The organism is Hymenobacter translucens (genome assembly GCF_020685205.1).
Taxonomy (GTDB): domain Bacteria; phylum Bacteroidota; class Bacteroidia; order Cytophagales; family Hymenobacteraceae; genus Hymenobacter; species Hymenobacter translucens.
The window spans coordinates 801559-858886 of sequence record NZ_JAJERB010000001.1 but is presented as its reverse complement, the minus strand read 5'-3'; the positions used below and the strand labels follow the sequence as shown (position 1 = coordinate 858886).

The window sequence follows — 57328 nt, the reverse complement described above, 5'->3', positions numbered from 1 at the left end:
GGCCGGTCAGCGTCGCGTCGATGGTCGCTCCCACCTGCGTATAGGTGGCGGTGAGCGGATCATCGAAGCTCGTGGTGTTGGGACTCACCAGCAGGCGCCAGGTGTCGTCATCGGCGGCGTAAGCCACCCGGATGGTCATCGGCTTATTGGCGTAGTCCGTGCCGCTGGTCGAGAGCAGCGTGGTCAGGTTGGCCTCGGCGGTGAGGCCGCCGGTAAAGCGCACTAGCCGGATGTTGTCCGGGGTGCTCGTGTTGCCCAGCAGCACGGCGTAGCCCGAGGCCGTGAGCAGGTTCGCGGAGCTGGCGGCCAGCACAAAGGCCTGGCCGTAGTTGTTGCTGCCGAAGCCGGAGGGATTGATGCGGGACTGCTGCATGTTCCAGGCCCAATTCAGCTCGCCCACGTTCGCGTTTAGCACCGCGCTGTAGCGGCCGGAGATGTCTCGGGTGGCGAAGTCCTTACCCAGCACCCCACTGCTGATCTTCAGCTGCCCACTGGTGATGCTGACACCCGTGCCGGCGGTGGTTTCGGTTTCCACCCAGCCCAGGCCAAGTGTGGGGTCATCGGGCCGGTTGAAGTCGTCGAGCAGGGCCAGCGACTGGGCCGAAGCCGCACTGGTCAGGGCCAGGCCGCCCACCAGGGACAGCAGGCAAAAAAAGGATCGCAGTTTCACAAGCGGGTGGGAGAGAGGTGGAAAGTAAAGATACCTCTAAATGGCTCGACCAGCACTTTGGCCACATACTGGGTTAATGCCACGAAGAGTCGATTTAGATCGCGTTTTCGCCCCCAATCAGCGGTGTTTTAGGTGACTTATCCCGCCATAAACGCTGGTATAGCGGCACAAACGGCATAGAATGACAATAAGTGTACGCAATAGGTAGTTTCAAGATTTTACGACAGACACATCGTGGAGAAACAAAGTTAGTTGCTTTCCCTAGCGGGCTTAATCAGCACTTCTTTCCGAAACAGGCATGCACAAGGGAGGCTTCCCCAATGGGGTTTTATCCTTAAGATAATCGAACTTATCGGACCGCCGCTAGGCTGCCTTATGCGCTCGAACAGCCTAGCGCAGGGTAGGAGAGGAGGATGCTCCGAAAGCAGATAGCGGTCGAGAGGGTAGGGTAGTGTTCGATACTGGAACGCCGGTAGCCGCTGGATTCCCTCCTGATCAAGCCTTCCTGCCGCCTCACACGGCTCCTCGTAAAGTCTTTTCGATACAGGCTTGCACACGGCTTACCTAGCTTCTAGGCAACAGGATAACAGCCTGGAATGCACGGTTCGTCGCTCTTTAAAAGTCTGATTCCAGTTAAAACAGGTTTGGCATTGGGCGCCCATACTGCCTGCTTTGGGAAAATAACTTTTTGCGATGGCATCCAGCCTATGGTCACGGCACAGCCGCTTATTCACTCGCCGCATGGCCTTCTTTTTCGGGTGCCTGCTGCTGGCCACCGCGTATGATGCCCCTGCCCAACGCTGGGAATTGCTCGCCCGTACCCGAGGCGTGCTGCACACGCGCATCCACGCCTCGACTGTTACCGCCAACCAGGATGTGGTGGTGGTCGGGGGCTACCTCACTTCCGCGGAGTTACAGCCGGCCACCTCGTGGCGAGCCTTGACCACCGGCAACAGCGGCTTTGTGGCCCGGTTGGCGGCCGACGGCCGCAGCTGGCGCTGGGTAGCCGACATTGGCAACAACAACCTCAGCGGCCATATGGCTGGCGCCTCTCAGGTCATCATGCTGCCCGATGGCGATGTCCTGATCGCAGGCACCGTGGGGGGAGGGGTGACCCGGTTCGGACCGTTTGATGCGGGCGTCGTCAATTCGGCGTATGAAGGCTTTGTGGCCCGCCTCAATGGCACCACGGGCCAGTGGCGCTGGCTGGCCCGCATGAGAACCCCGCTGGGGGGCTATAACCTGGTGCGGCCCGGTGGCTTGGCCGTGCGCAGCAGCGGCGAGGCCGTCGTGGTCGGCTCTTTTAGCGGAACGGCGCAACTGGGCAGTCTGCCGCCTCTAGTGTCACTGCCCACCAGTTCACTGGCGCTGAACTGGAATATCTTCGTGGCCCGGCTGGACCTGAATACCGGGCAATGGATCCAGGCGTTCGGGGTCGGGGAGACCGGGATCGATGAGGCCGCGAGTGTGGTGACCCTGCCCGGCGGCGATATTGCCGTTGCGGGCACCCTGCAAGGGCCCTACTCGCTCAACGGCCTACCGGCCCAGCGTACGCCCACCGTGCAGCAGGCCTTCGTGGGACGCCTCGACCCGGTCAGCACTCAGTGGCGCTGGGTCCAGTTGGTCGAGCCGACCGTGTGGGGCGAAGCCCAGCAGCTCATGGCGCTTCCCAATGGGAACCTGGTAGCCAGTGGGCGCTATGAAGGTGCCGGCCAAGTCGCGGGGATCGCCTTACCGAACGGTTCGGGGCCAGTCAGCACGTTTGTCGCGTGCCTCACGCCCGGGCCGGGACAAGTCCAGTGGGCGAGCGCCGGGCCCGGTACTGGCCGCCCGATGGGTCCCGGCGGGCTGTGCGCGACGCCGGCCGGCAATGTTATTGTGACGTCCAGCTACTCGGGGACGGGCCAGTTCGGCTCGTTGCCGCCCGTGCCCCGCGCGCCCCATGACGGCCCGGATGTTTTTGTGGCGGAGTTGGCCGGCACGACGGGCCGCTGGAAGTGGGTCGAGCTGGCCGGTGGGGATGGCGGCGCAGTGCTCTCGATGTACCGCTTCGCCGGGAGCGACTTTGCCGGCTCAGTGCACGCGCTGTCCGATCAGCAGCTCCTGGTCAGTGGCTCCATTAGCAACGAAGCCCGCCTGGGCAACGACGTCGGCCCCCTGGCATCGGCCCTCAGCGACGGGTTCGTGGCCCGGCTAAGCGTACCGGCCCCCTGCACCGCGGGCACGCTGCCGGCGGGGCTGCGTCTGGTGACGGGTTCCACCACCTGCTGGGACGGCCGACTGCTACGGGCCATCGGGGTACCCCGCGGCAGCACGCTGACGTGGAATACGGGCTCGACCGCCGACAGCCTGGTGGTAACGGCCCCCGGGACCTACTCGCTGACGGTGCGTGCCCTGGATGGCTGCGACTATGAGCTGACCAGCACCATCACGGCTGACGAGCTACGTCCCAGCCTCCCGCCCAATATCATTACGCCCAACGGGGACCACCTCAATGAGCGATGGGTTATTCCGAATTTGGCCGACAACACCCACGCCTGGGTGTATAACCGCTGGGGCCGGCTGGTGTATGAGCAGTCTGACTATAACAACCAGTGGGCCGCTGAGGGCTTGCCGGACGGCCTCTACTACTACGTCTTGCGCCGGCCCAGTCGGTGCCCGGCGGCCACGCTCAAAGGCTGGCTCGAAGTCGTACGCTAACCCGGGACCATTGAGGCGGCGAAGCATGCCGACCGCCCCAGAAACAGTGCCGTCCTAAACTGATCCAAGTTCGCGAAAACCACCTTTTCGCTGAACGATGGCTTTGGTTAAAAGCTTGGTCCATCATTTAAAAGGGTCAAGTAAAGGGTTCTAACCAAAGCCAACAAAGCGTCTCCCTCTTGCGACGGAGACGCTTTGTTCTTGCTCGCTCTAGCAAGGAGGTGTCGAGGTTTGATTCCCTAACTGGGAAATTGGCCTAGAAGGAATAGGCTTCTCCGTCCGCGGGTACCAACACCTGACTTGCCATGCCCTTTTCGGCAGCGAAGGCGCGCAGTTGCTGGCGCGCGAGCGTGGCGTGGTTGGTTGCTTCCATGTGGGTGGCGATAAGTGTGGCCTGCGGCACGGCTTGGTGCACCGCGTAGACATCCTCCTGATTCATGACGATGGAGCCGAGACCGGTGATTTGGTTGTCGCCCGCGTTGAGCACCACCACCTGCGGTTGGTGCTGCCGCAGGGTATTTTCTACATCCTGGTTCCAGACCGTGTCACCGGCGACGTAGAGCGTCTTCTCCTCGGGGTGCCGGAACACCACCCCAGATACTTGCCCGAGCATCTCCCCCGCAGCCGCCATGACGGTGTCGCTGCCGTGCTGGCCTGGCGTCTGGGTCAGCGACACGCCGTTGAAGGTAGCGCCCTGAATCAGACGCACGTCGGTAAAGCCCTGCGACTGAATCAGCGCCTGATCCTGCGCGTGCTGGGTAAAGATGGGCAGGCGCTTGGGCAGTTGGGCGATGGCCGCCTCATCCCAGTGGTCGAAGTGGGTGTGGGTAACCACTACAGCGTCGACCTGCGTGAATTCCTGCACCGGGCCGGGCAAGCCAACGGTCGGGTTGCTCAAGTGGCTGTTCGGGGTGCCGGGCAGACCGGGGAAGACGCCCTGTTCGGCGAACATGGGGTCGATGAGGAACTTCACGCCGGCGTAGTCCAGGCGGAGGGTGGAATGACGAACCAGTTGCAGTTGCATGAGAAATGGTAGTAAAGTGAAAAATTAAGGACTGTTCGGTCCAATACAAGGCAAAAAAAGAGTTACCCGTCTAGGCAGGTAAAGAGGAGTTGTTGGGCGTCATCCAGCTGCTGGCGGGTATACCCGGCCCGGGCCATGACCTGCAAGCCCGGGAAGGCCAGCACCAAGAGCCGGGCCAGTTCCCGGGCCGGGCGCAAGCTGGCAACCGAGCCATCCTGCTGGCCCCGCCCGATGGCCTGGGTCAGCACCAGTTCCATCTGCTGCAAGTCCTCGACCACCCGCTGCCGAACCGCCGGGTCATGTGGGGCCAGTTCCACCGCCTGGTTGATGCTCATGCAGCCCAGCATGGGTTCATCTGAATTGACGTCGGCAAACAGCGAGTGGAAAAAGGTCTCGATAGCCCGGCGGGCGGGCTGCTGCCGCAGCACCCGGTGCGCGTCGCGGGCACGGGCTTGCCGGTAGGCGTCAAAAGCCGCGAGGAACAAGTCACGCTTGCCCCCAAAGGTGGCGTACAGGCTACTTTTGCTCAGACCCGTCGCAGCCAGCAAATCCGTTAAGGAAGTCGCCTCGTAGCCCTTGAGCCAGAACGCTCGCATGGCGTGGTGCAGGGCTTCCGTGGTATCAAATTCCTGGGGACGGGACATAAGCTAACGAGGTGAGCGAAGCAGGCTGGACCGGCTTTACGGCGGCAAGTTACAATTAAGAACCGTTCGGTCCAAAACTTAATTCCGAGAGACTATTAAGGGAGCAGCACGTTGCCGGTTGCGTCCAGCCCGCGTGGCAGCACCCGCCCGGCGTCTTGGCGCCGGGCGGGGATAGCTCTCCCCACGAGGCGGGCGAAAGGGGCGCGTTACGCCACAGCCGGCCCTACGTTCACCGTAAAATCCGAAGTCTGCACCACACCGGCGTGCTGGAACTGCAGGAAGACGCGGTAGCGACCCGGCTTATCAAACGTGGTGTGAAAGCCGATGCGCGGGCCTTTGTCGGCTTGGTCCTCGGGGTGCACGTGCAGGTAATCCGCGCCGTCTTCGCTCAGAATCACCATGTGCCCTAGGGCGCCTAGGTACTGGTCGAGGTCGGTGACGGGCTTGCCACCGCGGCTCACGGTCACACTCACCGCCAGCGGCTGCCCAGCGCGGACGGTCTTGTCAAACGCGAGGTCGGCCGCGTAACCGTTGGCTTCCCAGCGCAGCTGGTCTTTCGTGTATGTGACGGCCGGCCGGGTCGGGCCGCTCACCTGCAGCGTTTGCCGGCCCAGCTGGTGCCCACCACCTTCGGGCTGATAGTCCTGGTAGAGCAGGTACGTGCCTCCCGTTTTGAAAGTGAACGGTAGCTCGTAACGGCCGGAAGGCTGGAAGGTGGGGTGGATGTGGTAATACTCCGAAAGGTCCTGCGAGAGAATCATCAGGTGCACCTTCTGCTCGTGCACCGTCGCTAGGGGCACGGCCGCGTGGTCGCCTCCAGCTGCCTGCGGCTGAAACGAGAGGGTCACGGGCTGGCCGGCCACGGGCTGCGCGGGCGTGGCCATGAAGTGCATCTGGTAGGTGGCGCCGCCCGTGGCCGGCTGGCCGGACGGCTGCAGCGTCATGCCGCACTTGGGGCACGCGCCGGGTTGGTCGCTGGTTACCTCGGGGTGCATGGGGCAGACATACCGCTGCCCGCTGGGTTGGTCGGTACCGTGGTGGTCGCCGTGCTGGTGGCCGTGGCCGCCGTGCTGGTGACCGTGGGTGTTTTCGTTCATGGTGGTGGATGGAGGAGTGGACGAAGAAGATTCCGGAGATGAGCAGGATGAGGTCATCCAGGTGAGCGAAGCCAGTAAAACAACCGACAGCATGCGGCGGGGCCTCGGAAGGGGGTGTGTTGTCATAGTTGGGAGCGGATAATTCCGCCTTGTTTACTAGGACAAAGTTCGGCCCGGGGCCTGCCGGGGGGTGTACGCAATACCGGGGGAGAATTGCATAATTAGGAACCGCTCACCTAGTCGGCGTACGTCACGACAGCTACCCAGCCCGCTTCATCACCCGGTATTGTGAGGGCGTCAGGCCGGTTTCCCGTTTGAACTGGTTCGAGAAATGGTGGCTGCTGCTGAAGCCCAGCCGCTCCCCAATCACGGCCAGTGACTCGTCGCTGGTTTCGAGCTGCTGCTGGGCCAGTTCGATGCGGCGACTGATGAGGTAGCGCTCCAGGGTAGTACCCTGCGTGGCAGAAAACAGCGTGCTCAGCGTGTAGTAGTTTTGGTGCAGCGCCTCGCTCACGTAGGCGGCCAGCGTGTGCTCGTGTTCCACGCCTTGCTCAATCCAGGCATCCACCAGCTCCTTGAGGCGGGCGATCAGGCGGGCTTGCTTGTCGTCGAGCACCTCGAAGCCTTCCGCAGCCAGGCGCTGCCGGACGCGGGCCAGGTCGCGGGGCTGCTCGTTCCCGGTGTGGTAGGTGACAGCGCCCAGCTGCACGTCCGTGACCGGAAAATCTTCGTCCCGGAACACGGCGCTTACGGTCTGGATGCAGCGGGGGCAGACCATGCCTTTGATGCGCACAAGATGGTTCATCGGGTCAGCGGCTAGAAATCGACTAACAAAAACGCCCGGACGGGGTCCAGGCGTTTACGGAAATATTGGAAGGGGTGGCGTTACGCCGGCTGCGGCTCGGCCTGGAAGCCGGCTTGTTCGACCAGTGCCACCACCTGGTCTTCGTCGAGGGTGCCGGTCACGGTTAAGGTCTTGTCCGGACTGGCTGTGTCCACCTGCCAGCTCTCGATAGCGGTGGTGCCGTTCAGGGTTGGGCTAACGGCTTTCACGCAGCCGCCGCAGTTGATGTTGGTTTTAAAACGAAGCGTTTTCATGGGTTCAGGAAAGGTAGGACGGGCGGGTGTCGCCCGTCGGGTGATATAGAAAAACCTTCAGAAAAACAGTGGCTTACACCGCCGGCGCGGGCTGGGCTGCCGCGTTGGATTCAACTGTGGCCTGGACACGCGGCAGGGTAACAGTGAGGGCTACAATCAGGGCCGCGACCATTAGCAGGCCCGCCCCCACTAGAAAGCCGGTGGTATAGCCCTGGGTCAGAGCGGCGTTAGCGGCGGCCACCAAGCGCTGGTCGTGTCCGGCCAGGCCGCGCTGGAGCGCGCCGGCGGCCTGGGGCAGTTGGCTATTGGCGACCAGCGTCGAGACGGTGGAAAGCACGGCAATGCCCAGAGCCGCACCGATTTGCTGGGCGGTGTTGAGCAGGGCTGAGGCTACGCCTGCCTGCTCCTGGGCCACGCCGTGGACTGTGGTAAGGGTCATGGGCAGGAAACCCATGCCAAGGCCGAAGTAGGTCAGTAGCAGAGCCGGCAGCACGTGGCCCAGGTACGAGGCGCCCACGGAGAGCGTCGAGAGCCAGTACAGGCCCCCGGCCGCGATGAGCAGGCCAGGCACCGCTACGGCGCGCGGCGGGAAGCGCTCCAGCAGCTTGGTGCTCACGCCTGCCGCCAGCACGATGCCAACACTAACCGGCAAGGAGGCTACCCCGGCCATCACGGGCTGGAAGCCCAGTACTTGCTGCATGAACAGGGTCAGCAGGTAGTAGGTAGCCATGAGCGCGGCCCCGATGAAGACCACCACCACGTACGAGCCCGAGCGGGTGCGGTCCTGGAACAGAGTTAGGGGCAGCATCGGGTGCTGGCGGCGGCGCTGCAGCCCGAAGAACACTGCACCCAGCGCCAGCGCCAGGGCAAACGCGCCCAAGGTGAGCGAGTCGATCCAGCCGTGCTCCCCGCCGCGGGTGATACCATAGGCCAGGGCCACCATGGCACCAGCACCGGTGAGGGCATCTAGCAGGTGCAGCTTGCCGGAGTTACGCTGCCCCTCCACCAGGATGCGGGTGCCCAGCAGGACCACCAGGCCAATGGGTATGTTAATAAAGAACACCCAGCGCCAGCTCAGCAGGCCAGTGAGCAGGCCGCCCAGTAACACCCCGATGGTCATACCTACTGCGGACATGGCCCCGTACACGGCCAGCGCCGATGTGCGCGGCTTGCCGATGGGGAAGGTCGTGGTAATCAGGGCCAGCACGTTGGGCGCTACCAGGGCCGCGCCAATGCCTTGCAGGCCGCGGGCGCCGATGAGCATGGGCGCGTTCACCCCCAGGCCACCGAGCAGCGAGGCGCCGGTGAACACGGCCAAGCCGACGCGCAGCACCCGGCGGCGCCCGTACAGGTCGCCGAGGCGGCCGCCGAAGAGCAGCAGGGCTCCGAAGGCGAGTAGGTAAGCATTAATAATCCACGGCAACACGGCCGTGTTCACGCCCAGATCGCGCTGGATGCTAGGCAGGGCAATATTGGCAATGGTGTCGTCGAGCACCAGCATGAGCTGGGCCGTGGCAATCACCAGCAGGGCGAGACGATGCGGAGTGCTATGCTGACTCGCCCCGATTTGGGTTGTGCTTAGGGTCGTTGACATGACGAAGTAGAATTACCTGCGGCAGGAGGTTGCCAGCAACGGTAGAAGGGAAAATCCGGCGTTAACACCGGGCTTTGTCCCGTCTTGAACCAGTGCAAAATTACGGGCCACCCGAGGGGAGGGCTGTACACCATCCTGGGTCCGCGTTGCAAGATTTGGAACCGGCCAGCGGGGCGCGGGTAGGCACGGACGGCCCGGGAAAGGGGCCATCCGTGCCTACCCGCCGCCGCTCTTTTCGTAGGACACGGGTATGAGCCCTGCTGATTCTGCTGTTGTCACGACCTTACCCCTTGTCCCCCCAGTCGGGGCAACACGCCTGCCCCTGCGCGGTGTGGTGTGCCCCCGGTGCGCCCGGGTGGTGCGCGAGGAATTGGAACAGCAGGGACTGACTGTGCTGCAGGTGGGGCTCGGGGGCGCCGACGTCGTGCCCCCCGTCCAGGGGATGCCGGATGCCCAGCTGCTGCAAGCGGTACTGGGGCCGATAGGCTTCGACCTGCTCGAAGACCCGCGCGACCAGGTGGTGGAGCAAATCAAGGCACTGGTACTGGAGCTGGTGCACTACACCCCGGCCGAGCAATGGCCGCTGCTCAACACCTCGGTGTACCTGAGCGAGCGGCTCGGCCGCGACTATTCCTACCTCTCGCACCTATTCTCAACCCGCCAAGGGCTTACCATTGAAAAGTACCTCATCCGCCAGAAGGTGGAGCGGGCCAAAGAGCTGCTCAGCTACCAGGACGACTCTGTCGCCGAGGTGGCGCGCCAGTTGGGGTACCGCAGCCCGGCCCACCTCACCAACCAGTTCAAGCAGGTCACCGGCATGACCCCGACCGAGTTTCAGCGCCTGGACCCAGGGCACCGCCACCGATCGGGCTTGCAGCAAGTATCCTAAGCTAAGTCTTAAATCGAAACGAGGTTTCACAGCAGACACCTCGGCCTAGCTGTGCTCATTCTATGGAACTACTGATTATTCTCGTACTCGTGCTGCTCAACGGCGTTTTCTCCATGTCGGAAATTGCCCTTATATCATCCCGAAAGTCAAAACTCGAGGCTCAGGCCAAGCAAGGTAGCCGCACGGCCCAGGCCGCTCTGGAGCTGGCTCAGGCGCCCACCCGGTTTCTCTCTACGGTTCAGATCGGCATCACCCTGATAAGTATCCTGACCGGTGTGTTCAGCGGCGCTGGTCTCACCCTGCAGCTGCAGGGCTTCATTGCCCGGGTGCCCATGCTGGCTCCATTTGCCGACAACTTCGCCGTGGTGCTGATGGTAACTTTCATTACCTACCTCTCCGTGGTCGCCGGCGAGCTGCTACCCAAACGCATCGGCCTAACTAACCCCGAAGGCATTATCAAGTTCATGGCCGCACCCATGGCACTGCTTTCGCGTTTCACTTCACCTTTTATTTGGCTGCTGACTATCTCCAGTGACTTACTCATTAAGCTCATGGGCATCAAGGCGCAGGAAAGCCCCGTAACGGAAGAAGAGATCAAGGCCATGATAAAAGAAGGAGCCTCGGAGGGGACCATCCAGGAAATTGAGCACGACATCGTCAAAAACGTCTTTAGTCTGGGAGACCGGCGCATTGGCTCGCTCATGACCAGCCGCCAGGATATCGTATGGCTAGACTTGGATGAGGACGTGGCCACGACAAAGCATACGGTGCTCACCCGCAAGCAGTCGGCTTACCCACTCTGCCAGGGCAGCTTGGATGAAGTGCGCGGTATGGTCTACCTCAAGGACTTGGTAGACGACAACTTGGACGCTCAGCTGCAGCGGCTGGAAGCTCTGCAAAAGGAACCATTATTTATGCCAGCCTCGAGCAAGGCTTACCATGCTCTGGAGCTGTTTCGACAGCGGCGCGTACACCAAGGAATCGTGGTGGACGAGTTCGGTGGGGTCGTCGGAATGGTGACCATTGATGACATTCTGGACGCGCTGGTAGGCGATGTCTCACCCGACATCGAGGAAAACCCAACTATTATAGAGCGCGGCGACGGCTCTTTTCTGATTGATGCCCAGCTTCCTTTTGCCGAGTTTGCGGAACGCTTTCACATCTCGGCCGCCCAGCGCCGTGGCCTGAGCGGGTTTCACAGTCTGGGGGGCTTTGCCCTGCACGTTCTGAGCGTGCTTCCCCGCGCCGGCGAGCATTTCATGTGGGAGGGACACTACTTTGAAATTGTGGATGTTGACCGAAGTCACATCGACAAAATCTTATTCAGACCTAAGACGATCGGAGGATAACTGCAAAGCGAAACCTGAAGCTTAGCAACAGCCGCTGTCCATGGCCCAGAGCGTAGCCCCCTACTGCAACCTCCTTATCCTGTATCTTTGCTGGCCCTCCTGTGCCGCCTATGTCCCCTTCCACTCGTTTTGTGTTCTCGTTGCGCTTTGCGCTGCTCACCCTCGCGGCGCTGCTGTCGCTGGGCCTGAACCAACGGGAAGTAAACACTTTTCACCAGCCGGGGGGGAATGAGTACGGGACCACTGTGCAGTCAATAGTCGAGGTGGTCAAGAAGAAGGTGGCTCTAGAGGCCACACCAGTTCTAAGCCATTATGTGGCCCCGCCTGCGCTGGCTTGGTTACCGGTGCCAGCACTTGCGATGTGCTGGTTACCCAGAGTGCGCCGGATCCTAGCCACGCCGCTGTTGCAGGCCGGTGTACAGGCCGCTGAGGTATTTCGCGTCCGGCTGCTGGCCGTGATGCTCTCTCCCCAGGCTCCCTAAGGATGAAGATTCAGGTGTGGAACTGTTACTAGTAGGCTACTTCAGCAGCCTGCCGGGCACTGCTCTATACCTACTGGTTGCTGCAGCGTCTTGCCTACGCATATGCCTGCAGTGCTACCCCGTGTTTCTTCATCGTTGCTAGTAACCCCATGCGTAACAAAACCTTAATCATTGTCCTCACGCTCATCGTGACGGGCCTCTGTGCCTATTATCTTTTTTTCACCTACGTCTCGCGCCGGGTTCAGGACCAGGCCGTTGCCTACGCCACTCATAACGGCCGGCTCGACGAGCGCCAGCGCCAGCACTACCTGGATTCGGTATGGCGGGCGCCCGTGTTCGGCTCGTACACCTACCGCGACGTGCGCGCTTCTGAACTGGGCCTGGGCCTGGACCTGAAAGGTGGTATGCACGTCACACTGGAAGTATCGCCGGTGGAAATCGTGCGTGCCCTGAGCGGCAACTCCAAAGACCCAGCCCTCAACCAGGCCCTTACCCGGGCGCAGGAGCTGCAGAAAACTAACTCGGGCACGGCCTTCACCACCCTGTTTGCGCAGCAGTACCAACAGCTGGCTCCCTCCAAGCCGCTGGCTCATCTGTTTGCCAACACCAGCAACAAGAGCCGCGGGCTCGACATCAATTCCAGTAACGAGCAAGTCGTCGCCGCCATCGACAAGGAAGTGGAAGAAGCCATTGACCGCTCGTTTGATATCCTGCGCACCCGGGTCGACAAGTTTGGCGTGAACCAGCCCAGCATTCAGCGGGTAAAGGGCACCGGCCGCCTGCAGATTGAGCTGCCCGGGGTCGACAACCCCGAGCGCATCCGCAAGCTGCTGCAGAGCCAAGCCAAGCTGGAGTTCTGGGAAGTGTGGGACCAACAGGAAATTGGCCCCTACCTGATGCAGCTTGACCAGGCCCTGGCGGCCAAGGAAGCCCTGGCCAACGCCAGCGGCACCACTCCGGCCAAGACCGCCTCGCAGGCAACCGGCGACACGACCTCCCTGGCGGCCCAGCTGGCGAAACGCAACTCGGCCACAGCGGAAAAAGCCGACTCGGCCGCGGGCGCCAAAGGCGGGCTCCTCTCCCGCCTCTTCTCCATGCCCGGCGGTATGGGCGTGAACCTGCGGGACACCGCCCGCATGAACCAGGTGCTGCGCTCGCCCGAAGCCCGCGCCACGCTGCCTCCTAACCTGACTATGCTGTGGGCGGCCAAGCCCGTTACCCTTGACAAGCAGGAGTATCTGCGCCTGACGCCGGTCCGCAAAGACCGCAACGGGGGCGCAGCGCCCTTAACAGGGGAAGTAGTGTCGGATGCCCGGCAGGACTTTGACGAAAGTGGCCGGGCCGAGGTAAGCGTGAGCATGAACCCCACCGGTTCCCGTAAATGGCAGGCCCTGACGGCCGCCAACATCGATAAGCAGGTGGCTATCGTGCTCGACGACTACGTGTACACCGACCCGGTGGTGCAAACCGAGATTGCGGGCGGCAACACCAGCATCTCCGGTAACTTCTCCGTCGAGGAAGCGCAGGATTTGGCCCAGGTACTCAAAGCCGGCAAGCTGCCTGCGCCCACGCGCATCGTTGAAGAAGCTATTGTTGGGCCTTCGCTGGGGCAGGAAGCCATCCAGCAGGGACTTTACTCGTCCCTGGCCGGTCTGATCATCATCATGGTGTTCATGGCGGCCTACTACGGCAAGGGCGGCGTAGTCGCCGACGTGGCCCTGGGCTTCAACATCTTCCTGGTGCTGGGTATCTTGGCCCAGTTTGGCACGGCCCTCACCCTGCCGGGCATCGCCGGCCTGGTGCTCACCTTCGGCATGGCGGTGGATGCGAACGTGCTCATCTTTGAGCGCATCCGCGAAGAGTTGGCGCAGGGCCTGAGCCTCAAGGATGCCATCAACAAGGGCTATGGCCGCGCCTTCTCGGCTATTTTCGACTCCAACGTCACGACCCTGCTGATTGCTGTAATCCTGGGCTTTTTCGGAACGGGCCCCGTGCAGGGCTTTGCCATCACCCTGGGTATTGGTGTGCTTACCTCGTTTCTCACCTCAGTGTACCTCTCTCACCTGATTGTGGAGTGGCTGACCTCGGGCAAGAACGCAGCCAGCTGGACCTTTGCCACGCCGCTGTCCCTGAACCTGTTCAAGAACTTCAACTTTGACATCGTAGGCAAGCGCAAGCCAGCTTATCTGTTCTCCGCGTCGGTGATTGTGCTGGGCTTTGTGCTGATGGCCGTGCAGGGCGGACCGAACCTGGGGGTGGACTTTAAAGGTGGTCGCAGCTATACGGTGAATTTCAACCAGCCTATCGTGGCCTCCGATGTGCGCACGGCCCTGGGCGACGACCTGCAGGGTGCCGGCATTGAGGTCAAAACCTTCGGAGCCCCAAATCGGCTGCGTATTACCACCAGCTACCTGGCCGGTGACGAGAGTGCTGCGGCAGACCAACAGGTGGAGCAGGCCGTGCGCAAAGGTCTGGCGGCATACGCGGCCAATGACCCCACCATCGTGAGCACATCCAAAGTCGGCGCTACCGTGGCGGACGATATCAAGGCCTCCTCGGTGATGAGCCTGCTGCTGTCCCTGGTCGGCATCTTTGTGTACGTGCTGCTGCGCTTCGAGAAGTGGCAGTACTCGCTAGCGTCGGTGGTGGCTTTGCTGCACGATGTGCTGATGGTCATTGTTGCCTTTCCCATTGCCCGGCTTTTCGGCATCAACTACGAGATGGACCAAATTTTCGTGGCGGCAGTGCTCACCATCCTGGGCTTCTCCATCAACGACACAGTGGTGATTTACGACCGGATTCGGGAGTACCTGAAGGAGAACCCAACACTCACCTTTGCACAGGTGGTCAACCCCGCTCTGAATACCACCTTCTCGCGGACCATTATCACTTCGACCACGGTGCTGCTGGTGGTGGTCGTTCTCTACATTTTCGGCGGGGAAACGCTGCGCTCGTTTTCGTTCGCCATGATTGTAGGTGTGGTATTTGGCACCTACTCTTCCCTGTTCATTGCCGCCCCCATTATTCTTGACACCTCCGGCAAGCAGACGGTGGGAACGGGGGAAGGCGAAAATGCTATGCCGAGTGATACGCCTAGGCTAAGCGGCGCTTCGGTATAAGAACGCAAGCACTCAGCTGTAAGCAAAAGGCCTGGTCGATGACCAGGCCTTTTTTGTAACGGCAGAAAGGTCAAACTCCAACGTTAGTGAAGGGGCCGCTGCTTAAGCATGCCGCCTACCGCGTCATCTACGCTGTGCTGAACGATAAAAGCCTTGGGGTCCAGGCGCTTCACTTCAGCGCGCAGGCGGGGCAGCTCTAGGCGGGTGACCACGGTAAAGATAATGTTGCGCTCCTGGAGCTGCTCGCCCCGCTTGCCAAAACCACTCTGGCCTTTGTAGACCGTTACCCCCCGCCCCAGACTGGCGGTAATGGCCTCGCGGATGGCTTCGTTGTGCTCGGATACGATGGTGACGCCGGTGTACTGCTCGATGCCCGTGAGAATGAAATCCAAGCTTTTGGAAGCCGCAAAGTACGTGAGGACGGAGTAAAGTGCTTCGGTCACGCCCAGCACAAAGGCCGCCACCGCGAAAATGAAAATGTTGAGAATCAGTATTATATCACTCACCTTCAGCAGCGAGGTGTTGCGGTTAATAAGCAGGGCCAGGATTTCGGTGCCGTCGAGCACGGCCCCGCCGCGCATGGCCAGCCCAATGCCCGCCCCAATGAATACCCCGCCAAATACAGCCGTTACCACCAAGTCCGGGGTCACGTCCGGGTAGGGAACAAGCACCAGGCAGGCCGCCAGCCCGGCAATGGCTGCCGCACTTTTCAAGGCAAAGCGCAGGCCCATCTGCCGATAACCGAGCGCCAAAAACGGCAGGTTTATCAGCAACAGGCCCCAGGGGAGGGGCAGGTCCAGGCCAGCCGCCAGCAGCATGGAAATGCCGGTCGCCCCGCCGTCAATAAAGTGGCTGGAAAGCAAAAACCCCTTGAGGCCCATGCCTGCCGACAAGATGCCGGCTACGATAAAGGCGACGTCCTTCATCACGGTTCGAACAGTTGCCGGGGATGAACCGGGGGGAGGGGTTGTCGGGAGTTCTCCCGCTAGTGAATGCATCGGATAAGGATGGGTGAAACAGCCACGGATGACCCCAAAAGCAAACTTGCTTTGCCAAACGGGAGGCGGTGGAATGTCAAAAGTACCTCCTTTTGTCTCTTCTCCTTGTGCTGTTTACACATTCCTGTGACCTGGACGGGCCCCGCCCGCGGGAACGGTAGCGGAAAATTTATCCCGTTATTACAGCCGGGGCAGACGCCGCACAAAAGGTGTTCAAACTGGTATTCAACCATTTACTAGCGTAGTCCGTTTAGCTGATCAGCGTCCTGGTAGCGCGAATCGATAATTTCCTCCCGTGGTGGTGCTTTTAACTCCTGCCTTGCGCCTGTACCTGGTTTGCGTGGTGGCCCTTCTCTCCGGGCTTGTACTGCCGCGTGCGGTGGTGGCGGCTCCGGCCATTGCCGTGGTTACGCCCGCGCAACTGGTTGACCCTGACAGCCGGCATGAATCGCAGGAGTTGTTGCAGCCCGAAGCACTGGGCACAGAAGCTGTTTCCCCCCGAGGGCCGGGGCTATTTCTTGGTGCCCCCTTGCCGCCGGCCTTGGTGCCAGGCACTCCCTGTTGGCGCAGGGCGGCCGTGTTGGCCGCCTCCAGCGTGCCGGTCGTCCGCGTTGGTGAGATAGCCGGCTTCTTCCGTACACGGCTGCTCCTGGCCGCGCTCTCGCCCCACGCCCCCTAACTGTACCGGACACCCCGCCTGTGCCGCCGCCCGCGCCTTGACACTCCTAATAGGGACGTGTTGACTGCAGGGCGGCGGCTTGTCCGTGTTTCACCACGTTGGGGGCACTTATCAGCAGCCACTTTCTTTGTGGCTCGCTGGCACATCTGAGGGTCCCTGACGCATCCGCATTCGGTATGCTATTGCCCCAACTTATCATTCATCACCACGCCGAAAGACGCCGAAAATCGGCGCGTGCCACGCCGCACGGCGGCCCCCCACCAAAGCAGTGGCCGTGGGTGTTTCCTTTCACTCCCCGGCAGATCCGGCAGCTCCTCGTAAACCTTGCGTTCATTGCTGCGGGCGTATTGTTCGCTGCCCTGGGCCTAAAAGGTTTCCTGCTGCCCAACGGCTTTATCGACGGGGGCGTCACGGGCATTTCGCTGCTTACCAGCCAGGTGTCGGGCCTGTCGCTCTCACTGCTGATCGTGCTCATCAACCTGCCCTTCATCGTGATGGGCTACTTTCAGTTGGGCCGCGCATTCGCCTTGAAAACGTTGCTGGCCATTCTGGCCCTGGCCGGCGTGCTGCTGGTAGTCTCCTTTTCCACACTGACCCAGGACAAGCTCCTCATTGCTGTGTTCGGCGGCTTCTTCTTGGGCGCCGGCATTGGCCTGACCGTCCGCGGTGGGGCCGTGCTCGACGGCACCGAGGTGCTGGCCCTGTACCTGAGCAAAAAGTCCTCGCTCTCCATTGGGGACGTGGTACTGCTCATCAACCTGGTCATCTTCGCGGCCGCGGCCGCGCTGCTTTCCGTGGAAACGGCACTGTATTCCATCCTGGCGTACCTGTCGGCCGCTAAGACGATTGACTTCATCATCGAAGGCATCGAAGAGTACACCGGCGTTACCATCATCTCAACCCAGAGTGAGCGCATCCGGAAAATGCTGACCGAAAAGCTCGGCCGGGGCGCTACCATCTATGCCGGACGCCGCGGCTTTGGCTCGCATGGGCATGCCCGGGAAGCCATCGACATCATCTTCACCGTCACGACCCGGCTAGAAGTGACTAGCCTCAAGCAGGAGATTGACCGCATTGACCCGCAGGCTTTCGTGGTAATGCACAGCGTGCGCGAAACCAAGGGTGGGCTAGTCAAAAAGCGTCCGCTGCACTAACGTACCGGACGGGCCAGCTCCTTTCCCTTGATAAGTCCTCCCCATGGCCATATCGCACAGCCCGACCGAGCACCCGGAGTACCAGGAGTGGCTCCAGGTCACGCCGCGGCTCTTTCTGCACTGCCGGTTCAATCCCCTCTACAAGGTGCTTGATGGCTACCGGGAAGAACCACTGAGCGCTGCCGAAACGAACAACCTAGCCCGCTATCGCGCGCACTGCCAACAGTCCCTGAAAACCCTGTACGACACGTTGGGCACTCTGCCCGCCGATCAACTACCCATCCGCACGCGGGCCACCACGTTCACTATTCAGTCCCGCGCCTACGCAGTGTACGGCGACGTGACGGTTCTGCAACTCAAATACGATGGCTCTGATGTGCTGCAGCCCTTGCCTGACCCGATCTCCATACCGTAACCTGTTCCGATGCCCATTTACAACATCGCCCTCGTGCTGCTGGGCCTCGCCATCCTGGGAGTGGCCTGGCTGCCCTCGCTGCTGGAAAAGTACCCGCTTTCCTACCCCATTCTCTTCATTGGGCTGGGCATGGCCGCGTACGCGCTACCGCTGGGCTTGCCGGCCGCCGACCCTTTTCAGCATCCCCAGCTGACGACTCATCTCTCTGAGCTGTGCGTGATTGTGGCGCTGACCGGCACTGGCCTCAAAATTGACCGGCCGTTCTCACTGGGCACATGGCGTACGCCGCTACTGCTGGTGTTGGTGCTCATGGTGCTGACCATCGCGGGCCTTACGCTGGTGGGCTGGCTGCTGGCGGGGCTGGCTATACCCTCAGCGCTGCTGCTGGCGGCGGCATTGGCGCCCACCGACCCCGTACTGGCCGGTGACGTGCAGGTGGGCGACCCCGGCGAGGGGCGAGAGGACAACGTCCGTTTTTCCCTGACCGGTGAGGCAGGCCTCAACGACGGCTTGGCTTTCCCGTTCGTGTACCTAGCCCTGGCCTTGCTGTCGACCGGCGCGGATGGAAGCCGGCTGTGGGAGTGGGTCGGCATGGACGTGGCTTACCGCGTGGTGGCGGGTCTGGGGTTGGGCTGGCTGTCAGGCCAACTGCTGGCCTACCTGATTTTTAACTTGCCTAAGGCGCTGAGTCTCAAACCCAGCGCCTACGGATTTGTGGCCCTGGCCGTAACGCTGACCAGCTACGGGGTCACCGAGCTGCTGCACGGCTACGGCTTTCTGGCCGTGTTCATCGCCGCCGTGACACTGCGCAGCCGGGAGCGCAAGCACGAGTACCACCGCATGATGCATGCCTTTACCGACCAATTGGAGCGCCTGCTCATTGTCATTATCCTCATCCTATTCGGGGGCGCCCTGTTTGGCGGCCTGCTGGCCCCACTGACCTGGGCCGGGGCTGGTGTAGGCATGCTGCTTTTACTGGTTCTGCGCCCCCTAGGAGGGATGCTTACGCTGATGCGTTCCAAGCGGGTGACGCTAGCTGAGCGCGTCGTTATCTCCTTTTTCGGGATACGCGGCATTGGCTCGGTCTTTTATATCGCCTTTGCGCTGGAAAAGGCGATGTTTCCGCAGGCTCGGCTGCTGTGGGCAATTCTGGGCTTCACCATGCTCGTGTCCATCGTGCTGCACGGCGTGCTGGCCACGCCGGTCATGAATTGGCTGGACCGTCGCCACGGCCGCGCCATCACGGCCGAACTGAACGAAAGCGACACCACAGCCACTCCGGCACACTAATGCAGTTCCTTCTGGCGCAGCCAATTACCCACCTTTTTACTTATTCAATCCGGATGACCGCCCTTACCGTTGACCAGTTCCTGCACCTGTTGCGCACGCACGCGGGCACCGACGCTACCGCCTGGATTAGCCCCCTGCTGGGGCGGTTGCGGACTGCTTTCGAGGCATTAGCCCCGTACGCGCCGGCCAGCATCCACGCAGTCACCCCTCCCTGGCAGGATACGGCGCTGGCTTTCGAGGCCCGCTGGGCCGACGGGCGCACACTCACCGTCGCAACGCAGTTACTTCTAACTAGTAATCTTGATTCGCAAGTGACTCTGAGGCAACACAACCGGACACTGACTTCGGTGCTCACGGCGCACACGCGTCTGGACCAGGCCATGCGCACCTGCCTGGGGCCTGCATCGCAGGAGTGAAGATCGATACCCGTCCTGGATAAAACCGAAGTATACGCTGCTCGTCCTCAAAAGCTTTTTCCGCTTGCTGAATCAACGAAAAGCATCCAAAAAGCAGGCATGAAGCTTTAGTGAACGTAGATTTGGTTAGAAAATTGAGCACGTCAGAGGCGGTAGAGGCAATGGCTCCTTTTGCTAAAACCACCGTTTTCGTGAATTACGTCGTTTCGGCGTTATTGCTGTATATGCCTTTCGCTACGCTTCTACAAGCCCACTATCCGTTGCCTGAACCTTCACTGGCCCGCTTACAGCAGACCGCCACTTTGGTCGAGTTGCCCAAAGGCACGCTTTTGTTTACGGACGACCGGGTGGGCGAGGAGCTGTACTTCGTGCAGCGCGGCTTGGCCCGAGCCTACGTGCGGCAAGACGCGCAGGAAGTCACCTTTTGGTTTGGGGCAGAGGGCACCGCTTTGTTTTCCATTCAGGGCTACCTGGCGCAGCAGGTCAGCTACGAAATCATTGAACTACTGGAAGACAGCCAGTTGGTTCGTTTGCCGGTCCGCACCCTGCACGGGCTTTACGCCACGGATGTACACTTAGCTAACTGGGGACGGGTACTCGTGGAACGGGAGTGGCTGCGCACAGAGCAGCAACTCATTGCCCGGCAATTCCGCCCAGCGGCGGAGCGCTATGCAGAGTTAGTGCGTCACCGCCCGGACCTGCTGCAACGCGTGCCGCTAGGGCACATCGCGTCCTACTTGGGCGTGACGCCCGTCACGTTGAGCCGTGTCCGGGCCAAGTTGAAATAGGCGGGCCGCCGTTTTTATCATTTGTAAAAGGATGCGAACGGTGGGCGTCGAACCTTTGCCGGGTACTCTTTCTGGTAATCCGATGGCGTGGTTGTTTTTGGTGTTCGGCGGTTTGTTTGAGGTGGCGTTTGCGTTTAGCTTGGGCAAGGCCAAGGAAGCAGAAGGCTCGCCCGTGGGGTGGTATGCGGCCTTTTTCGTGTTTGCCGCTATCAGTTTTTCATTGCTCAATAAGAGCTTACAACACATCCCCCTCGGCACCGCGTATGCGGTCTGGACCGGCATCGGGGCTGTGGGCACGGCGTTGCTCGGCATTTACTTTTTCCGCGACCCGATTACCTTCTGGCGGCTGTTTTTCCTGACGACACTGGTGGCGTCGGTTGTGGGGCTAAAATTCGCCTCACATTAAAAGAAACGCTCGTTTAGTTTTTGGACCCTTTTCCTGAACCCTCGTTACTTGGCAGTCTGCTTATCGGTAAGCCCATCTCCTCTTCGCATGCTTCCTCCTTACACAGCGTCTTTGCCTGACTGGAAAACCTTAAAACGCCGCGTGTACGGCGAAGACGGCTCCCTACTCAACGTGTACGTGCTGGGAACCTCGCGCACCGACTGGGACCGCTGGATAACCTTCGTTAACGCCCGCTACCCCTTGCGGTGGGAGGCCCAAGGACTCAATGAAAATGCCCCGGCCCCCGCCATTGACGCGGCTTTCATCAACCGGCGTTGGGACGCGGCTAGTGAGCAACTTACCGTCCTGGCCGCCGTGTGCCTAGGTACCGTGAAGCTGCATTGCCTCTTCTACAGCGAAACTGAAATTGAGCAGGACCTCGACCCACGGGAAATTCGCACCCCGGCCGACCACGAGCAGGTGCTGGCTTACCTGGTTGACCTGTCGATTCTGCTGGGCAAGGAAGTGATTTTGACGGATGAGAATTCCGAGCAGGCTGTCTGGTTTCGAGTCAACGGAAAGCGCGTCACATTTATCGACAGGTAAACCCTCGTTTGCCTCAACCACCGTTTAGATGAACTGAATGGGCACTAAATGAAGCATATTAAGTAGCTAAACGGTTATTGCCTACTGACTTTGCTTTACCTTCCTTTCTCTTTTACGCTGGTGTACACCTATGTCTGCTTTATCCTCAGTTCCCCAGCCTGCCTTTTTGCGCCAGCAGATTGAAGCCGCGCTTCGTCAGCCAGACCCCGTGCTGGCCAACCTGCTCATTACCCGGTGCCATTACTTGCTCTCGCAGGCCCTGCAAGCAGCCTTAGGAGAAGGAGCCGGAGCCAACTTCCACAGTTGGGCCGTGTGGGGCTCTCGCAAAGCCGGGGTCACGATTCGGCAGGAGGATCTGGATGGTGCGCGCCGGGATGGGTCCGTCGTAGGGGGCTTAGTGGGTGGTCTGGTAGGCATCGGGAGCGGCTGGCTCTTGGGATGGTCATCCGGGTGGTTACCACTGGCGGCCCTGTTAGGCGCGAGCTGTGGCCTGACCGTCGGGCGCTTGGTGATCCACCATAGTCGGCGCCGGTCCGCCAGCTTAGTGCTAGCCGGCAATCGCACGGTACTCGAGGATATTGGTCTGCAGACCGTACGGTTTCTGCAGTGGCTATCCATGGCGCGCAGCGCGCAGCCTGCAGGCGTTGCTGAGTTCCTGGATGAACTGCGCCCGGGGCCAGTGGGCGAGCAAAACCAGGAGCTCTTGCGGCAGGCATTTTCGCAGTACTATGTCGCCCATCTCGCCACACATATTGCCGAAAAACAACGCGCCACTTATTTAGGAAATTGCTTTGCCGTCTGGCACGAGCATGTACGGCTGGAGCCCTACATTCAGGGAGCCATGCCACTAATTATCCGCCGGTGCGTGACCGGACGGCTGCTGCAATTCGATATTGGAACACATCGCCTGGCAGTGTCGCACGACGTGCCGGCACCCCTTCAGCTCCTTGAGACGGATAGTGAACCTGCTGATCAGGCAGCCTTGGCTCTGCTACGACTGGGCAGTGGCACAGCACAGGCGGGAGGTCCGTCGGTGGGCAATACCGCCGCCAGCGATTGGGCACGCATCAAGGAGCGCATGCGCTATATTTTCGCACTGTTTCGGGCGTTTCATGCCGATCCGCAGGTGGTTACCAGGCCGTATAGTGCAGACCAGTTAGCCGCTCTGGCTGTGGGACAACGGCCAGTAGGCCCCTTCTAGCAAAGGTGATAACCATCTGGTTTTACCAATCTCGTTCACCTTTTCGACCGTTTTCCTGAACTTCAGAAGTGGGTGAGAGGGATACGCCCAGTTACCAAACAGACAACCGTAACTTGGGCTCATGCTTTTCGTCTCGCTGGCAGCTCTGGCCACCGCACTGTTCTTGGGTTGGTGGCTCGCTTGTAAACGAGCAAAGCAGAAGGTAGCAGTGAAACGCCTTTCTATCACCGTATCCGATGGTGTGGCGCTAGTTACCCTGCCCACTGAGTACGAGATGGAGGACTTAGGGGTACTGTGGGAGTTTCTGACAGGAGAAGGGGCTACAGAAGCCCGGTCGCATGTCCACTGTCTGATATATGACTGCTCCCAATGGGAGTGGGCAAACGTGCTAGGGACAGAAATGATGCTGTGGCAGGCCGAGCCTAGTTGGCCCGGCGACACAGTGTTTTGCCATATGAGCGAGGAGTGGAAGACTACTCTGGCTTCGTTGCTTGAACAGCCTGAAGGAGAGCAATTGGTCTTTCGGCCCGCTTTATACTTTGACACCCTGGCAGAAGCCTTAACCTACGCCCAAAGCAAGAAAACCTGAAATACTTAACTGGCCTACGTTTAGCTTTCCGACCGTTAAAGTGAACGTGGGACCCACTTAGTGAAAATGGGCTGAGCACAAGGAGCAGGGGATTTGAAAAGGCCTTTCTCATATGCCTGTTGATGTATTTTCGGCAATTGCTTAAACCGCTTGAAGACTTTTCTATTCACACGCCTCACTGATATAAAATCATAATGAAAATCATAGAGGAGAATTACTTCCAAGGTTGAACATTCTCCGCTCAGTTTGACGGTGGTCAATTCCATACCGAGCGTTCCGAATAGGAGCGTGTTGGTGTTAACGGGCACGTCGATCTTAAAATAGCCCTCCATGTCCGTCGTCCCGATGATTGTCGTATCCCGGGCGTAAATGTTTGCCCTCGGAACCGCATCTAACTCTTCGCTTAGTACCCGACCGGTAAGGCTCTTGGTAGGCTGTGCATGGGCGGTTCCAAGGGAGAGGACCAACGCCAAGATTGTTAAGAAGGCGTTCAGGTGACACATCAACGGCGACAAGTAGAGTAAGTGATATAGGAAACTAGGTCCGGATAGGCGGCTCGGCTGTTGACCGCTCGTCGCGCCAGCCACAGGCCATTTCTCAAGGGTAGGGCGAGCTAGTTCCGGTAACACGAAGTAACCCTCGTTTCACTGAACAAACGTCTATAAGCGCTTACCAAGCTGCTAAAGGCCCTCTACGGTTCAGTTTGAGTTCAAAAAACTCGTTCACGAAATCAAAGTTCAATAAACCCCATCAGGGATGAGTTTCGTGAACTCTTCAAAAGCCGGAAGTAGACTCCCTAACCCGAGCTATTGCTCAACGCGCGGTTAAGCAGAATGAGCGTTTCTTTAGGATGGCACGCCAGGATCCCCTCCGCAAAAAAATGGGGCGCAGCGTCTACGCGTTAAGGAAGCGACTCATAGAGGTCACTCAATTCGTCCCCGAGTTGGCAGAGTCCTTCTACAATCCGCTCGGTTTGTTGGGCAGAAGGCTTCTTTTGGCCCCCGATGCACTGCGCCAGTAGGCTTTGGGACATGCCCAGGCGTGCCGCTAACTGGGACACATTAATGACTTTGTAGTAGGCAAAGAACTGCGCCAGATCGAGTGTGAGTCGCACATCATCCTCCGTAACGGCGTAGCCAGTGTCTTCCAGGTGTAAGTTCAGTGCCTCGACCATGTTCCCTTTCACTTCACGCAAGGTAGTGCCGACTGTATAGACGGCGTACGCTTCCGCATAGGCCGAGTACCCGGTACCGGTACGCTCCACGATAAATTCAATCGGGACTTGCGCCGGCTTGGGCAAGGGGTGCGCGGCCTCTTCGGGCGCGGTGACGAGCTCGATGTGCCGCAGGTTGTCCTGATAGATGCGGTACTCGTTCATATTCCCGCTTTCGTCGATCAGCGTCAGCACAGCATTGCCAGTGGGTTCCAGCCAGACATTGTAAATCCTGCAGCGTAACAACTTCTTGGGGTTTACCCACTCGCGTCGGTGCACCGACGGCTTCTTACTTTTCATACTCATGGCCATACGCTGCTTACTGCATTTACCTGGACCGTAGGGCACCGGGCGCCACGATGTCAACGGACCTCGCGCAGACGGCCTAGCCGCTCCCAGTGTCACCTGCGGCTCCCCATCAAGGCCGTTTCTTGATGTTCCAACCCGTAAGGCCAGTCGATAGAGCGTTGCCCCTATCAGGATCAGTATCCCCCTTTACCGCCGTGGACCGAACCACTGCGTACCAAGGGAAATACAGCGGCGAGCTGGTGGAACAAAGCCCTGCTCAGGACGTCCGAAACGACCGCTTAAGCGAATATACGGGAGGCGTGTGAAACGAGTAGGCCCAAACGTTTCAACCGTTCGGGCCTACCTGGATTTGGGCACGGCTAGCGAGAAGGTGGCAAGGCCCCCGACTCCGAACGCCCTCGACGACTAGCCTGCTACTTCAAAGATACAAGCGATAACACATTACGCTCCTAAGCGTGCGGTAGAATACGGTACCGAGTAGCGAGGGAAAGGGACTATTCTTTTTGCAAGCATCCTCTCAGGCTCTTGTCACATTTCTTAAACGGTCCTCCAGAGATGTGACAGGGGCATCCAGAGCGTCTCTTACAAAGGCCTGTGCTTGCCGATACAGGAAGCGCCTGGGCGCTTTTGCTATTGAAGACTTATTCGATGGCAAGCCGCAGGACCTGCGTACCCGCACGCACCACGTACACACCGCTGGCAAGTCCTTGAGGAAGAACTAAGCGAGCCGCACCACTAGCATTAACAGTAGCCTGCAGCACGGGGCGACCTAGGGCATCCAGCACTTGCACGACTAGGCCAGGCTCAGCACCGGTAAGAGTGGCCGTTCCGTGGTGGGCGGGGTTCGGGTACAGGAATAGGGCTCCCGTCTTTTTACGGGCTACAGCCAGCGGAAGGGTAGGGTCACGTAAGTGAGCCAACACCGCGGTAGCAACGCCAACGGGGTTCGTGATCGTAAAAGTATCGAAGCTGGCACTGGGCGTCGTGAGGCCACTCACCAGCACATTCTGACCACTTACCGCAAGGGCCCGTCCCCAATCCTCGCCGGCACCGCCACTCACCTTCGTCCAACCCAACGCGGCACTAGTACCGTTATCCGTGTACTTGGCTACTAGGAAGTCGGAACTGGCCGTCGGCCCAACCCCATTCACTTGCACGGTACCTGGTGCGGTGCCCGAACCGCCGAAACGCACCCGATTGGCGTCGGCTGTGCTATTCTGGGTGACGCCGGTCACGAACAGGCTCGTGCCGCTCACCTCGATTCGCTGACCCCGGTCCAGGCCAGTGCCACCGCCGACCTGCGTCCAGACCACCGTAGCCGAGGGGCCATTATCCGTGTACTTGGCGACCACTAGATCGTCGCTGATCGTCGTGCTGGCGCCATTTTGCAGCAAGGTACCAGGCGTTGTGCCCGAGCCACCAAACCGCACGGAGGCCGCATCCGCTAAGTTGTTCGCGATATCACCCGTCACATACACGTTCGTACCCTTCACGGCAAGGCCATAGCCAATGTCAGCGCCGATACCGCCGCCGACCTGGGTCCAGATCAGGGCGGCACTCGAACCGTTATCGGTATACTTCGCCACGAGCAAGTCAAGACTGTTGTTAGCGCTGGCCCCGTTCACTTGTACGGAGGCGCGTGTAGTGCCCGAGCCACCAAAGCGTACTGTGTTGTCATCGGCTAAATTGTTGGTGATGTAGCCGCTCACATACAGACTCGAACCGCTTAAAGCGAGACTGAAACCGCTGTCGCTTGCATGCCCACCGCCCACTTGGGTCCAGACGAGCGTGGCTGAAGAGCCATTGTCAACGTACTTGGCGACCACCAGGTCCCAGTTGGTTGAGGTGCTAGCCCCCTTCACTTGCACGGTGCCCGGCGTAGTGCCCGAGCCACCGAAACGCACCCGATAGTCATCCGTCGTGTTGTTTGCGAATGCGCCCGTTACATACACGCTGCTGCCACTCACGGCAATGCCATTGGCCTCATCCAGGTAGGTACCGCCTCCAACCTGGGTCCATACCAGTGTAGCCGAGGTGCCACTATCCGTGTACTTGGCCACGAGCAGGTCCCGGCTGCTCCTGGAGCTGGCCCCGTTTACCTGCACGGAGGTGGGTGTTGTACCTGAACCACCAAACCGTACGATCTGGTCATCCGCTAGGTTGTTGGTAATATAACCGGTCACGTACACACTGTTGCCACTGACGGCAATACCAAATCCCCGATCGATGTTGGCGCCACCCCCGCGTTGGGCCCACGCCCACGTGTTGGTGCTGGGCACATATTTAGCCACAAAGATGTCATCGTTGCCTGCGCTGGTAAGCACCGTACTACCAAAGGCTACGGTCCCGGAAAAGATACCCGTGGCAAACACATTACCTGAGGCATCCACTGCCATTCCTATTGTCTGGCACGTACCGCTCGCTTGTGTACTGCTCTGGGCAACCGCGGCCCAAGCAGGGGCCTGCGCCAGCGCCGCACTAGGCAGTAACAATACTAATAGTGCTAGGAGATAGCCGGGAAAGAATCGGTGGTAAACAGAGACCAACGTGTAGCGGTGTTTCATGCAGCGAATAAGAAGCGGGTAGAAATCGGAGAGGAGTAAATGTAGAAGAAACAGGAACACTTCTAGTTTGATGGTAAGAGGTGTAGACAAGCTGCCCAAGCCAGGAAGGGGCTTCTCTTTCAGCAATTACTCGACGACGAGCTGCAACACTTGAGCAGCTGTATGCAGCGTGTGTATGACGCTATCTTTCTAAGTGGAAGAAAAGCATGAAGGCCGCTAGCCTCTCTGGAAGAGCTACCTGATAGGATCCGATAAAGTTTACTTTATTGACCTTATCCCGGGTTCATAAGGACTGATAACGTTTCCTTATCGTTCCTTATATTAGTCCCGCGAAAAGCCCCCGATTTGAGGTTGGCTACTCCTTATTATATAGTACTCCATGAGCCAGCTCCCCGCCGTCCCGACTCTACCCACTGCTCAGGTGCCCGCTCACCTGGTGGAGTCTACCCAGCGCTACGTCGAGTCCGGCCTGCGCGGGGCAGCCAACACGGTGCGCGCCTACGCGGGCGACTGGAAGCGGTTCACCGCCTGGTGCCAGCTGCACCAGCTCGAGTCACTGCCGGCGCCGGTTGAGGCGTTGGTGGGATTTCTGACCGAGCTGGCCGACGCGGGTAAGAAGTTTGCGACCATCGAGCGGCATGCCGCGGCCATTGCCAAGGCCCACGAACTGGCCAATGTGGATTCGCCCACTGCCGACAAGAAAATCAAGATCTTACTGAAGGGGATTGCCCGGGAGAAAAAGACCCGGCAAAAGCAGGCTCCGGCTTTTACGCTCGATAGCTTCAAGCGCACGATCAAGAGCATCGACGTGAGCACTCCCGCTGGGCTGCGCAACCGGGCCTTACTGCTGCTGGGCTTTACCGGGGCGTTTCGCCGCTCGGAGCTGGAGGCTCTTAATATCGAAGATCTGGCCTTCGATGAGGATGGCCTGGTCGTATCCCTGCAGCAGAGCAAAACCAACCAGCTCGGTCAGGCTGAAGAGAAAGCCATTTTCTACTCTCCGGATCCGGCCTTGTGCCCCATCCGTTCCCTGCAGGCCTGGCTGCTCATGCTGGGACGTACAGAAGGGCCGGTATTCGTGTCGTTGCGCAAGAACCATCAGGTGACTACCCGCCGCATGACGACGAAGTACACGAACTTGATCGTGCAGCAGTGCCTCGGCAATCAATATACGGCCCACTCGCTGCGAGCATCTTTTGTGACCGTGTCTAAACTCAACGGGGCCGACGACAGCAAGGTAATGAACCAGACGAAGCACAAAACGAGTGCAATGATCCGACGTTATACACGACTAGATAATGTTCGCCAACATAATTCGGCTAAGGAATTGGGATTGTAAGCACTAATCTCTAACTTATACAAATTATCTAACTAGTTAAGAATTAAAGTTATGAGTGAAAATACGAGTTTATCTTAACTCAAGGTTGTTCCTTGAGATGATCTTCTGCACCTTTTATAATCTGCTATCGGATTGTGCTTTTTTCTTGTCACACATTTCATCAGACTTCACTTTATGCTTAACGACAACCAAAACGCAGCCTTTGGGCTCGAAGGCAAAACATTAAAGGGTACTTGGTTTGTTAATAAACGTGTTGACAAAAAACCACACGGTACAGGTGGTTTTTTTAGTGTTTGTTATCAGGTGGAAAATATCCAAACTGGAAAGAAATCATTTTTAAAGGCCCTAAATTTTGCCGCATTTTTTGCAATGCACAATGGTTCGGGAAAAAATATAACAGAAATTATCCAAGAGCAAACTAACGCGTACCAGTATGAAAAGGCTTTGTTGGAAAGGTGCAAAGATCGCAACTTAAACAAGGTGGCAACTATTATTGACGAAGGAGAGGAGGTATTATCGGGATATATTATTCCACAGGTGCCCTATATGATATTCGAAATAGCAGATGGAGACCTGCGATCAAGGCTTATTGATCTTGCTGATAATATTGATATAAGTTGGAAGCTCAGGTCACTTCATAATATAGCACTTGGTCTGCAGCAATTACATAGCGTAAAGATCAGCCACCAGGACTTAAAGCCATCCAACGTATTGATTTTTAGAGATGGTGAAACATCAAAAGTTGGTGATCTTGGTCGTTCCTTATGTCAAGACATCGCTGCTCCACATGACAACGGCATGGGTGGTTTTGCCGGTGACTCGACCTATGCGCCGCCTGAAATTTTTTACGGCTTTCATGAGCCGAATTGGAATAAAAAAATGCAACAGGTTGACTTATATATGTTTGGCAGCCTAGCTTGCTTCTACTTCACAACCATTACACTGACATCTGCAATATTTACCGAGCTTGATCCATCAATTCATTATTACAATTGGCGTGGTAGTTATGAAGAAGCAAAGCCATACATTACAGATGCTTATTTTAAAGCATTTGAACAATTAAGACCCTACTTTGAAAAAAACGCCGCACTAATAGAATTACTTGTACTAATTAAACACTGTACTAACGCTGACCCTACCAAAAGGGGCCTTCCGACTAAAAGCAACCATGCCCTATATTTCCCCTTCGAGGCGATTATCTCAAAGCTCGATCTTTTGACTAGAAAGGCGGAGAGCATTGCCGTGTACGAATCAATGAAATCATCCCGCTCATTCACAAAATAAAGACATGGGACTCCCTTTTCAATACAACCAACGCTTTCTTGTACCAGTTTGGAGACGGTTCTCTGATGCTCTTAAATTACGTGAATTAGAAAGCACTTCTAATAAATCTCATTCCCTGCCTGATATAACAGATATAGTCTCGGAATGGAAGGACAATAAAAATGCTATTACAGCCAGTGAAATAGTAAATGCTGCCTTAACAACAAGGAATTTCAACTTTTCAGAATTAGACGAAGCGAAGACATTACTAGACAATAGCTTGTTTGGCAAGCAACAAACCCTCGTATTAAAGCTCCTAACAAGGGCTACCGAGATTGACAATAAATCTGAAACAAGTCATGGCCAAAATTTGAATGAAAATTTCGATCTACTTCTAGAAGATATACAAGTCGATAATATCAAGGATGTATGGAAGCGAATAAATTCTGGCACTATCCATCAAAGTGTACACCACCTAAAAAAGGCATCATTGTCTCAACTCTCAAATCCAATCATATGGATTGACTTATCACGATTGTATTTGATACAAGGTCAAAACAGCAAGGCGATTAGAGCCATGAAAATAGCACTTAGTCTAGCTCCAGACAATAAATTTGTCCTGCGTGCGTCGACTAGTCTATTTGTAAATGTTAATGATGGTGAACAAGCCATCTATCATCTTAGAAAAAGTGCTCGAACTAAATCTGACCCTTGGTTAGTATCTGCACATATCGCAGCGTCCCGCATGATTAATAGATACTCTCCGTTAATCAAGCAAGGGCTTTTGTTAATAACCGATAAAAACATAGCCCCGCATAGCTTGACTGAGTTAGCCAGCTCTATCGGCACTGAAGAATATGGAAGCGGAGGAATAAAGAAGGCTAGGGACTTCTTCAATATTGCTTTAAAAAGACCTAATGACAACACACTTGCTCAAATCGAGTGGATATCACAAAGAGACAACCAATTCCAATTTAACCCTTTGCGGTATAATCACCTTGTTCATCCATTTGAAGCGAACGCGCTAGATGCACTTGAAAAAGGTTTATGGGAAGAGGCTATGATAAATGGCGTAAAATGGTTTTTTGAAACGCCTTACAACAAACAATCAGTCTATTTTTGTATTTTTTTATTAGACCTAATTTTTGATATGTATGATGAAGCTATTGAGTTTTGCAAGGCAGGGTTAAGGATACACCCAGAAGACCCTGGCTTGATCAACAACATGGTTTATCTTAAAATAATGGCCAATAACACTAATACTAAGGGGCTCGATAAGTATCTTACTGCATTTTCAAAAAAAGACATAAAATCGCTGTCTAATGAGCAACGAGTTAACTATTCTGCTACAATTGGCTTGGTAAACTTTCGACTTGGCTATACAGAAAGAGGTGTAGCCCTGTATCAGCATGCAATCAAACTAGCAGAAGACCTTAAGCAACCCGAAATTGCTAATATTGCTTTCATCAATTTAACCCGAGAAATATTTTTGGCTGATATGGCCGACAAAAACAACTACTTAACAAAGCTGGAGGATATATCGCGCACGACCGATTCACTTATAATTAAAGCTGCAATAGAAAGAACACTTAAAAAGTTAAAAGCTCAGAGCCCGCTGAACCTTGGATAGTCAGAATCACTGCGCGCTAGTAAGACCATAGCCGGGTGGTCGGTAGGCGATATGTGTCGGCTGCCCAACGCTTGCCCCGGCGGCAGTAGTCCCAGGGTACATTAAGGAGTGCGCTTGACTCGCCCCGATAAGAACTCTTTCCTTAGGAAAGTACCACATTCAACCAGCTTTGGCAGTTGGTTAAAAACTTCCACTTTTCCGATACGGCCGCTATAACTGACCTTATGTAAATCGACTCTTCCGCGAAATCAACCCCGTCGGCGGCGCCTGCCCACTGCCCCCTAAATCCTGTTCTGGGAAATCAAAGCCCCGAACCGCCCCCGAACCGGCCTGTCCGCGGAGTGGAGTCGACTCTAGGTGGAGCAAACGAGTGAAGTAGGCATCAGCGGTTCTGACTCCGGCACTACGCCAACGCATGGTAAGCGCTTGTAAACGCTTATTCCCTATGAACCTACCCACCCAGGTAAACTTCTGCTGAACAGGAAGCAGCGGTTACGGGCCCTTATTGATTGTTAGTCGCCAGTGGTAATAGGCCCGAATGATCTCTTCCGTTATCCATTTAGCCCCCGGTATATGGTCTCCGGTGCGCAAGCACCGGTCTATCGGATCGAGGTCGCTTTCAGTCAAGTTTAGGATAAAGCTCAGGGTGCGGATCAGGTGGGTCCGGGCCGTAGCCAGTTTGGCCGACGAGGGCTGATAGTGCTCCACGTACTGCAACAGGGTCACAACGGGCTCCTGCCGCCAATGCTTGGTGATGATACCGATGGGTTCATCCAGCAGGTCGAGGGCAATGCCATTGAGCAGGGCCAAGCAGCCCTCTTCAACCAGCCGCTGGTAGTGAACCGACTCGGCCCACTGCTGGGAAAAGCCCAGGGAGAGATACTTCCAGTATGGCAGGGTGAACTGGTCGGCGGGCATGTAGATGCTGACCGGCTCGTCCAAATTAGTGTCGAAGTAGAGCAGAATGTCTTTGCGCAGGGCCGCCAGTTCGTCATCTTCTACGGCTACCTGTTCATCATTCAACTCCACACGAAAGAATGAACTGGGCTCCATAGATAACAGTGAGATGACCTCTGCGCAAACTTAACCCTCCTTTGCCTGAATGACCGTAATGCTGAACGGGGGACGGTCAGCACGCTTCCGGGCCTCTACTTCTGTTTGCCTAACTAGGCAAATAGGAAATGACTGAACATCAAGCAGACTAGCATGAAGAGCGTGATCAACATGCCGACGCTATTGCGGCCAGTTACATCGTTGTAAGCCCACACCACGTTTCGGTACACGGGGTCTCCTAAGTAGCGGCGGTCAATACGGCTGCGCTCGGTTTCGGTGGCCTCGTTCAGCACCGTTTGCCAGGAAATAGCATCGATGTGTAGGTCGATGGTTTCCAGGGGCAGTCTTTGTTCCAGCTGCTGGTGCATGGCGTCCAATTGACGGAAGAAGATGGCCTTGATCATCAGGTTCCGAGCAAGTAGATACATCAGTATGAGTAGGCATACAGCAGCAAGGGTAGCTAGCATAACTTCCTCCTGAACAGACATGGACACACAGCTAAAAAGAGTAGGATCTTGCCGTAAATAAACGCTCATTCTGCTTAGCCGCGCGCAGAGTAATAGCTCTGGTTAGGCAGCCCGATTCTGGCGTTTGAAGAGTTCACGAAACTCATCCTCGATGGGGTTTAGTGAACTTTGATTTGGTGAACGAGTTTTTTGAACTCAAACTGAACCGTAGAGGGCCTTTGGTAGCCTAGTAAGTACCTATAGGCAGCAGTTCAGCGAAAGGAGGGTATGACTGATAGATCTCGAAAATGAAAAGAACTCTGCTCCCCTTGCTTCTGATGTTGGCTATAACATTCAGCTGTAAACAAGATTTACAGGAATCAAAAATTAGCAACAAGTTGAGAGGTGCCATTGATCATTTCCTGACTAGCATTCAAAATGACCCCAACTGTTCTTCTACAAAGGTTAGGATTCTTACTATCGGCATACACAACGTTGGAGGCTCTTCTGTAGTGAGAATTTTAAACGCATACCCAAGGATAAGCCGCTTTAAGTTAGTGGGCTATGCAATGCACAAGGGGTGCGAAGTATATATAGTAGGTGACTATAATGATGAGTTATTTGATACAGATCATTCATTGATCAGCGTTGTAGCCAGGCTTAATAAAATGGAAAAAGAGGTTGGACAGCATCCATGTGAGGTATCTTATCTGTATGCCCATAATAACTTCACAATAAAAGCAAAGAGGCACAGCAACTAATAGCAGGCAAAAAGCTAGTCTGATTCCAGTTCACCCAAACGGTCGAAAAGCTAAACGAGCGGATGAACACCACCAGGACTTAGCTACTTGATGGGTCCATTGGGTGATATGCTAGGAATAGAAACAAGGCGACTGCACTTAACAGCACTAAGCCGAGCAGGAAGGCAACACCAGCAGCCACGAGTCCCCACGTACTCCACTGCCGGGCTTTGCGCCACCGATACCCTAGTAACCCCAAACTCAGATAAACGAGGATAGGGCCTCCTACATAGAGAAGAAAGGAAGCAAGTAGGCTCATCATGAAGTGCTCTCGTTCACGCAAAGGGTCCTATAAAGAAACAAGCTGAAGTCAGGACCAGTGCAAGCTGCGATATTAGCACACTTGTTAGCCGATATGACTGGATCCGAGCAACCCCCTTCCCTTAAAGCGCTTAGCATTAACGAAGTACTCCAGGTTCTTACCCTGTTGGGCCAAGAGCAATGGACGAAAGAGCAAGCAGCCCAGTGGGCAAATCAACGCTGGCAGTTAGTCGACCAGGATGCTTTTGCCTTCGTGCCTGCCCAAGCAGAGCCAGCGCTCAGGGACGCTCTACTTTTTCTGCTCGGTATCGACCTGCAAGTGAGCCCGGACGAATATCTCCATTGCACAGAGGACGTGCTTCGCTATAGCAGCCAGTTCGAGCAGCAGGTGAAGCACCTTAGATAGTCGCTTCGTTCACTTAAACGGTCGAAAATCTAAACGAGGGTTAGGAGATAGGTTTCGCACCGTGAGCCATAAGCTTCTCACTCATTGGCGTGCCTAGGGCAAAGGCCACGTCATGATGATTCAGACAAAGCAACCACGCGTATTTTTTCGAAATTAGATAGACTTCATCCAGGGAGTAACAATCCGCCAACACCTGGTAGATGGCGTGGGGCGTGCCCTGATAAAGCCAGAATTTGTCCTTTCCCTTCACCATCTCATTGAGCATCAACCACACGACTTCGCCCGGATCGATAAGCGAAGTGAGAAAGGCAAGTGGATTCTGTTCACATACCAAGGCGTACGCACCCGGTTTGAAGTGCTCCCATAGCCACAGAGGTCGCACCGTTGGGTGGAACAGCTCACAAAACGTCTGGTAAACGCGCTCTTCCAACTCCCGCCAGTCCGTAGTAATGGATAACGGGGCAAAGTCTTGCTCGGCTAGCTGTAGGGCTTGACGAGCCTGCTCGATTTCAACTCGTAGGTCAGACCACATAGAGCGAATGTAAGTAGCTCCTGTTCGCGCTCCTCATTCGGGTTCAGCAAAACGGTCCATTCAGTAAAAGGAACGTTTCTTTGGGGATGGCACCCCAAGATCCCCTCAGTCAAGAAATGTGGCGCACGGCTAAGGCACGGTATCCGGTGGGCAGTCGCTTGACTGGTACTGTTGTGCATCAAGCCCCGTTCGGAGTATTCCTCAACCTGCAGCTTGGGCACGTGCACGCATTACTAGAAATTCTCTGGTTTGCCGACGCACCGGACTTTTTGCCAGCGGGTTCCCCACCCGGCCCCCGCGTCCGCCTGCGTTACCCGGAAGTGGGCGAAGTTGTGACGGCTACCGTTATTGGTCATCGGGAGGATAACCACCAAATCTACGTCAGTGCAAAGTCTATCCCGACACGGGATCAGAATTGACGCATTTTCAGCAAAACGGTCGTTCACGCAAACGAGCGTTCAATAGCACCCGTAGTATCCGTGGCAACTGGGGTCATTCTCCCCCCGGGTGCCTTCGTCGTTGAAGAGCCACACCTTTGGGCCAGAGTTTTGGATGAAGTACCCAAAAAACCGTTCTCGGGCGTCGTCGATGGTGTATGAGCGGAGACGTTCCCCTTCAAACGTTAAGGTGACGTGTTTGTGACCCACGGGCAGCAATAGCGGAACCGCAACAATGAGCCACACCTGCGCCCCACGCCACGCTAACTCATCGGTCCGGTACCGCCACCGCTGCTGTCCTCCTTCCACTTCTTTGCGGCTTGGCTCGCCCCATAGGCGCAAGGCATCGGCCATGGTGACGCCGCCCGAAGCCTTTCCCTTCTCGCCTGGGGACGGACCCAGAGGGGTATTCAATGGCCGTTGTCGGGTGCCGACAACGAGGCTAAGGCCCACACAGCCGGGCAGTGTCATGGTCACAAGCAAACAGAGCAGGGGCAACCGATACAGCATCTCAACGAAAGGCGAGCAGATTGGCGAAGATTTTAGGCGGCAAAATACATTCCTGCTTTTGCGAGTTCAGTGAAACGGGCGGGAAGCTAAACGGCTATCTACTGGACTTCCAGTATGAACCCCGACACTTGTTGCTCAGCGTCCTGTAAGGTTTCCAGCACTCGCTCCGCATACTGACCGAGGTAGCTTTGACTTTTCGCAAAATCCCGCCACACCACCGTTAACGGAACGTCCACGCACCGGATGCAGTCCCACAGCGCATCCAGGTTTTCGCCATAGTAGTCGGGAAAGGAGAGGTGCTGTTTGAGGTGGGCGTGCAGAGCGGGTACACTCATCATCTCGGCCCCTTGGAGGATAACTCTCATCTCGGAAGGTACTGACCTAGTTCAGCAAAACGGTCGTAAAGCTAAACGAGTTATTGGCTACACTGAAGCGCAGCTAGTTACATTCGACCTCATGGAGCCATCACATTCTGTTTTTGAAAAGGAACCACTCGCTGCCCTACGCGTCCAAGTGGTGCGCCGAACCTGGATACCCCTCCGGCCGGCATTTGCCAATGTGCTCTTCGTGCTGGCTTTCCTGAGCTTCGCCGTTTTCCTGTTCGTAACCGACGATGCAGTGGCATTGCGTACTTTCTTCGTCAGCGGGGGCTTCTTGCTAGTGGGCCTTGTGGCGGTACTACTCAATGCCCTGGCATCAGCCTTTGCCCAACGGCAAGTCGGGGAAATCACCTTCCATCGCGAGACGTTTACCTTGTGGCTAGGGGAGTGGGAATGGATCTTGCCAAACGATCAATTGGTGGCGTTGAAGCTCAATTTCTCTGCGCCGTGGAACTCCCCACCTGCACTACTCGACTGGGGCCATTCGGTAACAATTGTCCTAGACGGTCAGCGGGTGTCGTTCCAGCTATTGGACGTGCCGCTGGATGCAAGACAGGTGCTGTCTTCGTTGAAAGTGGCGAGCGTCTCCGTATCAGAGTCATTGTGGACGCAACCGACTCGCATGTTCTTGGGCAGGGGGCTGAAAGGCCTAATCGATGGATTGACTTAACTCTCTGTGAGTCTACGCAAACGGTTGTTCAGGTAGACAAGGGTAATAAGAGTGTCAGGCAGCTGTTAAACGGTCAAAATGCGTCAAGCAAACGCGTAACTCTTTGGCGGCTTTCAACAACCGCCTTTCCACGGTCCCCTCTGGCTTAAACTCCTCAAAAAAGCGCTGATTCTCCTGCCAATCGTCCGGTCCCACCAGCTTACTCAGGGCATGGTTGAGGGTGTGTAAGTGGTAGGTATGGTGAGAGTCGTTGTAGTCGGGCAGTTGCTGGTTTACCAACTGAAAGACGGTGATCTGCAAGTAGTCCTCCAGGTTTTCGAAGGAAATGGAGACTACTTGGGCTGCGTTGCGGTATTGCAGCTCATAGAAGACCACGCTACGGACTGTTTCGGACAACTCAGCGAACGCGAACTCCGAGACTAGAAATGCAAAATACGTTTTCGCCGCCCTTAGAAAGACTTGTGCTTCTACCATAGAATAGATTGGGTGCGCGACAGTGCTAGGTAGCGTGTTAGTTCAGCGAAACGAGGATATTTTTACTAAAGGCAGTATCATACATCCAGCAGTACCAGATGGCTTTATTTAGAAAGGAAACACACGAGGAAGGCATCTACAAGGAAGTTTATGTGTACTTCCTGGGTGCTTTGATTTACAAGATGTGGTTTGTTCGAGGCGTTAAAACCGGTAGCAAAGTGTTCCACACGGGAGAAGGCTTGACCCAACGCCGAAAGTAAAGACCTCTAGGTAAATCGTGTTCACGTTCGTTCAGCCAAACGGTCGTTCAGGCAAACGAACGAAATAACGAGGCTAGTTCTGGTATAACATCAATATCAATGCCGTGTGAACCATGAAAGCGAGTGAGCAGGCTACCCATACAATTTTGGGTCGAGTCGAAAAGACTTTCAGCAGCAGAATGGTAAGCAAGGGGAGTACCCAGTAGAAAAGGTAATTTATGTACAAGTCCAGGCCGGCAAATGCTCGCAAGTGATCCAATAGGCTAAAACCAAACAGTAAGTCCAGCCACGTTAAGATTGCTAATAGAAAATTGGCCAGAAAAGGCAAGGAGCAGATATAAGCAACAGTTTTCCAGTGACTTTTTCCTTGGTTTTCCATAGTTACTCCAGGCCTGGTTGTGATTGGTGAAGCATAAGGTCTTATTGCCGGGTCTTGGTAGTAAAACGGGCCAATTCGCTGTTGTAATCAACCGTTACAACCAAGTATTGGAAAGCAGAGCCGCCTATGGCCCCTTTGACTACCTTGTCCATTGAGTGGATCATCATCCGAGACCAGGCTTGGTCGGGGCGAACGGCAAATAGCACCGGACCAACGGTGGAGTTGCCGATCTTAACCTGGGGCACTTCTATCAGGTCGGCATTGGCCTCTCCTTTTTCGATCACCTTCCACGCGGGGTGCTGCGCGACCCATCGATCATACACCGAACGGGCAATGAACGAACCCGCAAGCGAGGTTTTTTCCGTGCCCAGCTGTTTGCGCCCGGTGTCGGAAAGAATAATCGTTGCCCCCGTGTCGAGCAGCACATCAATAGTCTCCCCCGAGACTTCGATCTGCATGCTGGGGTGGCCGTAAAGCTTTTGGCCCGCAGCATTTTTCTTGAAGCCCAGCTTCTGAATCCCCGAGGATTTGGTCCGGTTCTTAGGCACGGGGGTATTGGTGTAAACCCGTTCGTTGGGGTAGTCGAACGTCCATGATTTGCCAAGAAAAAAATGCTGGCCCAGAAAAACGTCGTGGGGTAAAATACTAAGCAACAGCCCCCCCTCGCCCTGTAATGCCTCATTCGGCATGACGGTGAAGTACGGCTTTTGGTCAAGGGAGTCGAAGGGCACGGCAGGGGAGGGAACCGTATTTGCCTTAATGACGTCGGCAAACAAAATGTACGGTTGCTTTCGAGAGCCTTTGCCACCTTGTTTGATTTTGCCGGCAATAGCTAACCGGTCAATAGTGTGCGGGTACAGAAAAGTCCCTCCCCCCCCCGTGTCCGCAAAGCCCGTCAGTGTATCGCCGTTAAGGGCTGGCAGCTTAAGGTAAAACCGTCCTTTATCAACAAACCCGGCAGGGACGATAACCGCATCTTTCGCGATACGGGGAACGGCACAAGCCGACATCAGCGGTAAAAGCAGCAGAAATTTTATGGTCCGCATGGGTAGAAAAGTGCTGAAACAGCGGAATAGTAAGACAGTCATTGGTATTACCCCGCCCGCCGCGGCATTTTGCGGTGTCGACCGCGGAACCTGCCCAGTGCAGTGTACGGCCGGCCGCACAACAGCGCCCCCACCAAACGCCGAACGGGACCGCAGGCCTTCGGCCCAGACAGGACTTTTGCACGCTACCGCGAGGGCAACCTGGTTGAACTCCGACGCGCTACGGGGCCTGAACCAAGGGCCACAGTCCTTCGGCCATGGTGCGGCTCCAGGCGTTGCCGCCCGGCTCGCCGGCGTTGGACAACACCACGACCGTGGTTTCGCCGCCCAGCAGGATGAAGCTGTTGTGGCCCAACCAGTCTTCGGCTCCGGCGTGCCGCACCAGCTGGGTCTGTCCGTTCTGGGTGGTCACCACCCAACCGTACGCGTAAGAAACGTCCACGTCCTTTTCGCGCCGCACGGCCACGGCGGGGGCGAACAGCTGGCGCAGGCTGCTGTCGGAAAGCACCTTGGCACTTCGCAGTGCCTGCAGCCAGCCGAACAGGTCAGCCGTGGTGCTGCACATGCCGGTGGCGCCGCGGTACCCGTAGTTGGCCCGGCTTTGGCCCCGCGCGTACACCCGCCGACTAACCCGGCGCGCCCGCTGGGCGTCTTGCGCCGGCGCCAGGGGGACGCCGGCCGGCAGCGGCTGGCCCCAAAAACCGGTGTGCGCCAGCCCGGCCGGCTGTAGCAGCGCCGTGCGCACGTACTGCTCGAAACTCGTGCCTGACGCCACTTCCACCACGGCGGCCAGCAGGCAGTACCCGTCGCTGGAATAGCGGTAACTCTGGCCCACGGGGCCCGCCAACGGCTGGGACAGGATGGCCCGCACGGCCCGGTCGCGCTGCTGCTGCCCGTCGGCCGAGTACCGGTCACCCAGTCCCGAGGTGTGCGTGAGCAGGTGGTGCAGCGTCATGGCGCGCTTGTCGGCGGGGGCCGCGGGGAAGAACCGGGCCAGCGGGTCGGTCACCCGCAAGCGTCCTTGTTCGGCGAGCTTCAGCACGGCAGCGGCCGTGAACTGCTTGGTGGTGGAGCCGAGCCAGTAAGCAACGGGCCCCCGCGAGGCTCCGCCGACCGGTTGCTGCACCAGCACCCGCGCACCCCGGGCCACGAGCACGTGCCCCCGAAAGCCCGCGGCGGCTTGAGTGCGTAGGAATGCCTGCACGGCCGCGGTATCGCGAGGGCCGGTGGCAGCTGGCGTCGCGGGAGGCGGGGCAGCCCCTGGTGCGTACGGCCTTTGAACCGTAAGGGGCCAAACTGCGGAGAGCATGGCAAAGCAGAGGCGAAGAAACGAAAGCATTGGCTTGTCGAAGGGGAAGCGCCATCAACGGCGGAGTGAGAAGTATGCAGCAGTGTGGGTAGCCAGCGGGACTACCAGGTTACGTCAAGCGGGGAATGGCTGGGCGCGTCCCGTGCCTTCCCCGTAGGGTGCAGGATGACGCACCGGAATAATGAACTGACCGGCAAGCGCTTACTCTTTGTCGGTCTTCACCCGGCCGCGCTCCTCTTCGAGGCTGGTGGCGCGCTTGCGGGCGGCTTTTAGCTGCTGGTTGCCGAGCTTGTAGCTGAAGCTCAGCCGCGCCAGTCGCGACTCATAGTAGCTCAAAAAGCGCACGTCCGTTTCCTGGAAACGGATACTGCCCCGCTGCCTGTTGGAGAAAAGCACGTCGTTAACGGTCAGGCGCAGGGTCGCGCGCTCGTCGAACAGGCTTTTCTGCACCCCCACATTCAGGCTCCCGAACGACTGGTAGCGGAGAATGCCGTTGAGGCCGGCCGTTTGGTAGAAGCCCGAGGCTTCCAGCTTGAGCTTGTGCGGTAGCTGCACGTTGGCCTGGCCGTAGAACGTAGCCGCCGTACGGGCAGCGCGGGAATCGGTCAGGGCGCTTCCTTCCCGGTACACATACTCGTTGCGGGCCACGTTCACGCCGGCGTAGCCCGTGAGCTGCTTGACGAAGCTCAGCGGCACGTTCAGGGCGGCGCTGTAGCTGTTCTGATGGGAAAGGTTGCGGGAGATCGAGTAAATCAGCTGGCCCTCGGTTTCAGTTACCAAACTGATCACGTCGTCCGTGCGGCTATGGCTGAGGATGACAAACGGCTGCTTGTTGTAGGTCAGGGCCAGCTTGTAGTTGCTGGTAAACTGCGGCATCAGGTTCTCGTTGCCGCGCTGCTGGGTGTAGGGGTCCAGGTAGATGATATTCGGGTTCAGGTCCTGGTAGCTGGGCCGGTCGATGCGGCGGCTGTAGGCCGCGTTCATCCCCACGGATTTGTGCAGCACCCGGTCCACGTTCAGGCTCGGGAACAGCTGGCCGTAGTGGCGGGTGAAGCGCGTATCGCTGCTGCTGCTTTTGGTGTTGTGGCCGCGGTTATCGGTCCACTCGCCGCGCAGACCGGCCTGCCAGCTGAAGCCCAGCTGCTCGCCTTCGGCCTGCACGTAGCCGGCCTGTATGCTTTCCACAAAGCGAAAGCTCTCCTGCCGGTCATTGGTGCCGCCCACCAGGTCGAGGGTAGTGCGAATATCGGCCTGGCTGGTTTTGGCCCCCAGGCGCAGCTTCAGGGTCGGGCGCAGGGGCCAGCGGTAGTCCACCCGGCCCGAGCGCAGCCCGATCCCGACGTTCTGGTCGTTGCGCAGGCGTTCGCCGGCGCCGTTGCTGAAGGCGTTCTGCACCTGTCCGAAGCTGCCCGACTCGTAGTAGGAGTAGTCAGCGTCGGCGGTCAACTCCCGGCCCAGCGTGTCGAGCTGCAGCCGGTAGTTCAGGTTGGCGGCGTAAGAGTTGGTGCGGCGTTGGCTGCGATTCTGGGTGGCTACTTCGATATTGCCGGGGGCCGTTACGCCGTTTTCGGCCTGGGCCAGGGTACGGTTCGTGTAGCCATTGACGAGCACGCCCAGCGTTTGCCGCGGGGTCAGGTTGTAGTCGGCGCCGAGACGCAGGGTGTTGACTGTCGCCGTGCGGGGCTGGTAGCTGCGCTGCACGTAGCGGGCGCCGGGCTCATCGGGGTTGCGCTCGGTGTTGAGCTGCTCGTAGGTCTTGCGCCGGGCCAGGCCGTAGTTGCCAAACACGTTGAGCTTGCCGGCGCGGTGGTTCAGGTCCAGGTTGCTGCCGGCCTTGGCAAAGCGCCCGTAGCCCACGTTTGCGCTCAGCGTGCCGTTGGTGCCCAGGTCCACGTTTTTCTTCAGGATGATGTTGAGGATGCCCGTGTTGCCGGCTGCGTCGTAGCTGGCGTCAGGCTGCGCCATCACCTCGATGCGGGCGATGCTGCTGCTGGGAAAGTCCTTGAGCACGCTCATTACGTCGGTATAGCGGGTGGTGCGCCCGTCGATGAGGACGACCACGCCTTGGCGCCCGGCAATGCTGATCCGGTCGTTCATTACGAGCAGGCCCGGCACCTGCTGCAGCACTTCCAGGGCCGTAGCGCCCGCCGTGAGGCTGCCCTCCACATTTACGATCATCTTACCGCCCTGCATTTCCAGCAGCGGCTTGCGGCCCACCACTTCGACACCGCGCAGCTGCCGGGCACCCACCGCGAGCTGTAAGGGCGGCAGCAGCACCCCGGCACTGCCTACCTCAAACGGTGCCGAGCGCCTGGTCAGGTAGCCCAGGGCGTTGATCGTGACGTGGTAGCGCCCGGCGGCCACGTTGCCGAAGCGGTAGCTCCCATCGGCCGCCGACTGGGTCGCGGTGGTTTGCGTGGTGTCCTGCACCGGGCGCAGCAACACGGTGGCAAAGGGCAAGGGCTGCTGCTTTTCATCCAGCAGGCGCCCTGACACCGTGCCCGGCGTCTGGGCCAGGCTTACAAAGGCAGGAAGGAAAGCGAAACAAAGGGTAAAAAGTACTTTCATTAGGTATAGGGGGTAAAGTGAGCCACGGGGCACCGGCTTCCGCGCAGCAGGAATCGATCCTGAACACCGGCATTTGCGGGGTCGGAAAACCAGGCCGAAAAAGGCGGCGAAGGTGAAAGGAAAAAGCAGGGCATTCTTCCAAGCCCTCTGCAGGTGAAATGAACCGTAGCTATCCGGCAGAGTGGTCCCATTGGCTGCTGAGTGAGGCTGCCCCGAGTAGGCAGAGCCTAGATGAAATGCATTCTGGAGCAGTTGCCCGTTCTGCACAATAAATGTTTAGGCGCTGCGCAGGCGCCTTAGGGACGCGCTCCTGGCCTTGTCCTGCTGCTGTCGCACGGCACCCACATTTTCACAAGCCAATGCCCGTCAGCTGATTTAGCCTCATTTCATGCCGGCCCGCCGCACTTCGGGCATTGCCAGCGGCACGGTGTCGGGCCGGGCCAGGCGGACACGCTGGCGCGACAGGTCAAAGGTGACGACGAAATGTTGGAGAAACCCACTGCCCAGCAACGCTTCCGTATCCTGCGTAAAGAGGAAGTAAGGGGTGAGCACGCGATAGGGACCGATGCTCAGATCAATGCGCAGGCGGGCGGTTTCGTTGCGTTGCGTACCAGCCTGCTGGTTCCAAGACGCGGGACCGGCCTGCGGGGGCGAAGCCAGCGGCAGGCGCGGGGCTAGGGCTTTGGGAAGATAAAACCACTGCGCGGCGCCCGTGTCGAAGTTAAACCAGGTGGTGTCCTGTCCCAGGCGCACGGGCAGGTAGGGCATCCGGTCACGCAGCTGGTAGGCAAACACCTGCCGGCCATCGGGCGCGGGCAGTCCGCCCAGAGCCCAGGTCAGCTGCTGTGCCGGGTAATCGAGCGTGAGCAGGCCCTCACGAAACAGGTTGAAGCCCAGCACGCCGTCCACGTCGAGCTCTTCCAGCGCGCCAGCCGTGACATTGCGAAACACCACGGCACCTACCTGCAGCGAGTCAATTCCCACCACGTCGGTTTTTCCACGCTTCTGCAGCACCCGGCCGCCTACTGCCCGTACCACGGAATTTTTCACCGTGACCACGTTGCCTCCCGCGTCGAACAAAAACCGGAACGGCCCTTTCCCATTGACCAGCACCGACACGAGCGGGAGCGTAGACGTCCCCACCAACGGTACGCGCACCGTTGCCTGGCCGAAGTTCACCTGCTCGGCACCGCGCCGGATCCGGGCCAATAGCTCGGGCCGTACGGCCTGCGAAGTTGAACAGGCAGTCAGCTCCAACAGCAGGCCGAGGCTTAAGCCCAGCCACCGCCACGGCACCCGCAGGGGCGAATGGCGAAAGCAGCAACGTACGAGTCGGGAGGCTAGAGGCATGGCGGGGGAATATCCGGTTGGCCCAGCAAACCTAAAAGCTCAGCCCGCGCGCGCCCTATCCAATCCGCCAACCTGGCTTTTTCCTCCGCTATCAGGTTGTCGTAGCAGCCGTAGGCGGATGGCCCCCCCTTACGAGACCGTAGACAAGCGCCTACGCCCGTTGGCGGATGGAAACGCCGCTTTGGCGGATTGCCGATTGCTCACGGCGGAGAGTCCTCCTAACTTGCCGGCTTACCGGTTCCCACGCCCGCGCATGAAGCCTCGCCGCGCTTTTTACTCCCACCTGCTGTTCTGGCTCCTGTTCCTGGCCGTTCTTTTGCTCTACCGCACCAGCAACCGCAACCACGGCGTGGTAACGCCGGCCCTCTATCTTGCGGAGCTGGAGCACGTGGCCTTGTACGTGCTGCTGGCCCGAGTGCTGGTGACGTTCTACGTGAGCCTCTGGGTCTTCACGCGGTTCTTTACCCCCCAGCGGATCGGGCTGCTCTTCGGCCAGATCGTGCTGCTGGGGTTGTTCGACGCGACCCTGAGCTACGTGCTCGAGCAACGCCTCATCGGGCCCCTAACCGGTTGGTGGTTCACGGACTCCAGGACGCCGGCCTTGGTGTTTATCACCGACGCGTTGCTGGCCAGCTGGGTGTTTGTGATGATGGCCTTTATCTACAAGCACGTCCGCGACCAGCGGGCGGCACAGGCGCTGCGCCACGAAAAAACCGCGCTGGAGCTGGCTTACCTGAAGTCGCAGCTCAATCCGCATTTTCTTTTTAACAACATCAACAGCCTCTACGGGCTGGCCCTGACCGAGCCCGAGCGAACACCAGATGCCATCCTGCGGCTGGCCGACCTGCTGCGGTACATGCTTTATGAGTCTAACGAAGCGTACGTGGCTTTGAGCCAGGAAATAGACTACCTGACCAGCTACATTGCCCTGGAGAAGCTGCGGCACGATGGGGATGTCTACGTGGACTTCACCGTGGATGGGACCATTAGCACCCAGCGCATTGCCCCGCTGCTGCTCATCTGCTTTGTTGAAAACGCGTTCAAGCACGGCTCGGTCAACGACCCGCTGTGCCCCATTGCCCTGGCGCTGACCGTGCACGGCCCCGCCCTGACGTTTACGGTGGGCAACCCGATTGCGGCGCAGCACAAAGACCAGGTGGGTGGGGTGGGCCTGGCCAGTGTGCGCCGCCGGCTCGCGCTGCTCTACCCCGGGCGGCACCGTTTGGCCGTGGCCGACAACGGCGCCTATTTCCAGTGTACGCTTTCCCTGGATACGGATGCTCCGCCGGTCCTTACCGCTGCCCGCCCATGAAACAGCTTAATACCCTGGCCATCGACGACGAGCCCCTAGCGCTACGCGTACTCACCGAACACGCGCGGCGAGTACCGTTTCTGCGCCTGGTGGCCACCACCACTGACCCCATTCAGGGCTTAATGCGGGCACAGGAAGGCGATATTGACCTAGTGCTGCTGGACGTGCAGATGGCTGCGCTCAGCGGCATGCAGTTTCTGCGGCTGCTGCAGGGACGTTGTGCCGTCATCCTCACCACGGCTTACCCCCAATACGCGCTGGAGGGCTACGAGCACGCCGTTGCCGACTACCTGCTCAAGCCCATTTCCTTTGAGCGGTTCCTAAAGGCCGTGCAACGGGTACATACCCAGCTCGCCACTGGCTTGGGGGAGAGCACACCGGCAAGGCCCTCCCTAGCCGAGGTGCCCGCGTACAGCTTTATTAAAACGGAGCACCGCCTGGTGCGGGTCGACCACACGGACATTCGCTACCTCGAAGGCGGCCGGGATTACGTCACGGTTATCACCGGCACCGAACGCATCCTGACGCTGACCAGCCTGGGCAAGCTGGCCGAAAGCTTGCCGCAGCCACCGTTTATGCGCGTACACAAGTCCTACATCGTGGCCCTGGACAAGATTACGTCGGTGGAGCGGCAGCGCATCTACCTGGGCCAGACCATCATCCCCATAGGAGAGACCTACCGGGCTGACTTCGCCCGCGTGGTGGGCAGTAGTTAACGCAACACGACTGGTTACGGGCGCCATGGGCACAGCGCAGCTCCGCTCGGCCGTCACCTCCCAGCAGCATAAATGGACGCTTTCCCCTTAGTCGCCCTATGAACCATCGTTTACGGTTTCTTCTCAGCTGGTTTCTGGCTTTCCCACTACTCATCCGGGCGCAGTCGCCTGAGGTGAAAGCGATCAAGGCCGGCCGGCTGTTTGACAGCGAACGCGGCATCCTGTTGACCAATCAGGTTATTCTCATCAGCGGCAACACCATCACCGCGGTTGGCCAGAACCTCGCCATCCCGCGGGGTGCTACCGTTATCGACCTGAGCCAGTATACCGTGCTGCCCGGACTGATTGAAGCGCACAGTCACTTGCTGATGGAGCACCCGGGGGACGAAGACAACACGCTCACCGTGACGAAGGCGGTGGCCATCGAAGGCGATGCGCTACGGGCGCTGCGCGGAGCTGCCCGCGCGAAATCGTACCTGGATGCGGGCTTCACCACCGTACGCGACCTGGGCAACTCCGGCCGGTTTGCCGACGTGGCCCTGAAGCGGGCCATTGAGGAAGGCAGCATGCCCGGGCCTCGGCTCTACGTATCTGGCCCGGGGCTCGCGTCGGAAGGGGGGCAGGTGCCGGGCCTTACGCCGGGGCAGACGCAGTTGATTGTGGGAGACTACCGGATCATTCGCGGGGTGGAGGACGCGCGGCTGGCCGTCCGCGAGCATGTCTACTACGGGGTGGATTTAATCAAAATCTACTCGAACAGCTCCCCCAACAAAACCTATCTATCGGTGGCTGAAATGCAGGCCATTGTAGAAGAAGCGCACCTTTACCAACTCAAAGTCACCGCCCACGCGACCACGGACTTGGCCATCCGGCGCGCCCTGCAGGCGGGTGTCGACGGCATCGAGCACGGCTACGTAGTCTCTGACTCCACCCTGCGCCGGATGCACCGGCAAAACGTCATTTTGGTGCCTACGGACATGGACTTCCAGCTCGCACAACGACAGGTCGATAAGTTGCGCATGAGCCTCAGCGGCGAGCAGATCCGCAATTTGGCCAAGCCCTACCACGACCGCTTGCTTCGGGCCCGGCAGGCCGGCATTATCCTGGCTGCCGGTTCCGACATGTACATGGGCCTCGGGCTCGCCCGCGGGCCGGCCGCCAAACGGGTGCTGTTTGCGTACGCCGAGGCCGGCGTGCCGCTCAACGAGGTCCTGCAGGCCGCTACCCGAAACGGGGCGCTGCTGCTGGCGGAGCCGCGCCTGGGGCGGCTTCAAACCGGGGCCTGGGCTGACCTCATCGCCGTGCAGGGCAACCCGTTGGAAAGCCTGTCGGCGTTGGAGCGCGTTGTTTTTGTGATGAAAGCCGGCACCGTTGTGAAATCCGCCGTGTCGCGTTAACAAGTCAGCTCGCGCTGGATAAATCTGGGATATGCCACTGCAGAGTAGGCGCATTTTAGCCAGGGAATAACACGGCCATAAGGTCCTGACTCACTTTTCTGACAACGTCCTGCGATTGGTTGGTGACCACGAAGAGCACCGTCGGCCCGTCGCGTGGGTCCAGGTAGCGGACGAAATGAGCGAAGAACACACCGTTGCTGCCACCGTGGGACACAACTGGCGTACCGCGTTTGGACTGGTACACCGACCAGCCGTAGCCGTAGGAGATGGACCCGTTAGGCGTTTTCGCAACATAGGGCTGATATAGCTTCGCCAACGTGACCGGCGTCAGCACCTGACCGGTGGTGAGCGCCCGGTGCCAGAGCCACATATCCTGCGCCGTGCTGAGCACGCCGCCGTTGCCGCGCAGGTTCCAGGAGGGGCCGTCGGGGGCCCAGCCCTTGCTGTTCGGCTTGCCCCAGGGGCGACCATTCACGTAGCCCACGGCTATTGCCGAATCCGGCCAGTTTACGAGTCGGTAACCGGTAGATGTAAGGCCAGCTGGCTGGAACAGGCGCCGGTTTAAGTACTGCTCATACGGCTGGCCGCTTACCTGCTCGATAATGACGGCCAGCAGCGAGTAGCCGACGTTTGAATACTGATAGGCGGAACCCGGCGCAAACACTAGCTTACGGCGTAAGGTCTGCCGGATGAAATCTTTTCGGCTTAGCCACTGCTCGTCCCGGCCGGAATACTCGCGTAGTCCCGCCGTGTGCGTGAGTAGCTGATGCAGCGTAATGCCCCGCTTATCGGCCGGGGCGGCCGGAAAATACTGGCCCAACGAGTCCTGCACGCTGAGCTTGCCGTCTTGCTCCAGCGCTAACACGGCCGCCGCGGTAAACTGCTTTGTAAGCGAGCCGATGTCGTAGGCGGTAGAGGCAGTGTTGCGGATGTGGCGCTCCCGGTCCGCTTGGCCGTAGCCGCGCTGCCACACCAGGCTGTCGCCGCGCCCGACCAGCACCACGCCGGCGAAGTCGGTTCCTGCCAGCGCCGCTTCCAGGCGCCGGGGCAGGTCCGTTGGCCCGGGGGCATGGGGCGGGGCTACGGGGCCGGGGCCGCCGATGAGCACGGCGCAGAAGAGAAGCGAGCGGAGCATGAGCTGCAAATAAGGTACGGACTAACGGTTGTGTGGGGGGGCGCCAGCGTGCTTCGGGCGGCAGCTGTAGGGTGCGGGGAGGGGTACGTAAAAGTAGTGGGTGCGGCCCCGGCGGCCCCGGCGCAATCCGCCAACCCGGGTTTTTACTCCGCCATCGCGCCAGGCAGACTACCGGTGCCCTGGAGCCCGAGGGTGGGGGAGCGGGCTTACTACTTGGTTACCGCCGTTCCGTTGGTACCGGCTTCGGTACGAGCACCGGCACGGTGACTCGCACGGCCATTGGGCTTACCGGGTTCAAACGCCGGCAGCTGGCGCACGGCGGCCAGTACCGCCGGGCCCGAAGAAGTCGCATACGATCACGCGACCAGCGCGCTTGAATTCCAACCATACCGGAAACGGGCCCCTGCCGGGTGTGCGCGGTCGTTGGCACCTGGGCCGGAACCCAGACGGAGTACGGCCGGTCGGCGGTGAAACGCCTCATACCCTGAACCCGGGGCGGCGGCTTTAGGGCCGGCTGCTGGATGCCCCGTTGTACGGCGACCGGCGGTGTGGCACCGGTATGGGCACCAACCCCAGTGCGAAACCGAGTGGGGGGCAATTATACTATTGCGGGTAATGGATATTTTGATTCATCTTACTGATAATCAATCAGTTGGAACTTGAATAATTCTCGAAAATGTTTTATTCATTTCCATCTGTCCCCCGCATTTTATGGCCAGCATCACCTTTTTTTTGAAGGAACCCACCAAGGACCGGCCCACGCCCGTTATCGCCCGCGTGGCGTTTGCCGGAACCAAAACCAAAGTCTACACCGGCCTGAGCATCGAACCCCGCAAGTGGATCCAGGCCGCGCAGCTGGTGCAGGTGCGGGGCAACGCCCAAGCGGGGCGCGTCAACGACGCGCTGGCCGCGATCCGCACGAGCCTGGAAAATTGCTTTCTCGAATGCGTGGCCGCTGGCGCGGTGCCCACGGCCGAACGCCTCCGGCAGGCCATCGAGCCACTCGCCCAGGAGGAGGCGGTGGCCGTTGCCGCGCCCGGCGCCGACGCCCCACCTGCACCAACCACGCTGCTGGCGGCCTTCGAGCAGTGGAACGAGCACCAGCGCGTGCGCTTCAGCCGGGCCACCATCCAAACCAATATCACGCTGCTGCACCACCTGCAGCGCTACCAAGCCAGCACCGGCTGCCCGCTGGCGCTGGACACGCTCACGAGCCCGGTGTTCGCCGAGCGGTATTGCCGGTTCCTTTCCTCGGTCCAGCGGCTGACCGACAACTCCATCGCCAAGAACCTGACGCGCCTGAAAGCGTTTCTCAGGTTCGCCCACGCGTTCGGACTCACGGACAAACCCTCCTACGAGGCCCTGACCTGGAAGAAGCAAGAACCGGACATCCTCACCCTGACCGCGGAGGAGGTGCACGGGCTCGAGCAATTGCCGCTGCCGCAGCAGCCGGCGCTGGCGAATGCCCGGGACCTGTTTCTACTTTCCTGTTACACGGGCTTGCGGTTTTCGGATTTGGTCAACCTGCGGCCCGAGCACTTGCAGGAGGACCGCCTGCGCTTGCGCGTCAGCAAGACCCGGGAACTGCTCATGGTCCCGCTGCGGCCCGAGGCCCGGGCGTTGTTGCTGCGGCTTTTCGCCGGCACGATCCACGTGATCAGCAATCAAAAGCTGAATGCCTACCTGAAAGCAGTGGGGCAACTGGCGGGCCTGGACGCGCTGGTGGAGCGGACTCGTTACCGGGCCGGGAAGCGGGAAAGCGAGACGTTCCGCAAGTGGGAACTGCTCACGTGCCACTGCGGCCGCCGCACGTTCGTGACGCTGGCCCTGGAGCGGGGCCTGCGCCCGGAGCTGGTCATGAAAATCACGGGGCACCGCAGCTTCCAGGCCTTTAAGCGCTACGTGAACATCACCGAGCAGGCCGTGGAGCGCGAGTTCATGCAGGTGTATGGCAAGCCGGCCTGAAGCGTCCCCGGCGGAACCGGGCGTGCTGGGCGTGGAGTAGGAGGGCCGGCACGGCCGCACCCACCGGGTACGGCCGGTTCCCTGCGATATCAGCGCGCAGTAGGCGAACGGACCCACCGGGGGCGAACTGGCAAACTGGGCAGTGACTTTTCGCGCCGAGGGGGACTATACCCGGTAGCGGTCATTCACTTCCTGATCCGCCCCGTCCCGCCCCATGCTTGATTCCCCCTTCTCCGCCCAATTGGTGCAGCTGCTCCGGCAGGCCCTGCACGAAGAAATCGCAATGGCCGTGCGCCAGGCCCTGGGCCAGGGCCTGGCGCCCACTACCCCGGCGCGCGCCAGCGACGAAACGCCGGCGCTGTTGAGCGTACGCGAGGCGGCCGCCTTTTTGCAGGTGTCGGTCGCGACCGTGCACGCCTGGAAGCGCCGGGGATTGATCACGTACCGGAAAATCGGCGCGCGGACCCTGTTCGAGCGGTCCGCCTTGCTGGCCGCGGCGGCCCCCCAGGCCCCGGTCTTTGACGGCCGCCGGTCCGCTCCGCGGCGAAAGGGGGGCGGCCGTTAATGGTCGTGGACTGGGGGGCTGCTTGAGCGGCCCGCCCCAGCAGTTCTCCGCCACGCTTGCCAGCGGGAGCTGCCGGCTCCCGCGACGTGCGAGTCTCCCCGGCACCTGCCCTCCGGGCACGGGGTCATGCACACGAGCCCGGGCTCGCTAAGCCTACCGGGTGGAGATGCATTCCCAGGGCCCGGGACGACGGCTGGCTACTCCGCGGCGGGCCGCACCCTGCCAGGATCAACGCGCCCCGACCGGTGTGAACGTCGTGTTACGACCCGGTGAAGCCAGGAGCCGCTCCGCGGCCGGCCTGCTCCCCGGGGAGTGGGCCGGGCTCCCTGTCCTGGGGGCACTTCCCCTCGGGTTTGAGCCGTGTGCTCAGACCCCAAGGGGAGCCCGCCCTTGAACGGACCCGAGGAGGGCGTTAAACCGTTTTTAAGTTAACTTTCTGATAATGAATAGTTTGACTAAATATATTTGGAACTTGCAATATACTTCGATGTGTTGTTTAGGAGGAGCTCGTGGATCGACCCCAACCCTGGGGATGAACCCGGCCGCGAATCCTGTAAATTTCTTTCACTTTTAAAGGCACGAATATGATAGTAGGCGTAATTGGCTCGCGAAATTTCAATGGGTACGAAAAGGTCGTGGAGGAGCTCGACCGCCTCGCGCAGAGCACTGGGGAGCCCATCACCGAACTCGTCTCCGGCGGGGCCAAAAATTCGGCAGACACCCTGGCCGAGCGCTACGCAGAGGAACGGGGCATCCCGATGCGGGTTTTTCTGCCGGATTATGCCGCGTACGGCCGCGCTGCCCCCCTGATCCGGAACAAATCGATCATCGACGCCTGCACGGTCCTGATCGCGTTCTGGGACTCCAAAAGCAGAGGCACCGCCCACGCCCTGCGACTGGCGCGCAGACGCAAACCGGCCTTGCGCCTGATCATCGTCGTGCCCCTGCCCTGAAACCAGGGTGCCGGACTGAAAAGCCGCCTCTCGCTCATCGCTCGCCCCCCTTGACCATGCCCGTTCTCCTACCCGCCGCCTTGGACCTTGACGCGCACCTGGCCGCGCACCCCGCAACGTTCCCGGGTTTCCGCCGCGAGAACCTTTTCCATTTGCTGCACCTGGTCTCGTACCTGCCGCTGGCCAACCGTAAAGTCGCGGCGCGCCTGCCGGACCACCGCGGCTTCGTGCCCCTGCGTGCCGCCCGCCTGCGCCGGTGGTTGCCCGACTACCGCGACTATTTGCACTACTGCCTCGCGACGGACCTGCTCGTAACCGACAACTTCTACCTCGAACCGAACCCGCACCGCAAAGGCAAATGCCGCGGCTACCAGTTCACCGCCGCGTACCGCCCCGCCGCGCCCGACGGGGAAGGGCCCGCCGGCCCCGGGCTGGTCTTGCACGAGGTGCCCGAACCGCCCAGCCTGACCCGGGTCAAGCGCCGGTACGCGGCGGCGGCCAAGAGGAGTCGCCCCGCCTACGGGCCCCTACTCAGCTGGCTCGACGCGGGCCGCACCCCGTTGCGGATCGACCGGGAGGCGGCCGAGCGCTTCGTGGCCGCAGAGCTCGAGCGGGTCCGGCACGACCCCTCGTTGCGGGAACGCCGGCGGCGGCGCAAACGCAAAGCCGCGCAAAAACGGGGCCGGCGCTCGCCCTTCAAGGACCCCGAGGCCCAGGCCCTGCAGCGCCGGCTCTCGATCGTGAAACTGGCGGCGGGCGAGCTGGACGCGCACGTGGACAGCGTCGGGCGGCTCCACAGCACGCTCACGTCCCTGAGTAGCAAGCTCCGGCCGTTCGTGTACTGCGAAGGGCACGGGCGGCTCGTGGCCCTGGACCTGCGCACCAGCCAGCCCTATTTGGGCAATATCCTGCTGCGAGGCGACTTTTACGAGGCCCCCTACAGCAAAGGCCGCAAGGGCAGCCAGGTACCGCTATTTATACGGAGGGAAGGCCAATTCGGCCGCACCAGCCCGGACCAGACGGAGACCCTGGCCCGTCACTGTGCGGAAATTTTGCAACGCGCAGATCATCAATGCGAAAGCCGGTTCCGGGAATGGACCAGCGCCGGGGATTTTTACCTGCACCTGCACCGGGCCCTGTGGGGGGGCGCGAGCGCGCGGCCGCTCGATCGCGACGCGCTCAAGCGGATGGTGCTCACCGTCCTGTTCTCGGACAATGCCAGCCGGGCGCCCGTCCTGGCGGCCTTCGCGCAGCTTTTCCCCACCGTCGCCGCCATCTTCCGGGCCTGCAAGCAGCGCCGGGCCAATTACCTGCCCTTGCTGCTGCAACGGCTCGAGGCGGTGATCTTCCTGGAGAAAATCGCCGGCCGGCTCGCCCGGGCCCGCCCGGACATGCCGTTGTTCAGTTTGCATGACTCCTTGGTCGTGCCGGAGGCCCACGTCGACTTCGTGCGCCGGGTGATGGCGGAAGAGTTGCGGCGCTACGTGGGCGCCGAGCCCCACCTCAAAGTGTCGTATTGGGGGCAGGACCCCGCCGTGCAGGGCTAAGCATCCCGCCCTTCCAGCGCCCCCGTGCGAGCCGGGGCCTAGCGGGCGGGGCAGGGCAAAGGGCGGCCGCCTCGCCGGCGCCGGTACTGGTCCCCGTCCCCGGCGGGGGCGGGCGCAGAAACCGGCGGGAGCGTAACGGGCACGACGAGCACGAAACCCAACGCCCGCGCGCGGGCCAGCTCAACGGCGTGGCCCGTGGTGCGGCTTTGCCCGTCGTGAAACGCCAGCAGGCCCGCGCTGGCGTCCACTAGCGCCCGGTTGCGGGCCTGCGGGGCGCCGGAACCGTAACGCGCGTAGTTGGGGGTGATTACCCGACAGGGCAGGTTGCGTTCCTGCGCGTAACGCACGGCCAAGGAGCGGGCGCTCCCGGTGAGAAGGGCCGTAAGCGGCAAGGACCCACTACCGATCAAGCGGTCGAGGGTGGCGACGAGTTTGGCGTAGTCGTCAAATTCGCGGGTGTGGAGGATGGCCAGTTTCATCAGGGGAGCGGGTCGTATTATTTTCAATAATAGGGTGGGGGCCGCCCAGGGGTTTCACGAGAGGTTCGTTCCCCGGCCGTCCCATCCCGGGGTAGCCGCCCGGCGGCCGGGTCGCCCCGGGGCAGCGGCCCCAGCGCGGGCTACCCCCGTCGCCTTATTACCGGTCAGGCAACGCCCCAGGCTGCGCCCCCGAGTGCCCGCTCTAGTGCCCTGCCTATCACCCGTTAGGGGGCGTATCCACCGTCTGGGGAACCGGGGCCAGGTCGGCACGCAGGAACGCCTCGGGGTCGTGGTACACCAGCACCGGCTGGCCGGGGGCCGAATCCGCGGCCCCATACAGGCAGAGAAGACCTTTGCCGCGGTAGTGCTGCTCGAAGTACTCCAGGTACTCCGCGCGGCTGCTCGCGGCACTCTGCCCGTTGTAGGGCAGCTCCACAACGGCCGTCAGCAGATCCGTGCCAGGCAGCGCGTACAGTAGCAGTAACGGCTCCTGCAGAAACGGATCGGTACGGAGCAGGCGCCGGGCGTGGGCCAGTGGCAGGGTAGGGGCCTGGAACTGGAAAACGGCCATCCCCGCCGAGCGCACGGCCTCCAGCTCCGCGGGCGCCACCCGGTCAACCACCACCGCATCGTGGTAGCCCGGCAGCCGCGGGAGGTAAACAGCGGCCAGCTCAGGGTTCTGGGCAGTTGCGGCGGCCACGGTCGTGAGCCAGGCCAAGCGGGACATGGGCCGTACCAGCCGTTGGTGCACCTCGGCTAACGTAAGGGCACGGTCGAGCACTAGCGCAATCCCTTCGCCGGCCGCCCCCCGCTTCGCCCGGAAGTACTCGACCCGCGTGCCGGCCAGGCGGTGCGGGGTGGCCTCGTTTCCCCACAAGGGCGCAAACGCCAAGTCGGCCGACGCTGGCGCCGGTGCTGGCGAGGGCTTGGGCGGGGCCGGGAATGGGGACTTTTGCGCCCGGTCGGCGAAGAACTCGTGGAAGTGGGGCACGGGCTTGCTGGCCGGCAGGCGCTCGGCCAGCCTGAAGTGCGGCTCCGCGTTGCGCTTGTAGCCCCCGGGATAGCTTGCCACGAGCAGCTCGAAGCGACGGGCGGCGGCAATAACCTCACCGGGGTGCAGTTCGCCGTCTTCGCGGAGTCGGCGGCACAGGTCGGCTTCCGGGATCGGCTCGCGTAGCCGCAAAGCGCGCAGCAGGGCGACGAAGACATCGGGTTCGAGGCGGGGTTGGATGGGCATTGTAGCAGTTGGGAAGAGGTGAGGGCGTGCGCGACGCCGTTGGGGCGGGGACGCGCTAGCTATACTGTAAGTAGGGGGGAATACAGGGGGAAGTTTCATGGGCGGGTTCGCAGCAACGGACCGGGTTCACATCCGTCTCTATTCCCTCCGAGCTGTCACTACTAGCGGTTGCTGCCTCCCACGCCCCACCGCGGGGCGAGGACCGGGGGCTAGGAGGCGCCAGGCGAACCGTGGGCCGCCGGCGGTTGTGCGTGCAGCTTCCGCCGGTAACGGTGAGCCGTTGGACCCCGCTAGCTTGCCGGGGCGTAAGCGCCCCGGGCCGGATTGGCCAGACTCCTGCGAGGGCCGGGTCGGGGACAGTCCGGCGAGCGGGGCAGTGGAAAACGCGGGGAACAGCTTAACGACTGCTCAGGCGCCCGCGTGCACAATCACCTGCTGCCGCGCGGTCGCGCACTGAGACTCCGCTTACCCAGGCGGCTGGACGGGGCCCGAGCCACCGGCCGCTTTAGGCGTCAGCTCGTGCACAATGGTGACGATTCGGGGGTCGAAAGCGAGCACTTTGTTGACCAAGCGGACGACGAGGTCTTGGTCTACTAGATTGCCAGCCTGGGTTTTGTTACCGTCTTCGCTCGGCACCGGCGCTTTCTCGATTGAGCCGAGCAAATTTACCAGCGCCTGCCCCAGCCACGGCAAAGCGCGTTTCAGCCACCGGTTGACCTGCGGCTGGCTCATGGAATACTGTTTCGCCAAGGCTGTTTGGGTCCACTTGCCACCCCAGTAGCGCAAGCAGAACAGCAGCAACTTGTTGGGCTCCTTGAAGCTGCTATCCCGGGGCAGCCGGGGTTGGCGCGCTGCATTGGTTTGCAGCCGGCGGGTGCGCCCGGTGCCGTCCAAGGTCACGCGCTGCCGCGCGGTCGTGACAACGGCTCGAAAGGCCCGGCCCAGCCGCCTGAACTCGAGGGGCGTCAAGCCCAGCTTCTCGGTGGCTGACAAAGCATGATGAATCCAACTTCGTGTGGTAAGCAGTAGCCCCCCCTCGTGCGGGGCGACCTGCAATGCCCGGGCGACCTTCCCACGGTAGCGCATCTTCTTGCGCCGCTCGATTTTCCGTTGCGATAAAATTTTTTCGCTTTCCATCGGCTGTAAGCTTAATCGGTATACTCGATAAAAGGAAGAGAGCAGTCAATAAACCGTTTAAGAAGCTCAAAAGCAAAGATACTGCGGGCTTTGTAGACCGGCCCTGAGCCCGCGGTAACCAAGTGGACAAATAAATGGCCTATAGTGGTGGGGGCCCCTGTGCCTGCCCCGCCGCTGATCCATGTCTATTGCTTCCGCCTCACCCTTCTCGCCTTTTGCTCGCAGCGCACACCAGGGCCGTCCCAACGGTAGTGGCCCGGCGCAGTTATGCCCGCCTCGGACTGTCTCGCGGGGGGCTAGCTATGCCCGGTACTCAACGAAGGCAAACCGGCAAAGGCCCGCGGGCAAACGGATAATTCCCGGCAGGCACGAGGGGGAGCGCGTCAGAGACTTGCCGCGGCAAAAGGGTCGCCCGCGCCCTGCTGCCCGCCCGCCTCCTGGCTGGTCCGTCGCGGCCGGTGACCTCCGTTGCGAGACGACCTCACTGGGAGCCGCCCGT

At 59.4% G+C, this 57328-nt stretch carries 51 protein-coding genes (1 of these 51 cut by a window edge); 27 read left to right on the top strand and 24 right to left on the bottom strand.

The features are described 5' to 3' along the window. Positions 1-670: the 5' end (the start) of a T9SS type A sorting domain-containing protein gene (locus LJY25_RS03690; RefSeq protein ID WP_227606873.1), read on the bottom strand. Its footprint begins 2195 nt before the window's first position; only the first 670 of its 2865 coding nucleotides appear in the window; the start codon lies at positions 668-670; its stop codon lies beyond the left edge, outside the window. Between the two features lie 741 nt (positions 671-1411). Between LJY25_RS03690 and LJY25_RS03685 the strand changes: the two genes are divergently transcribed. After that, a complete protein-coding gene (locus LJY25_RS03685; protein WP_227606872.1) occupies positions 1412-3370 on the top strand; it encodes a gliding motility-associated C-terminal domain-containing protein in 1959 nt (652 codons plus the stop codon). A gap of 256 nt (positions 3371-3626) precedes the next feature. Here the strand turns inward: LJY25_RS03685 and LJY25_RS03680 are convergent, their stop codons facing one another. The 6 genes from LJY25_RS03680 to LJY25_RS03655 all read right to left on the bottom strand — a co-directional run bounded on the left by LJY25_RS03680 (position 3627) and on the right by LJY25_RS03655 (position 8827). Beyond that, entirely contained in the window at positions 3627-4394 is a 768-nt protein-coding gene (locus tag LJY25_RS03680; protein WP_227606871.1) for an MBL fold metallo-hydrolase, read from the bottom strand. A gap of 62 nt (positions 4395-4456) precedes the next feature. Next, positions 4457-5038, bottom strand: a complete 582-nt coding sequence (locus tag LJY25_RS03675) for a TetR/AcrR family transcriptional regulator (protein ID WP_227606870.1) — start codon at positions 5036-5038, stop codon at positions 4457-4459. Positions 5039-5244: 206 nt separating this feature from the next. Further along, entirely contained in the window at positions 5245-6261 is a 1017-nt protein-coding gene (locus tag LJY25_RS03670) for a heavy metal-binding domain-containing protein (protein WP_227606869.1), read from the bottom strand. A gap of 133 nt (positions 6262-6394) precedes the next feature. Beyond that, positions 6395-6940, bottom strand: a complete 546-nt coding sequence (locus LJY25_RS03665) for a helix-turn-helix domain-containing protein (RefSeq protein WP_227606868.1) — start codon at positions 6938-6940, stop codon at positions 6395-6397. Between the two features lie 80 nt (positions 6941-7020). Beyond that, positions 7021-7233: a heavy-metal-associated domain-containing protein gene (locus LJY25_RS03660; RefSeq protein WP_227606867.1), complete on the bottom strand. Its 213-nt coding sequence runs from the start codon at positions 7231-7233 to the stop codon at positions 7021-7023. A 73-nt stretch (positions 7234-7306) separates the two neighbouring features. Then, on the bottom strand, positions 7307-8827 hold the full coding sequence (locus tag LJY25_RS03655) for an MFS transporter (protein WP_227606866.1): 1521 nt from the start codon (positions 8825-8827) through the stop codon (positions 7307-7309). A gap of 250 nt (positions 8828-9077) precedes the next feature. Between LJY25_RS03655 and LJY25_RS03650 the strand changes: the two genes are divergently transcribed. From LJY25_RS03650 to secDF, 4 genes are all read left to right on the top strand, one after another. Beyond that, complete coding sequence (locus LJY25_RS03650; protein ID WP_227606865.1) at positions 9078-9716, top strand: helix-turn-helix domain-containing protein; 639 nt, start codon at positions 9078-9080, stop codon at positions 9714-9716. Between the two features lie 62 nt (positions 9717-9778). Then, positions 9779-11065, top strand: coding sequence for a hemolysin family protein (locus LJY25_RS03645; RefSeq protein WP_227606864.1), 1287 nt, complete (start codon positions 9779-9781; stop codon positions 11063-11065). A gap of 110 nt (positions 11066-11175) precedes the next feature. Then, positions 11176-11547, top strand: a complete 372-nt coding sequence (locus tag LJY25_RS03640) for a hypothetical protein (protein WP_227606863.1) — start codon at positions 11176-11178, stop codon at positions 11545-11547. Between the two features lie 149 nt (positions 11548-11696). Next, a complete protein-coding gene (gene secDF, locus LJY25_RS03635) occupies positions 11697-14666 on the top strand; it encodes a protein translocase subunit SecDF (RefSeq protein WP_227606862.1) in 2970 nt (989 codons plus the stop codon). A gap of 83 nt (positions 14667-14749) precedes the next feature. Here the strand turns inward: secDF and LJY25_RS03630 are convergent, their stop codons facing one another. After that, entirely contained in the window at positions 14750-15592 is an 843-nt protein-coding gene (locus LJY25_RS03630) for a YitT family protein (RefSeq protein WP_227606896.1), read from the bottom strand. A 1029-nt stretch (positions 15593-16621) separates the two neighbouring features. Between LJY25_RS03630 and LJY25_RS03625 the strand changes: the two genes are divergently transcribed. From LJY25_RS03625 to LJY25_RS03585, 9 genes are all read left to right on the top strand, one after another. Continuing rightward, positions 16622-17497: a YitT family protein gene (locus LJY25_RS03625; RefSeq protein WP_227606861.1), complete on the top strand. Its 876-nt coding sequence runs from the start codon at positions 16622-16624 to the stop codon at positions 17495-17497. 43 nt (positions 17498-17540) lie between these two features. After that, entirely contained in the window at positions 17541-17912 is a 372-nt protein-coding gene (locus tag LJY25_RS03620; RefSeq protein WP_227606860.1) for a hypothetical protein, read from the top strand. A 9-nt stretch (positions 17913-17921) separates the two neighbouring features. Then, a complete protein-coding gene (locus tag LJY25_RS03615; RefSeq protein WP_227606859.1) occupies positions 17922-19202 on the top strand; it encodes a cation:proton antiporter in 1281 nt (426 codons plus the stop codon). Further along, positions 19202-19618, top strand: coding sequence for a hypothetical protein (locus LJY25_RS03610; protein WP_227606858.1), 417 nt, complete (start codon positions 19202-19204; stop codon positions 19616-19618). Before LJY25_RS03615 ends, LJY25_RS03610 begins: the two co-directional genes overlap by 1 nt. Positions 19619-19809: 191 nt before the next feature. Continuing rightward, complete coding sequence (locus LJY25_RS03605; RefSeq protein WP_227606857.1) at positions 19810-20406, top strand: Crp/Fnr family transcriptional regulator; 597 nt, start codon at positions 19810-19812, stop codon at positions 20404-20406. 82 nt (positions 20407-20488) lie between these two features. Next, entirely contained in the window at positions 20489-20812 is a 324-nt protein-coding gene (locus LJY25_RS03600; RefSeq protein WP_227606856.1) for a DMT family transporter, read from the top strand. A gap of 111 nt (positions 20813-20923) precedes the next feature. Next, the gene (locus tag LJY25_RS03595; protein ID WP_227606855.1) at positions 20924-21397 is read left to right on the top strand and encodes a hypothetical protein; all 474 of its coding nucleotides are present in this window, start codon (positions 20924-20926) and stop codon (positions 21395-21397) included. Between the two features lie 130 nt (positions 21398-21527). Beyond that, positions 21528-22598: a hypothetical protein gene (locus LJY25_RS03590; RefSeq protein ID WP_227606854.1), complete on the top strand. Its 1071-nt coding sequence runs from the start codon at positions 21528-21530 to the stop codon at positions 22596-22598. Between the two features lie 121 nt (positions 22599-22719). Continuing rightward, a complete protein-coding gene (locus LJY25_RS03585; protein WP_227606853.1) occupies positions 22720-23187 on the top strand; it encodes a hypothetical protein in 468 nt (155 codons plus the stop codon). Positions 23188-23222: 35 nt separating this feature from the next. Here LJY25_RS03585 and LJY25_RS21425 read toward each other — a convergent pair whose 3' ends face one another. From LJY25_RS21425 to LJY25_RS03570, 3 genes are all read right to left on the bottom strand, one after another. Then, positions 23223-23690, bottom strand: a complete 468-nt coding sequence (locus LJY25_RS21425; RefSeq protein ID WP_227606852.1) for a carboxypeptidase-like regulatory domain-containing protein — start codon at positions 23688-23690, stop codon at positions 23223-23225. Positions 23691-24088: 398 nt separating this feature from the next. Continuing rightward, on the bottom strand, positions 24089-24700 hold the full coding sequence (locus LJY25_RS03575) for a hypothetical protein (protein ID WP_227606851.1): 612 nt from the start codon (positions 24698-24700) through the stop codon (positions 24089-24091). A gap of 650 nt (positions 24701-25350) precedes the next feature. Continuing rightward, positions 25351-27273: a T9SS type A sorting domain-containing protein gene (locus tag LJY25_RS03570; protein ID WP_227606850.1), complete on the bottom strand. Its 1923-nt coding sequence runs from the start codon at positions 27271-27273 to the stop codon at positions 25351-25353. 379 nt (positions 27274-27652) lie between these two features. Between LJY25_RS03570 and LJY25_RS03565 the strand changes: the two genes are divergently transcribed. From LJY25_RS03565 to LJY25_RS03555, 3 genes are all read left to right on the top strand, one after another. After that, positions 27653-28612, top strand: coding sequence for a tyrosine-type recombinase/integrase (locus LJY25_RS03565; RefSeq protein ID WP_227606849.1), 960 nt, complete (start codon positions 27653-27655; stop codon positions 28610-28612). Between the two features lie 174 nt (positions 28613-28786). Next, on the top strand, positions 28787-29896 hold the full coding sequence (locus LJY25_RS03560; RefSeq protein ID WP_227606848.1) for a protein kinase domain-containing protein: 1110 nt from the start codon (positions 28787-28789) through the stop codon (positions 29894-29896). Positions 29897-29900: 4 nt separating this feature from the next. Beyond that, positions 29901-31505, top strand: coding sequence for a tetratricopeptide repeat protein (locus LJY25_RS03555; RefSeq protein WP_227606847.1), 1605 nt, complete (start codon positions 29901-29903; stop codon positions 31503-31505). Between the two features lie 492 nt (positions 31506-31997). Here LJY25_RS03555 and LJY25_RS03550 read toward each other — a convergent pair whose 3' ends face one another. After that, positions 31998-32558 carry a hypothetical protein gene (locus tag LJY25_RS03550; protein WP_227606846.1) on the bottom strand — a complete coding sequence of 187 codons (561 nt, stop codon included), beginning with the start codon at positions 32556-32558 and terminating at the stop codon, positions 31998-32000. A gap of 113 nt (positions 32559-32671) precedes the next feature. Beyond that, positions 32672-32962: a hypothetical protein gene (locus tag LJY25_RS03545; protein WP_227606845.1), complete on the bottom strand. Its 291-nt coding sequence runs from the start codon at positions 32960-32962 to the stop codon at positions 32672-32674. 350 nt (positions 32963-33312) lie between these two features. Between LJY25_RS03545 and LJY25_RS03540 the strand changes: the two genes are divergently transcribed. Together LJY25_RS03540 and LJY25_RS03535 are read left to right on the top strand one after the other, a co-directional pair. Then, positions 33313-33765 (top strand): hypothetical protein, encoded by a 453-nt coding sequence (locus LJY25_RS03540; protein ID WP_227606844.1) that lies wholly within the window; start codon positions 33313-33315, stop codon positions 33763-33765. A gap of 394 nt (positions 33766-34159) precedes the next feature. Continuing rightward, entirely contained in the window at positions 34160-34471 is a 312-nt protein-coding gene (locus tag LJY25_RS03535; protein ID WP_227606843.1) for a hypothetical protein, read from the top strand. Between the two features lie 40 nt (positions 34472-34511). Here LJY25_RS03535 and LJY25_RS03530 read toward each other — a convergent pair whose 3' ends face one another. Together LJY25_RS03530 and LJY25_RS03525 are read right to left on the bottom strand one after the other, a co-directional pair. Continuing rightward, positions 34512-35003, bottom strand: coding sequence for a DUF6756 family protein (locus LJY25_RS03530; protein ID WP_227606842.1), 492 nt, complete (start codon positions 35001-35003; stop codon positions 34512-34514). Between the two features lie 1045 nt (positions 35004-36048). Continuing rightward, entirely contained in the window at positions 36049-36315 is a 267-nt protein-coding gene (locus LJY25_RS03525) for a barstar family protein (protein WP_227606841.1), read from the bottom strand. Between the two features lie 91 nt (positions 36316-36406). Here LJY25_RS03525 and LJY25_RS03520 point away from each other — a divergent pair, with 91 nt between their 5' ends. Next, the gene (locus tag LJY25_RS03520; RefSeq protein WP_227606840.1) at positions 36407-37000 is read left to right on the top strand and encodes a hypothetical protein; all 594 of its coding nucleotides are present in this window, start codon (positions 36407-36409) and stop codon (positions 36998-37000) included. 54 nt (positions 37001-37054) lie between these two features. Here LJY25_RS03520 and LJY25_RS03515 read toward each other — a convergent pair whose 3' ends face one another. From LJY25_RS03515 to LJY25_RS03495, 5 genes are all read right to left on the bottom strand, one after another. Then, positions 37055-37474 carry a hypothetical protein gene (locus LJY25_RS03515; RefSeq protein WP_227606839.1) on the bottom strand — a complete coding sequence of 140 codons (420 nt, stop codon included), beginning with the start codon at positions 37472-37474 and terminating at the stop codon, positions 37055-37057. Positions 37475-38154: 680 nt separating this feature from the next. Beyond that, positions 38155-39159, bottom strand: a complete 1005-nt coding sequence (locus tag LJY25_RS03510) for a retroviral-like aspartic protease family protein (RefSeq protein ID WP_227606838.1) — start codon at positions 39157-39159, stop codon at positions 38155-38157. Between the two features lie 220 nt (positions 39160-39379). Further along, complete coding sequence (locus LJY25_RS03505) at positions 39380-40363, bottom strand: serine hydrolase domain-containing protein (protein WP_227606837.1); 984 nt, start codon at positions 40361-40363, stop codon at positions 39380-39382. A 306-nt stretch (positions 40364-40669) separates the two neighbouring features. Next, the gene (locus LJY25_RS03500) at positions 40670-43036 is read right to left on the bottom strand and encodes an outer membrane beta-barrel protein (protein ID WP_227606836.1); all 2367 of its coding nucleotides are present in this window, start codon (positions 43034-43036) and stop codon (positions 40670-40672) included. A gap of 381 nt (positions 43037-43417) precedes the next feature. Next, positions 43418-44386: a retropepsin-like aspartic protease gene (locus tag LJY25_RS03495; protein ID WP_227606835.1), complete on the bottom strand. Its 969-nt coding sequence runs from the start codon at positions 44384-44386 to the stop codon at positions 43418-43420. 253 nt (positions 44387-44639) lie between these two features. Between LJY25_RS03495 and LJY25_RS03490 the strand changes: the two genes are divergently transcribed. The 3 genes from LJY25_RS03490 (at position 44640) to LJY25_RS03480 (ending at position 47811) form a co-directional block, all read left to right on the top strand. After that, a complete protein-coding gene (locus tag LJY25_RS03490; protein WP_227606834.1) occupies positions 44640-45698 on the top strand; it encodes a sensor histidine kinase in 1059 nt (352 codons plus the stop codon). After that, positions 45695-46414 (top strand): LytR/AlgR family response regulator transcription factor, encoded by a 720-nt coding sequence (locus tag LJY25_RS03485; RefSeq protein WP_227606833.1) that lies wholly within the window; start codon positions 45695-45697, stop codon positions 46412-46414. The genes LJY25_RS03490 and LJY25_RS03485 overlap by 4 nt, the downstream gene beginning before the upstream one ends. Positions 46415-46512: 98 nt before the next feature. Continuing rightward, the gene (locus LJY25_RS03480; protein ID WP_227606832.1) at positions 46513-47811 is read left to right on the top strand and encodes an amidohydrolase family protein; all 1299 of its coding nucleotides are present in this window, start codon (positions 46513-46515) and stop codon (positions 47809-47811) included. A 55-nt stretch (positions 47812-47866) separates the two neighbouring features. Here LJY25_RS03480 and LJY25_RS03475 read toward each other — a convergent pair whose 3' ends face one another. Further along, positions 47867-48946, bottom strand: coding sequence for a serine hydrolase domain-containing protein (locus LJY25_RS03475; protein ID WP_227606831.1), 1080 nt, complete (start codon positions 48944-48946; stop codon positions 47867-47869). Positions 48947-49657: 711 nt separating this feature from the next. On the opposite strand from LJY25_RS03475, the gene LJY25_RS03470 reads away from it, so the two are divergent. From LJY25_RS03470 to LJY25_RS03455, 4 genes are all read left to right on the top strand, one after another. Continuing rightward, complete coding sequence (locus LJY25_RS03470; RefSeq protein WP_227606830.1) at positions 49658-50911, top strand: site-specific integrase; 1254 nt, start codon at positions 49658-49660, stop codon at positions 50909-50911. Between the two features lie 214 nt (positions 50912-51125). Continuing rightward, on the top strand, positions 51126-51476 hold the full coding sequence (locus LJY25_RS03465) for a helix-turn-helix domain-containing protein (RefSeq protein WP_227606829.1): 351 nt from the start codon (positions 51126-51128) through the stop codon (positions 51474-51476). A gap of 584 nt (positions 51477-52060) precedes the next feature. After that, positions 52061-52429 (top strand): DUF2493 domain-containing protein, encoded by a 369-nt coding sequence (locus LJY25_RS03460; protein ID WP_227606828.1) that lies wholly within the window; start codon positions 52061-52063, stop codon positions 52427-52429. A gap of 56 nt (positions 52430-52485) precedes the next feature. After that, positions 52486-53976, top strand: a complete 1491-nt coding sequence (locus LJY25_RS03455) for a hypothetical protein (protein ID WP_227606827.1) — start codon at positions 52486-52488, stop codon at positions 53974-53976. A 38-nt stretch (positions 53977-54014) separates the two neighbouring features. Here LJY25_RS03455 and LJY25_RS03450 read toward each other — a convergent pair whose 3' ends face one another. From LJY25_RS03450 to LJY25_RS03440, 3 genes are all read right to left on the bottom strand, one after another. After that, on the bottom strand, positions 54015-54482 hold the full coding sequence (locus LJY25_RS03450) for a DUF2493 domain-containing protein (protein WP_227606826.1): 468 nt from the start codon (positions 54480-54482) through the stop codon (positions 54015-54017). Between the two features lie 190 nt (positions 54483-54672). Further along, positions 54673-55692: a hypothetical protein gene (locus LJY25_RS03445; RefSeq protein WP_227606825.1), complete on the bottom strand. Its 1020-nt coding sequence runs from the start codon at positions 55690-55692 to the stop codon at positions 54673-54675. Positions 55693-56157: 465 nt separating this feature from the next. Continuing rightward, a complete protein-coding gene (locus tag LJY25_RS03440; RefSeq protein ID WP_227606824.1) occupies positions 56158-56829 on the bottom strand; it encodes a hypothetical protein in 672 nt (223 codons plus the stop codon). Between the last annotated feature and the right edge of the window lie 499 nt (positions 56830-57328).

Bases quoted from the DNA above. Each gene is read 5' to 3' on its own strand.
- LJY25_RS03585 (WP_227606853.1), top strand. From the start codon at position 22,720: ATGCTTTTCGTCTCGCTGGCAGCTCTGGCCACCGCACTGTTCTTGGGT.
- LJY25_RS03640 (WP_227606863.1), top strand. From the start codon at position 11,176: ATGTCCCCTTCCACTCGTTTTGTGTTCTCGTTGCGCTTTGCGCTGCTC.
- LJY25_RS03660 (WP_227606867.1), bottom strand. From the start codon at position 7,233: ATGAAAACGCTTCGTTTTAAAACCAACATCAACTGCGGCGGCTGCGTG.
- LJY25_RS03570 (WP_227606850.1), bottom strand. From the start codon at position 27,273: ATGAAACACCGCTACACGTTGGTCTCTGTTTACCACCGATTCTTTCCC.
- LJY25_RS03685 (WP_227606872.1), top strand. From the start codon at position 1,412: ATGGCCTTCTTTTTCGGGTGCCTGCTGCTGGCCACCGCGTATGATGCC.
- LJY25_RS03650 (WP_227606865.1), top strand. From the start codon at position 9,078: ATGAGCCCTGCTGATTCTGCTGTTGTCACGACCTTACCCCTTGTCCCC.
- LJY25_RS03590 (WP_227606854.1), top strand. From the start codon at position 21,528: ATGTCTGCTTTATCCTCAGTTCCCCAGCCTGCCTTTTTGCGCCAGCAG.
- LJY25_RS03515 (WP_227606839.1), bottom strand. From the start codon at position 37,474: ATGGTAGAAGCACAAGTCTTTCTAAGGGCGGCGAAAACGTATTTTGCA.
- LJY25_RS03445 (WP_227606825.1), bottom strand. From the start codon at position 55,692: ATGCCCATCCAACCCCGCCTCGAACCCGATGTCTTCGTCGCCCTGCTG.
- LJY25_RS03540 (WP_227606844.1), top strand. From the start codon at position 33,313: ATGAAAAGAACTCTGCTCCCCTTGCTTCTGATGTTGGCTATAACATTC.
- LJY25_RS03500 (WP_227606836.1), bottom strand. From the start codon at position 43,036: ATGAAAGTACTTTTTACCCTTTGTTTCGCTTTCCTTCCTGCCTTTGTA.
- LJY25_RS03670 (WP_227606869.1), bottom strand. From the start codon at position 6,261: ATGACAACACACCCCCTTCCGAGGCCCCGCCGCATGCTGTCGGTTGTT.
- LJY25_RS03530 (WP_227606842.1), bottom strand. From the start codon at position 35,003: ATGTGGTCTGACCTACGAGTTGAAATCGAGCAGGCTCGTCAAGCCCTA.
- LJY25_RS03675 (WP_227606870.1), bottom strand. From the start codon at position 5,038: ATGTCCCGTCCCCAGGAATTTGATACCACGGAAGCCCTGCACCACGCC.
- LJY25_RS03630 (WP_227606896.1), bottom strand. From the start codon at position 15,592: ATGAAGGACGTCGCCTTTATCGTAGCCGGCATCTTGTCGGCAGGCATG.
- LJY25_RS03470 (WP_227606830.1), top strand. From the start codon at position 49,658: ATGGCCAGCATCACCTTTTTTTTGAAGGAACCCACCAAGGACCGGCCC.
- LJY25_RS03440 (WP_227606824.1), bottom strand. From the start codon at position 56,829: ATGGAAAGCGAAAAAATTTTATCGCAACGGAAAATCGAGCGGCGCAAG.
- LJY25_RS03655 (WP_227606866.1), bottom strand. From the start codon at position 8,827: ATGTCAACGACCCTAAGCACAACCCAAATCGGGGCGAGTCAGCATAGC.
- LJY25_RS03665 (WP_227606868.1), bottom strand. From the start codon at position 6,940: ATGAACCATCTTGTGCGCATCAAAGGCATGGTCTGCCCCCGCTGCATC.
- LJY25_RS03480 (WP_227606832.1), top strand. From the start codon at position 46,513: ATGAACCATCGTTTACGGTTTCTTCTCAGCTGGTTTCTGGCTTTCCCA.
- LJY25_RS03535 (WP_227606843.1), top strand. From the start codon at position 34,160: ATGACTGGATCCGAGCAACCCCCTTCCCTTAAAGCGCTTAGCATTAAC.
- LJY25_RS03465 (WP_227606829.1), top strand. From the start codon at position 51,126: ATGCTTGATTCCCCCTTCTCCGCCCAATTGGTGCAGCTGCTCCGGCAG.
- LJY25_RS03545 (WP_227606845.1), bottom strand. From the start codon at position 32,962: ATGATCAAGGCCATCTTCTTCCGTCAATTGGACGCCATGCACCAGCAG.
- LJY25_RS03520 (WP_227606840.1), top strand. From the start codon at position 36,407: ATGGAGCCATCACATTCTGTTTTTGAAAAGGAACCACTCGCTGCCCTA.
- LJY25_RS03560 (WP_227606848.1), top strand. From the start codon at position 28,787: ATGCTTAACGACAACCAAAACGCAGCCTTTGGGCTCGAAGGCAAAACA.
- LJY25_RS03615 (WP_227606859.1), top strand. From the start codon at position 17,922: ATGCCCATTTACAACATCGCCCTCGTGCTGCTGGGCCTCGCCATCCTG.
- LJY25_RS03550 (WP_227606846.1), bottom strand. From the start codon at position 32,558: ATGGAGCCCAGTTCATTCTTTCGTGTGGAGTTGAATGATGAACAGGTA.
- secDF (WP_227606862.1), top strand. From the start codon at position 11,697: ATGCGTAACAAAACCTTAATCATTGTCCTCACGCTCATCGTGACGGGC.
- LJY25_RS03485 (WP_227606833.1), top strand. From the start codon at position 45,695: ATGAAACAGCTTAATACCCTGGCCATCGACGACGAGCCCCTAGCGCTA.
- LJY25_RS03490 (WP_227606834.1), top strand. From the start codon at position 44,640: ATGAAGCCTCGCCGCGCTTTTTACTCCCACCTGCTGTTCTGGCTCCTG.
- LJY25_RS03475 (WP_227606831.1), bottom strand. From the start codon at position 48,946: ATGCTCCGCTCGCTTCTCTTCTGCGCCGTGCTCATCGGCGGCCCCGGC.
- LJY25_RS03510 (WP_227606838.1), bottom strand. From the start codon at position 39,159: ATGCGGACCATAAAATTTCTGCTGCTTTTACCGCTGATGTCGGCTTGT.
- LJY25_RS03525 (WP_227606841.1), bottom strand. From the start codon at position 36,315: ATGAGAGTTATCCTCCAAGGGGCCGAGATGATGAGTGTACCCGCTCTG.
- LJY25_RS03460 (WP_227606828.1), top strand. From the start codon at position 52,061: ATGATAGTAGGCGTAATTGGCTCGCGAAATTTCAATGGGTACGAAAAG.
- LJY25_RS03680 (WP_227606871.1), bottom strand. From the start codon at position 4,394: ATGCAACTGCAACTGGTTCGTCATTCCACCCTCCGCCTGGACTACGCC.
- LJY25_RS21425 (WP_227606852.1), bottom strand. From the start codon at position 23,690: ATGTGTCACCTGAACGCCTTCTTAACAATCTTGGCGTTGGTCCTCTCC.
- LJY25_RS03565 (WP_227606849.1), top strand. From the start codon at position 27,653: ATGAGCCAGCTCCCCGCCGTCCCGACTCTACCCACTGCTCAGGTGCCC.
- LJY25_RS03555 (WP_227606847.1), top strand. From the start codon at position 29,901: ATGGGACTCCCTTTTCAATACAACCAACGCTTTCTTGTACCAGTTTGG.
- LJY25_RS03575 (WP_227606851.1), bottom strand. From the start codon at position 24,700: ATGAAAAGTAAGAAGCCGTCGGTGCACCGACGCGAGTGGGTAAACCCC.
- LJY25_RS03610 (WP_227606858.1), top strand. From the start codon at position 19,202: ATGCAGTTCCTTCTGGCGCAGCCAATTACCCACCTTTTTACTTATTCA.
- LJY25_RS03495 (WP_227606835.1), bottom strand. From the start codon at position 44,386: ATGCCTCTAGCCTCCCGACTCGTACGTTGCTGCTTTCGCCATTCGCCC.
- LJY25_RS03645 (WP_227606864.1), top strand. From the start codon at position 9,779: ATGGAACTACTGATTATTCTCGTACTCGTGCTGCTCAACGGCGTTTTC.
- LJY25_RS03620 (WP_227606860.1), top strand. From the start codon at position 17,541: ATGGCCATATCGCACAGCCCGACCGAGCACCCGGAGTACCAGGAGTGG.
- LJY25_RS03455 (WP_227606827.1), top strand. From the start codon at position 52,486: ATGCCCGTTCTCCTACCCGCCGCCTTGGACCTTGACGCGCACCTGGCC.
- LJY25_RS03600 (WP_227606856.1), top strand. From the start codon at position 20,489: ATGGCGTGGTTGTTTTTGGTGTTCGGCGGTTTGTTTGAGGTGGCGTTT.